51 protein-coding genes and 1 rRNA gene (1 of these 52 running past the window's edge) are annotated in these 57,425 nt (G+C 71.6%); 35 read left to right on the top strand and 17 right to left on the bottom strand.

Going from position 1 to position 57,425, the window contains the following annotated elements:
* Both ACFYW1_RS18320 and ACFYW1_RS18315 read left to right on the top strand, forming a co-directional pair.
* Positions 1-671, top strand: partial view of a response regulator transcription factor gene (locus ACFYW1_RS18320; RefSeq protein WP_388993537.1) — the 3' portion only. Its footprint begins 64 nt before the window's first position; only the last 671 of its 735 coding nucleotides appear in the window; its start codon lies beyond the left edge, outside the window; the stop codon is at positions 669-671.
* Positions 668-2,086, top strand: a complete 1,419-nt coding sequence (locus tag ACFYW1_RS18315; RefSeq protein ID WP_388993534.1) for a sensor histidine kinase — start codon at positions 668-670, stop codon at positions 2,084-2,086. The genes ACFYW1_RS18320 and ACFYW1_RS18315 overlap by 4 nt, the downstream gene beginning before the upstream one ends.
* A gap of 81 nt (positions 2,087-2,167) precedes the next feature.
* Here the strand turns inward: ACFYW1_RS18315 and ACFYW1_RS18310 are convergent, their stop codons facing one another.
* Together ACFYW1_RS18310 and ACFYW1_RS18305 are read right to left on the bottom strand one after the other, a co-directional pair.
* Positions 2,168-2,677 (bottom strand): DinB family protein, encoded by a 510-nt coding sequence (locus ACFYW1_RS18310; protein WP_388993531.1) that lies wholly within the window; start codon positions 2,675-2,677, stop codon positions 2,168-2,170.
* A gap of 87 nt (positions 2,678-2,764) precedes the next feature.
* Entirely contained in the window at positions 2,765-3,658 is an 894-nt protein-coding gene (locus ACFYW1_RS18305) for a phosphatidylinositol-specific phospholipase C (RefSeq protein ID WP_388993528.1), read from the bottom strand.
* Between the two features lie 255 nt (positions 3,659-3,913).
* Here ACFYW1_RS18305 and ACFYW1_RS18300 point away from each other — a divergent pair, with 255 nt between their 5' ends.
* A complete protein-coding gene (locus tag ACFYW1_RS18300) occupies positions 3,914-4,426 on the top strand; it encodes a hypothetical protein (protein ID WP_388993525.1) in 513 nt (170 codons plus the stop codon).
* Between the two features lie 115 nt (positions 4,427-4,541).
* Here the strand turns inward: ACFYW1_RS18300 and ACFYW1_RS18295 are convergent, their stop codons facing one another.
* Complete coding sequence (locus ACFYW1_RS18295) at positions 4,542-6,377, bottom strand: bifunctional metallophosphatase/5'-nucleotidase (RefSeq protein WP_388993522.1); 1,836 nt, start codon at positions 6,375-6,377, stop codon at positions 4,542-4,544.
* A 309-nt stretch (positions 6,378-6,686) separates the two neighbouring features.
* On the opposite strand from ACFYW1_RS18295, the gene mshD reads away from it, so the two are divergent.
* The 11 genes from mshD to pstB all read left to right on the top strand — a co-directional run bounded on the left by mshD (position 6,687) and on the right by pstB (position 18,591).
* Complete coding sequence (gene mshD / locus ACFYW1_RS18290; RefSeq protein ID WP_388993519.1) at positions 6,687-7,610, top strand: mycothiol synthase; 924 nt, start codon at positions 6,687-6,689, stop codon at positions 7,608-7,610.
* A gap of 131 nt (positions 7,611-7,741) precedes the next feature.
* Positions 7,742-8,149 carry a GntR family transcriptional regulator gene (locus ACFYW1_RS18285; protein WP_388993516.1) on the top strand — a complete coding sequence of 136 codons (408 nt, stop codon included), beginning with the start codon at positions 7,742-7,744 and terminating at the stop codon, positions 8,147-8,149.
* Complete coding sequence (locus ACFYW1_RS18280) at positions 8,149-9,045, top strand: ABC transporter ATP-binding protein (protein WP_388993513.1); 897 nt, start codon at positions 8,149-8,151, stop codon at positions 9,043-9,045. The genes ACFYW1_RS18285 and ACFYW1_RS18280 overlap by 1 nt, the downstream gene beginning before the upstream one ends.
* Positions 9,042-10,022 (top strand): ABC transporter permease, encoded by a 981-nt coding sequence (locus ACFYW1_RS18275; protein ID WP_388993510.1) that lies wholly within the window; start codon positions 9,042-9,044, stop codon positions 10,020-10,022. Before ACFYW1_RS18280 ends, ACFYW1_RS18275 begins: the two co-directional genes overlap by 4 nt.
* A 281-nt stretch (positions 10,023-10,303) precedes the next feature.
* Complete coding sequence (locus ACFYW1_RS18270; protein ID WP_388993507.1) at positions 10,304-12,559, top strand: RNA degradosome polyphosphate kinase; 2,256 nt, start codon at positions 10,304-10,306, stop codon at positions 12,557-12,559.
* The gene (locus ACFYW1_RS18265; RefSeq protein ID WP_388993504.1) at positions 12,546-13,538 is read left to right on the top strand and encodes a CHAD domain-containing protein; all 993 of its coding nucleotides are present in this window, start codon (positions 12,546-12,548) and stop codon (positions 13,536-13,538) included. Before ACFYW1_RS18270 ends, ACFYW1_RS18265 begins: the two co-directional genes overlap by 14 nt.
* Positions 13,539-13,621: 83 nt before the next feature.
* Positions 13,622-14,080: an NUDIX hydrolase gene (locus tag ACFYW1_RS18260; protein ID WP_388993988.1), complete on the top strand. Its 459-nt coding sequence runs from the start codon at positions 13,622-13,624 to the stop codon at positions 14,078-14,080.
* Between the two features lie 287 nt (positions 14,081-14,367).
* Positions 14,368-15,501, top strand: a complete 1,134-nt coding sequence (gene pstS / locus ACFYW1_RS18255; protein WP_388993501.1) for a phosphate ABC transporter substrate-binding protein PstS — start codon at positions 14,368-14,370, stop codon at positions 15,499-15,501.
* Positions 15,502-15,709: 208 nt separating this feature from the next.
* A complete protein-coding gene (gene pstC / locus ACFYW1_RS18250; protein WP_388993498.1) occupies positions 15,710-16,705 on the top strand; it encodes a phosphate ABC transporter permease subunit PstC in 996 nt (331 codons plus the stop codon).
* A complete protein-coding gene (gene pstA, locus ACFYW1_RS18245) occupies positions 16,702-17,787 on the top strand; it encodes a phosphate ABC transporter permease PstA (protein ID WP_388993496.1) in 1,086 nt (361 codons plus the stop codon). Before pstC ends, pstA begins: the two co-directional genes overlap by 4 nt.
* 27 nt (positions 17,788-17,814) lie before the next feature.
* Positions 17,815-18,591 carry a phosphate ABC transporter ATP-binding protein PstB gene (pstB, locus tag ACFYW1_RS18240; RefSeq protein WP_388993494.1) on the top strand — a complete coding sequence of 259 codons (777 nt, stop codon included), beginning with the start codon at positions 17,815-17,817 and terminating at the stop codon, positions 18,589-18,591.
* Between the two features lie 227 nt (positions 18,592-18,818).
* Here the strand turns inward: pstB and ACFYW1_RS18235 are convergent, their stop codons facing one another.
* The gene (locus ACFYW1_RS18235; protein WP_283852999.1) at positions 18,819-19,817 is read right to left on the bottom strand and encodes an inorganic phosphate transporter; all 999 of its coding nucleotides are present in this window, start codon (positions 19,815-19,817) and stop codon (positions 18,819-18,821) included.
* A gap of 5 nt (positions 19,818-19,822) precedes the next feature.
* Entirely contained in the window at positions 19,823-20,443 is a 621-nt protein-coding gene (locus tag ACFYW1_RS18230) for a DUF47 domain-containing protein (protein ID WP_388993491.1), read from the bottom strand.
* 200 nt (positions 20,444-20,643) lie between these two features.
* On the opposite strand from ACFYW1_RS18230, the gene ACFYW1_RS18225 reads away from it, so the two are divergent.
* A complete protein-coding gene (locus tag ACFYW1_RS18225; RefSeq protein ID WP_388993488.1) occupies positions 20,644-21,000 on the top strand; it encodes a metal-sensitive transcriptional regulator in 357 nt (118 codons plus the stop codon).
* A gap of 57 nt (positions 21,001-21,057) precedes the next feature.
* Here ACFYW1_RS18225 and ACFYW1_RS18220 read toward each other — a convergent pair whose 3' ends face one another.
* Positions 21,058-21,249 carry a hypothetical protein gene (locus ACFYW1_RS18220; RefSeq protein WP_388993985.1) on the bottom strand — a complete coding sequence of 64 codons (192 nt, stop codon included), beginning with the start codon at positions 21,247-21,249 and terminating at the stop codon, positions 21,058-21,060.
* Between the two features lie 240 nt (positions 21,250-21,489).
* Positions 21,490-22,392, bottom strand: a complete 903-nt coding sequence (locus ACFYW1_RS18215; RefSeq protein ID WP_388993485.1) for a hypothetical protein — start codon at positions 22,390-22,392, stop codon at positions 21,490-21,492.
* Between the two features lie 133 nt (positions 22,393-22,525).
* On the opposite strand from ACFYW1_RS18215, the gene ACFYW1_RS18210 reads away from it, so the two are divergent.
* Positions 22,526-22,714 carry a hypothetical protein gene (locus ACFYW1_RS18210; protein ID WP_388993482.1) on the top strand — a complete coding sequence of 63 codons (189 nt, stop codon included), beginning with the start codon at positions 22,526-22,528 and terminating at the stop codon, positions 22,712-22,714.
* 118 nt (positions 22,715-22,832) lie between these two features.
* Positions 22,833-24,446: an FAD-binding oxidoreductase gene (locus ACFYW1_RS18205; RefSeq protein ID WP_388993479.1), complete on the top strand. Its 1,614-nt coding sequence runs from the start codon at positions 22,833-22,835 to the stop codon at positions 24,444-24,446.
* A gap of 170 nt (positions 24,447-24,616) precedes the next feature.
* Here ACFYW1_RS18205 and ACFYW1_RS18200 read toward each other — a convergent pair whose 3' ends face one another.
* The 5 genes from ACFYW1_RS18200 to ACFYW1_RS18180 all read right to left on the bottom strand — a co-directional run bounded on the left by ACFYW1_RS18200 (position 24,617) and on the right by ACFYW1_RS18180 (position 32,088).
* A complete protein-coding gene (locus ACFYW1_RS18200; RefSeq protein WP_388993476.1) occupies positions 24,617-25,348 on the bottom strand; it encodes a phosphatase PAP2 family protein in 732 nt (243 codons plus the stop codon).
* Between the two features lie 318 nt (positions 25,349-25,666).
* Entirely contained in the window at positions 25,667-26,659 is a 993-nt protein-coding gene (locus ACFYW1_RS18195) for an NlpC/P60 family protein (RefSeq protein WP_388993982.1), read from the bottom strand.
* Positions 26,660-26,986: 327 nt separating this feature from the next.
* Positions 26,987-27,592: a hypothetical protein gene (locus ACFYW1_RS18190; protein ID WP_388993473.1), complete on the bottom strand. Its 606-nt coding sequence runs from the start codon at positions 27,590-27,592 to the stop codon at positions 26,987-26,989.
* The gene (locus tag ACFYW1_RS18185) at positions 27,589-29,925 is read right to left on the bottom strand and encodes an alpha/beta hydrolase (RefSeq protein ID WP_388993470.1); all 2,337 of its coding nucleotides are present in this window, start codon (positions 29,923-29,925) and stop codon (positions 27,589-27,591) included. Before ACFYW1_RS18185 ends, ACFYW1_RS18190 begins: the two co-directional genes overlap by 4 nt.
* A 288-nt stretch (positions 29,926-30,213) precedes the next feature.
* A complete protein-coding gene (locus ACFYW1_RS18180) occupies positions 30,214-32,088 on the bottom strand; it encodes a hypothetical protein (RefSeq protein WP_388993467.1) in 1,875 nt (624 codons plus the stop codon).
* A 286-nt stretch (positions 32,089-32,374) separates the two neighbouring features.
* On the opposite strand from ACFYW1_RS18180, the gene ACFYW1_RS18175 reads away from it, so the two are divergent.
* Positions 32,375-33,136, top strand: a complete 762-nt coding sequence (locus ACFYW1_RS18175; protein WP_388993464.1) for a DUF4232 domain-containing protein — start codon at positions 32,375-32,377, stop codon at positions 33,134-33,136.
* A 190-nt stretch (positions 33,137-33,326) separates the two neighbouring features.
* On the opposite strand, the gene ACFYW1_RS18170 is transcribed toward ACFYW1_RS18175, so the two are convergent.
* Together ACFYW1_RS18170 and ACFYW1_RS18165 are read right to left on the bottom strand one after the other, a co-directional pair.
* Complete coding sequence (locus ACFYW1_RS18170) at positions 33,327-34,724, bottom strand: endonuclease/exonuclease/phosphatase family protein (RefSeq protein WP_388993461.1); 1,398 nt, start codon at positions 34,722-34,724, stop codon at positions 33,327-33,329.
* Positions 34,725-34,859: 135 nt separating this feature from the next.
* A complete protein-coding gene (locus ACFYW1_RS18165) occupies positions 34,860-35,303 on the bottom strand; it encodes an ATP-binding protein (protein WP_388993458.1) in 444 nt (147 codons plus the stop codon).
* Between the two features lie 213 nt (positions 35,304-35,516).
* Here ACFYW1_RS18165 and ACFYW1_RS18160 point away from each other — a divergent pair, with 213 nt between their 5' ends.
* The 9 genes from ACFYW1_RS18160 (at position 35,517) to ACFYW1_RS18120 (ending at position 43,204) form a co-directional block, all read left to right on the top strand.
* Positions 35,517-36,368 carry a Scr1 family TA system antitoxin-like transcriptional regulator gene (locus tag ACFYW1_RS18160; protein ID WP_388993455.1) on the top strand — a complete coding sequence of 284 codons (852 nt, stop codon included), beginning with the start codon at positions 35,517-35,519 and terminating at the stop codon, positions 36,366-36,368.
* An 11-nt stretch (positions 36,369-36,379) separates the two neighbouring features.
* Entirely contained in the window at positions 36,380-36,571 is a 192-nt protein-coding gene (locus ACFYW1_RS18155) for a DUF397 domain-containing protein (RefSeq protein ID WP_388993452.1), read from the top strand.
* Positions 36,572-36,625: 54 nt separating this feature from the next.
* Entirely contained in the window at positions 36,626-36,817 is a 192-nt protein-coding gene (locus ACFYW1_RS18150) for a DUF397 domain-containing protein (RefSeq protein ID WP_388993449.1), read from the top strand.
* Positions 36,810-37,073, top strand: coding sequence for a DUF397 domain-containing protein (locus ACFYW1_RS18145; protein WP_388993446.1), 264 nt, complete (start codon positions 36,810-36,812; stop codon positions 37,071-37,073). Before ACFYW1_RS18150 ends, ACFYW1_RS18145 begins: the two co-directional genes overlap by 8 nt.
* A gap of 76 nt (positions 37,074-37,149) precedes the next feature.
* Positions 37,150-37,935: a serine/threonine protein kinase gene (locus ACFYW1_RS18140; RefSeq protein ID WP_388993979.1), complete on the top strand. Its 786-nt coding sequence runs from the start codon at positions 37,150-37,152 to the stop codon at positions 37,933-37,935.
* Between the two features lie 180 nt (positions 37,936-38,115).
* Complete coding sequence (locus ACFYW1_RS18135) at positions 38,116-39,603, top strand: serine/threonine-protein kinase (protein WP_388993443.1); 1,488 nt, start codon at positions 38,116-38,118, stop codon at positions 39,601-39,603.
* 200 nt (positions 39,604-39,803) lie between these two features.
* The gene (locus tag ACFYW1_RS18130) at positions 39,804-40,766 is read left to right on the top strand and encodes an LGFP repeat-containing protein (protein WP_388993976.1); all 963 of its coding nucleotides are present in this window, start codon (positions 39,804-39,806) and stop codon (positions 40,764-40,766) included.
* A 46-nt stretch (positions 40,767-40,812) separates the two neighbouring features.
* Entirely contained in the window at positions 40,813-41,802 is a 990-nt protein-coding gene (locus ACFYW1_RS18125; RefSeq protein ID WP_388993439.1) for an alpha/beta hydrolase, read from the top strand.
* Between the two features lie 181 nt (positions 41,803-41,983).
* Complete coding sequence (locus tag ACFYW1_RS18120) at positions 41,984-43,204, top strand: DUF4185 domain-containing protein (protein ID WP_388993436.1); 1,221 nt, start codon at positions 41,984-41,986, stop codon at positions 43,202-43,204.
* A 79-nt stretch (positions 43,205-43,283) separates the two neighbouring features.
* Here ACFYW1_RS18120 and ACFYW1_RS18115 read toward each other — a convergent pair whose 3' ends face one another.
* Positions 43,284-47,417: a hypothetical protein gene (locus ACFYW1_RS18115; RefSeq protein ID WP_388993433.1), complete on the bottom strand. Its 4,134-nt coding sequence runs from the start codon at positions 47,415-47,417 to the stop codon at positions 43,284-43,286.
* A gap of 100 nt (positions 47,418-47,517) precedes the next feature.
* Between ACFYW1_RS18115 and ACFYW1_RS18110 the strand changes: the two genes are divergently transcribed.
* The 8 genes from ACFYW1_RS18110 (at position 47,518) to ACFYW1_RS18075 (ending at position 56,602) form a co-directional block, all read left to right on the top strand.
* A complete protein-coding gene (locus tag ACFYW1_RS18110) occupies positions 47,518-47,952 on the top strand; it encodes a DUF6892 domain-containing protein (RefSeq protein ID WP_388993431.1) in 435 nt (144 codons plus the stop codon).
* 270 nt (positions 47,953-48,222) lie between these two features.
* Positions 48,223-48,849 carry a DUF402 domain-containing protein gene (locus ACFYW1_RS18105; RefSeq protein WP_388993428.1) on the top strand — a complete coding sequence of 209 codons (627 nt, stop codon included), beginning with the start codon at positions 48,223-48,225 and terminating at the stop codon, positions 48,847-48,849.
* Positions 48,850-49,150: 301 nt separating this feature from the next.
* Positions 49,151-49,459, top strand: a complete 309-nt coding sequence (locus ACFYW1_RS18100) for a hypothetical protein (RefSeq protein ID WP_283852979.1) — start codon at positions 49,151-49,153, stop codon at positions 49,457-49,459.
* Positions 49,460-49,637: 178 nt separating this feature from the next.
* Entirely contained in the window at positions 49,638-50,507 is an 870-nt protein-coding gene (locus ACFYW1_RS18095) for a hypothetical protein (protein ID WP_388993425.1), read from the top strand.
* Entirely contained in the window at positions 50,497-51,846 is a 1,350-nt protein-coding gene (locus ACFYW1_RS18090) for a hypothetical protein (RefSeq protein WP_388993422.1), read from the top strand. Before ACFYW1_RS18095 ends, ACFYW1_RS18090 begins: the two co-directional genes overlap by 11 nt.
* The gene (locus tag ACFYW1_RS18085; protein ID WP_388993419.1) at positions 51,843-53,387 is read left to right on the top strand and encodes an SCO6880 family protein; all 1,545 of its coding nucleotides are present in this window, start codon (positions 51,843-51,845) and stop codon (positions 53,385-53,387) included. Before ACFYW1_RS18090 ends, ACFYW1_RS18085 begins: the two co-directional genes overlap by 4 nt.
* Positions 53,388-53,513: 126 nt before the next feature.
* Positions 53,514-54,932, top strand: a complete 1,419-nt coding sequence (locus ACFYW1_RS18080; RefSeq protein ID WP_388993416.1) for an ATP-binding protein — start codon at positions 53,514-53,516, stop codon at positions 54,930-54,932.
* Positions 54,933-54,934: 2 nt separating this feature from the next.
* Positions 54,935-56,602 carry a type VI secretion protein gene (locus ACFYW1_RS18075; RefSeq protein WP_388993413.1) on the top strand — a complete coding sequence of 556 codons (1,668 nt, stop codon included), beginning with the start codon at positions 54,935-54,937 and terminating at the stop codon, positions 56,600-56,602.
* A 15-nt stretch (positions 56,603-56,617) separates the two neighbouring features.
* On the opposite strand, the gene ACFYW1_RS18070 is transcribed toward ACFYW1_RS18075, so the two are convergent.
* Both ACFYW1_RS18070 and rrf read right to left on the bottom strand, forming a co-directional pair.
* Entirely contained in the window at positions 56,618-57,181 is a 564-nt protein-coding gene (locus ACFYW1_RS18070) for a GNAT family N-acetyltransferase (protein ID WP_388993410.1), read from the bottom strand.
* Between the two features lie 170 nt (positions 57,182-57,351).
* Positions 57,352-57,425: ribosomal RNA gene (gene rrf, locus ACFYW1_RS18065) — 5S ribosomal RNA — on the bottom strand; the annotation flags it as partial.

Raw genomic sequence — 57,425 nt, 5'->3', positions numbered from 1 at the left:
AGGCCCTGCAGCGCAGCCTCGCGTTCGAGGGCTACGGCACCGAGGTCGCCGTCGACGGCCTCGACGCCCTGGCCAGGGCGGAGTCCTACGCCCCCGACCTCATCGTCCTCGACATCCAGATGCCGCGGATGGACGGCCTGACCGCCGCCCGCCGGCTCCGTTCCGCGGGCACCACCACCCCCATCCTGATGCTCACCGCCCGCGACACCGTCGGCGACCGGGTCACCGGTCTCGACGCGGGCGCCGACGACTACCTGGTCAAGCCCTTCGAGCTGGACGAGCTCTTCGCCCGCATCCGGGCCCTGCTGCGCCGCAGCTCCTACGCGGCCCCGGCGGCCGACGGCGGCGCCCACGACGGCAACGTGCTGGCCTTCGCGGACCTGCGGATGGACCTCGTCACCCGCGAGGTCACCCGGGGCAGCCGCCGGGTCGAGCTGACCCGTACCGAGTTCACCCTGCTGGAGATGTTCCTGGCCCACCCGCGCCAGGTGCTGACCCGCGAGCAGATCCTCAAGGCGGTGTGGGGCTTCGACTTCGAGCCGAGCTCCAACTCCCTGGACGTGTACGTGATGTACCTGCGCCGCAAGACGGAGGCGGGCGGCGAACCGCGGCTCGTGCACACCGTGCGGGGGGTCGGTTACGCGCTCCGCACCGGCGGCGGTGACGGATGACCGGGGCCCTGCGACGGCTCCGCACCCGGCCGCTGCGCACCCGGCTCGCCCTGCTGGTCGCGGCCGCGGTGGCGGTCGCGGTGGCGGCGGTCGCGGCGTCGTGCTGGTTCATGGTGAAGGTCCAGCTGGAGAACCAGCTGGACGCCTCGCTGCGCGACACCCAGGTCGACAAGCGCTACCTGACCGAGCTGTACACGTACTGCCGGGGCACCACCCAGCTCCCGCCCCGGCCCTACTCCGGCTTCACCGTCCAGCTCGTCGACTCCCAGGGCACGGTCTGCATCGCGCCCGGGGCGGACCGGCTGCCGGTCACCGGGGCGGACCTCGCCGTGATCGGCCACGAGCGGGTGGACGCACTGCACTGGGCGACCTCGGCCGACGGATCGCGGATGCGCGTGTACACCACCCCGCTGCGGGTGTCGCAGGGGCTCGGCCTGCCCGACACGGAACTGGCCCTCTCCCTCGCCCGCCCCGTCAGCGAGGTCGACCGGCCCCTGTCCACCCTGGCCTGGGTGCTCCTGGCCGTCTCCGGCATCGGGGTGCTCGGCGCCGGGGCGGCCGGCCTCTGGGTCGCCCGCACCGGTCTGCGCCCCGTGGACCAGCTGACCCGGGCCGTCGAACACGTCGCCCGCACCGAGGACCTGACCGTCCGCATCCCGGTCGAGGGCGAGGACGAGATCGCCCGGCTGTCCAGCTCCTTCAACTCGATGACCGCGTCCCTGGCCAGCTCCCGCGACCGCCAGGCCCAGCTGATCGCGGACGCGGGGCACGAGCTGCGCACCCCGCTGACCTCGCTCCGCACCAACATCGAACTCCTCGCCCGCAGCGAGGACACCGGCCGGGCCATCCCGCCGGACGACCGCAGGGCCCTGATGAAGTCGGTCAAGGCGCAGATGACCGAGCTGGCCTCGCTCATCGGCGACCTCCAGGAACTGTCCCGCCCCGACGCGGCGGGCCCCGGCCCGCTCCAGGTCGTCGCCCTGCACGAGATCGCGGACACCGCCCTGGAACGCGCCCGGCTGCGCGGCCCCGAACTGACGATCAGGGCCGATCTGACCCCCTGGTACGTACGGGCCGAACCGGCCGCGCTGGAGCGGGCGGTGGTCAACGTCCTGGACAACGCGGTGAAGTTCAGCCCGCCCCGCGGCACGATCGAGGTCGCCCTGCGCGACGGCGAACTGACCGTGCGGGACCACGGCCCCGGCATCCCCGCCGACGAACTCCCCCACGTCTTCGAACGGTTCTGGCGCTCCCCGTCCGCCCGCCAGCTCCCCGGATCCGGCCTCGGCCTGTCGATCGTGGCCCGCACCGTCCAGCAGGCGGGCGGCGAGATCACCCTGCGCCCGGCAGAGGGCGACGGCACGCAGGCATCGATCCGCCTGCCGGGGGCACCCCAGCCGCCACCGCGGCTGTGAGGCCGGGGCCGGCGCCTCCCCGGCCGGATCGTTTCGGCCCCGGCGGCTCCGGACCGTTTCGACCCCGGCGCCCCCCGGACCTCACGCGCCCACGGTCCCGTCGACGCCCTCCCGCAGGAAGTCCGCGTGCCCGTTGTGGCGGCCGTACTCCAGGAGCACGTGCACCATCACCATCCGCAGCGACACCTCCTCGCCCCACCTCGGCTGATACCCGGACCGGTCCAGGGACTCGGACTCCCGCTCGATGCGGCGCGAGTTCTCCACCTCGGCCTCCCAGGCGGCGAACGCCTCGTCGCGCGTCGAGGCGCTCGCGTCGTACGCGGCCTGGAAGTCGGTCACGTCGGACCAGACCAGGGGAACGTCGTTGTCCTCGAACACCCGGCGGAACCACGCGCGCTCCACCTCCGCCATGTGCCGCACCAGGCCGAGCAGCGAGAGCGTGGAGGGCGGCATCGACTGCTGCCGCAGCTCCTCGTCGGTGAGCCCCTCGCACTTCATGGCGAGGGTCGCGCGGTGGTAGTCGAGGAAGGCCCGCAGCATGTCGCGCTCGCTGCCGAAATGGGGCGGTCCGGTCCGATGGTCGCTGGTCACTGGTGTGCTCCTCGTCCGTGTCCGTCTTCGGAGCCAGTATCTGCTTCCGCCGTTCCCCGCCCGGAGGGCGGTGCGCGCCCTCGTCGCTCAGCTGCCCGGGTTGTGCCTGATCAGTGACTCCACCAGGCCGGACCGGGTGGCGGGGAAGTCCAGCGGGACGATCCCCAGCCCGGTCCAGCCGACCGCCTCCGGCCCGTCCAGGAAGGAGTGCACCTGCGGGTTGAGCCGGTCGGCGTTCCAGCGCGGCGGGAGCAGGGCCGCCGTGCTGACGTAGTTCATGTACAGCTTCCCCGGCTGCCGGGCCGCCCTGCGGAACTGCTCCTCGATCTTGGGGTACTTGGCGAACGGCTCCGCCATGTAGTCGTCCTGGATGTCGAAGAGCGCCGGATCGGCGTACCGGACGCCGGGCAGACCGGCGTTGTCCGCGAGCAGCACGACCTTGCCGCGGGCCCCGCCCAGCGTGGGCAGTGCGCCGTCGATGCGGAAGAGCGGGCGCCAGCCCCGGTTGTCGAGGTAGTCGTCGAAGACCGCCCGGAACGTCGCGTCGCTCTCCTCCGAGTACTCCTGCTTGACCCGCATCAGCACGGTCTCGGTGGGGTGCGCGGCCAGGAAGTCCCAGCAGGCGCCCAGCACGTCGCCGAACATCAGGTTCTGGTACGAGGCCCCGTGATGGATCGCGAACGAGCCGCCGGTGACCCGGCACCGTACGTCGAGGAAGCGGATGCCGCTGTTCAACTGCTCGGCGATCGTGGTGTTCTGGCACTCGGTCCAGGGCCCGCCGAAGCGGGCGCCGGAGTCGTGCGAGCCGGGGATCGTGAGCGCCCGCAGCTCGGTGGCGTCGGGGACGGTGGCCATCCAGTCCTGGGTGGTGAGGGCCCGTCGGCCGTCGGCAGCCGCGGAGCCGGCGCCGACGAACACGGTGGCGGTGGCGGCGAGGGCGCCGGCCAGGAAGTTCCGTCGCGTGGCGGTGTACGGGCTCATGCGGGGGTGCCTCCGTCTGCCGTGGGGGATCAGCCGTCAGATTATGACGGGTGCACGTCACTACGGGAATGGGGAGGAATCCCGCCGGTACCTGCGGGGCGCCCGGCCGAGCCGGGCAGGGGTCTTCCGCCGGGCGTCTTCCGCCAGGGGTCTTCCGCCGGCGAGCGATGCCCCGGACCGCCCGGGAACGCGGCAGGTCCGGCCGGTCCTGGCTGTCTGTAAGGTGCGTCCGAGCCACCGGAGAGGAAGGGCCGAATGGGTCTGTTCGACAAGCTGACCGGCACGAGGCGCCCCGCCGACGGTGTGGTTCCGCTGCCCGCCCACGAGGTCCGGGCGGCGCTGCTCGCGCTCGGCGGGCCGGACGTGCCCTGGCTGGTGCGGGACGGTGCGGCGGAGGACGCCGGCCTGGTGGCGGAGTGGCGGATCCTGGAACCTGCCTGGCGGACCGCCTTCCTGCGCACACAGGTGGCCGAACTCCTCCAGATCCGCCTGCGGTTGGTCCCGGACCGGCGCGAGGTCCGTGCCGTCGACCGGATGTGGCGGGTCACCTGGGCGGGAGACGTTCCCCGCCTCGCGCTCTCCGCCGAGTCGGCCCGCGGCCGGGTGAGCACGAGCAGCCGGAGCCGGACGATCGGGCGCGGGAAGGACGGGGAGGGCCGCCCGGCGGAGACCTTCCGCGCCGACAGCTCCGATCTGAAGGACCCGGTGCGCGACGCGGTGCTCGCGGCGGGGTGGACCTGGCGCGGGGTGGCCTTCGGGAAGCTCTGACGACGGCGGAGGGAACCCGGCCCCGGCACCCCTCCCCCCATACGCAGAAGAGCGGTGGGTCCGCCGACCCACCGCTCTTCCTCACCCGCGTACGGGAGTCACTGGGATCACCGCGTCACTGGATGACCGTGATCCGGTCCGCCGCCGGCGGGGCCAGCGGGGCATCGGCCGTGGAGTGGGCCGCCAGGTAGGCGTTGAACATGTCCAGGTCGGAGGCGCCGACCAGCTTGTTCGTGCCCTCGCCGAGCGCCGCGAAGCCGTCGCCGCCGCCCGCCAGGAACTCGTTCATGGCGACGCGGTAGGTCTTGGCCAGGTCGATCGCCTCACCGTTCAGCTTGATGGTGTCGGTGACCACGCGGTCCGCGCCGGACTTCGTCATGTCCAGGGTGTAGGTGAGGCCCTTCGAGATCTGGAGGATCTTCGGGCTGGCCTCGTTGGAGCCGCTGACCTGCTGCTTGAGCGCAGTGACCAGCTGGGCGCCGGTCAGGTCGACGACGTTCATCATGTTGGTGAAGGGCTGCACGGTGAAGGACTCCCCGTACGTCACCACTCCGTCGCCCTCGGCGCCGCTCGCCTTGTGGACCAGGTCCGCGCGGATGCCGCCCGGGTTCATGAACGCGACGACCGCCCCGCCCTTGTCCGCCGGGGCCAGGCCCTCCAGCTGGGCGTCGGCGATCAGGTCGCCGAGCGGCTTCTCCAGGGCCGTGGAGCCGCGGCCGTTGATGTCGGCGCTGATGTAGCCCTGCGGCTTGTTCGCGATGGGCGCCGCGAGGGCGTTCCAGCGGGCGATCAGGGCCGTCATGTCGTTGGCCTTGGGCTGGTCCCGGGTGACGACGTGGTTCGCCGACTTCGGGTTCTTCGCACCGGCCGACTTCACCGACGTGCGGACGATGTCCTTGGTGCGGCGGTCGTAGGTGAGCGTCGTGTCGGTGTAGAGCTTGCCGAACGAGGACGCCGAGGTGACCATGCGCGGGTTGCCCGCCGGGTCCGGGATGGTGCAGACGTACGCCTGGTGGGTGTGGCCCGTGACCAGCGCGTCGACCTTGGGCGTGATGCCCTTGGCGATCTCCGTGATCGGACCGGAGATGCCGTCACCGGGGCCGGAGCTGTCGCAGTCGTAGTTGTACGAGGTGGAGGCCGGGGCCCCGCCCTCGTGGATCAGCGCGACGATGGACTTGACGCCCTGCCGGTTCAGCTCCTTGGCGTACTTGTTGATCGTCTCGATCTCGTCGTGGAACTTCAGGCCCTTGACGCCGTTGGCCGTGACGATGTTCGGCGTGCCCTCCAGGGTCACCCCGATGAAGCCGATCTTGACGCCCTTCTTCTTCCACACCGTGTACGGCTTGAGGATCGGCTTGCCGGTCTTCTCGTTCGTCACGTTGGCGGCGAGGTAGGGGAAGTCGGCGCCGCCGAACTCCTTGCCCTTCTCGTAGCAGCCCTCGTCCGGGTGGCACCCGCCGTTCTGGAGGCGGGCCAGCTCGGTGGCGCCCTCGTCGAACTCGTGGTTGCCCACGGTCGTCACGTCGAGGTCGATCTTGTTGAGCGCCTCGATGGTCGGCTCGTCGTGGAAGAGACCGGACAGCAGCGGGCTGGCGCCCACCATGTCGCCACCGGCCGCGGTGATCGAGTACGGGTGTCCCTCGCGCGCGGTGCGCAGCGAGGACGCGAGGTACTCGATGCCACCGGCCGGGATCTCCTTGACCGTGCCGTCGGGCTGCGTCTCGGTGACCTTGCCCGCCGAACCGGCCGGCGGCTCCAGGTTGCCGTGCAGGTCGTTGAAGGACAGCAGCTGCACGTCGACGGTGCGGCCCTTGTGGTGCCCGTGCCCGTGGTCCTGGCGGTCCTGGGCTCCGGCGGGCATCGCGGCGACGAGCGCGCCGGCCGTGGCGAGCCCGGCCGCGGCGGCGAGCACCCGCCGGGACGCGCGGTTCTTCTGCGGTGTCGCTGACATCGGTCCCCTTGTGAGTTCAGCGGGAGGTTTGACGGTCTTGACGAGTCTGGAGACTTCGTGCCGCAGCCTAGGGTCAACGCGCGTAGCGCGACAGGTGTTCGGGGTTACGAAGTGGTTGCCATGCGGTCGGTATCGGGAGAAAGCGGAACACATCACCCGTACGGGGCAGGCAAGATGCGGGCGAACGGGCCGAAGTCGCGCCCCGTCCGCCCCTCGCGTCTCCCCCGCTCCCCCCGGGTGGCCCCCGTCCGCCACCCGACCGCACCCGCGTCCCTCCCCGCGGCCACCCCGTCCCCGTAGGCTCGTGGTATGACGACTGACGCACCTCTCCCCGCTCCCGGACGTGAGATCCGGACGCTCGACGAGCTCTCCCCCGAGCAGGCCGAAGCCGTGTCGGACCTGCTCGCGGAGGCGGCCCGGTCCGACGGCAGGCAGGCCGTGTCCGAGCAGGGGCGGCTTCAGTTGCGGGGCGGGCGGCGGGCGGGCGTGCGACACCTGCTGCTCATCGGCGGAACCACCCTGGTCGGCTACGCGCAACTGGAGGACACCGACCCCGTCGAGGCCCCGGCCGCCGAGCTGGTCGTGCACCCGGCGTACCGCGGACAGGGGCACGGGCGGGCGCTGGGCGCGGCGCTGCTCGCCACGACCGGGAAGCGGCTGCGGGTGTGGGCACACGGCGGGAAGTCCGCGGCGCGGCACCTCGCCCAGGTCCTCGGCCTCTCGCTCTTCCGTGAACTGCGGCAGCTGCGGCGCCCGTTGGTGCCGCTGGACATCGCGGAACCGGTGCTGCCGCCCGGCGTCACCATCCGCACCTTCGTGCCCGGCGAGGACGACGCCGCCTGGCTCGCGGTGAACCGCGCCGCCTTCGCCCACCACCCGGAACAGGGCTCGCTGACCCAGCGCGACCTGGACGACCGCAAGGCGGAGCCCTGGTTCGACCCGAAGGGCTTCTTCCTGGCCGAGCGCGACGGCGAGCTGATCGGCTTCCACTGGACGAAGGTGCACGCCGAGGAACAGCTCGGCGAGGTGTACGTGGTCGGCATCCGCCCCGACGCCCAGGGCGGCGGCCTCGGCAAGGCCCTCACCGCGACCGGGCTGCGCCACCTGGCCGCCGAGGGACTGCCGACCGCGATGCTCTACGTGGACGCGGACAACAAGGCGGCCCTGGCCGTCTACGAACGGATGGGCTTCACCACGCACGAGGTGGACCTGATGTACCGCACGGAGTCCTGAGCCGGGTGCGGCACCCGGCCCGGGGCCGGGTGCCGCACCCGGGTCGGACCGGCTTCCCCGGGGGCGGCGTTCCTTGACGCCGCCCCCTCTTTGCGCCACCCTTTCACTACTCAACTAGTGAAAGGGTGAAAATGGCAGAGTCCGCAGCGGTCGAGTACCGCATCGACCGGCGCAGCGGCGTCGCCACGTACCTCCAGATCGTCCAGCAGACCAAGCAGGCCCTCCGCCTCGGTCTGCTGGAGCCCGGTGACCGCCTGCCCACCGCACGCGAGGTCGTCGAGGCCACCGCCATCAACCCGAACACCGTGCTCAAGGCGTACCGGGAGCTGGAGCGCGAGGGGCTCGTCGAGGCACGGCGCGGGCTGGGCACCTTCATCACCCGGAGCCTCGGCGGCGCGGCGGCCGCCGACGACGCGCCGCTGCGCGCCGAACTCGCCGACTGGACCCGCCGGGCCCGCGCGGCCGGGCTGGAGAAGGACGACGTGAGCGCGCTCTTCACCGCCGTACTGGACAGCACTTTCAAGGGGGATCGAGCCTGATGACAGGCGCTGCGATCGAGGCCGCCGGCCTCGGGATGAAGTACCGGGGCAGAGCCGGGGCCCGGGCCCTGCGCGACTGTTCCTTCCGGCTGCCCGCCGGGCGGGTGTGCGCCCTCGTCGGACCCAACGGGGCGGGCAAGTCCACCCTGCTCGCCCTCGCGGCCGGGCTCCTGCGCCCGTCGGAGGGTTCGCTGCGCATCCTGGGCGCGTCCCCGGGGGAGGCTCGCGCGCGGGTGGCCCACGTGGCCCAGGACAGACCGCTGTACCCGCGGCTGACGGTCGCCGAGACGCTCTGGGCGGGCGCCGAGCTGAACGCCGCCACCTGGGACCGGGACATCGCCGCACGCATCGCCGACCCTCTGCCGGCGAGCACCAGGGTCCACGCCCTGTCCGGCGGTCAGCGCACCCGGCTCGCCCTCGCGCTCGCCCTCGGCAAGCGGCCCGAACTGCTGCTGCTGGACGAGCCGATGGCCGATCTCGACCCGCTCGCCCGGCACCAGCTGATGGGCGTGCTGATGGCCGAGGCCGCCGAGCGCGCCACCACCATCGTGATGTCCTCGCACATCCTCACCGAGCTGGAGGACGCCTGCGACTACCTCCTCCTCGTCGACGGCGGCCGCGTCCGGCTCGGCGGCGAGACGGACGACCTGCTCGCCGCGCACGCCCTGCTCACCGGCCCCGCGCGGGACCTCGCCCCGCACACCGTGGTCGAGTCCCGCACCACGGGGCGGCGGCAGACCGCACTCGTCCGGCGGGAGGGCCCGGTGGACACGGCCTCCGGCTGGGAGGTCGCCGAGCCGTCGCTGGAAGAACTGCTGCTGGCGCACCTGCGGGCACCCGACGCACCCGCGCTGCTCACCCCGAGCGCGGCGGCCGACCGGGCGGTGGCCGCATGAGCCTCACCGTTCCGCGCGCCCGTGCCGTGCCCGCCGAACTGCGGGCCCCCGTAAAGGTCCTGGTCCACCAGCACCGTCGCGCGCTGTGGGCGGCCTGCGCACTCCTGGTCCTGGGCATCGCCCTCGTGGTGGGGCTGCGGATCTGGGTCGCCACCTCGTACGAGCGCTGCGCCGACGGCGACACCACGCGCTGCGGCGACGGCACCTACCTGCCCACCTACGCCCGCACCAGCGCCGAGACGTATCTGGCGGGCGGCGGGACCGCCGTCCTGGTGCTCGCCGGGCTCATCGGCGTCTTCGTAGCGGGTCCCCTGATCGCCCGCGAGCTGGAGAACGGCACCTTCCGGTTCGTCTGGGCCCAGTCGGTCTCGCCCGCCCAGTGGCTGGCCGCCCGGATCGCGCTGCCCGCGGTCCTGACGGCCGCCGGCACGACCGTCCTGGTCCTCGTCTACCGGTGGGGCCGGTCGGCCCTGCGGGGCGACACCCGGGAACTCGGCTGGTACGCGAGCGGGGTCTACCCCGCCCTCGGCCCGACAGCCGTCGCGTACGCCCTGCTGGCCGTGGCCGTCGGTGCCCTGTGCGCCGTCCTCGTCCGCCGCATGCTCCTGTCCATGGGCCTCACCGCGCTCGTCCTGGGCGTCGTCATGCTGGGGTTCGGCAAGCGCCGCTACGAACTCTGGCCGACGGTCCGCGCCCTCGGCCGGCACACCTGGGAAGGCAGCCCCTGGGTCGTCGAAACGGGCATGCTCACCCCGTCCGGCCGGGAGCTCTACTGGAAGGACTGCTTCGGGCAGGGGCTGAGCCCCGCCGAGCACGCCAGTTGTCCGGCCGACCGGGGTGGGGTCACGCTCTTCACCGACTACCACCCGGCCTCGCACTTCTGGCCGCTACAACTCGTCGAGAGCGCCGTCCTGCTCGCCCTCGCCGTCCTCGCCGTCACAGTCGCCTTCCGCGTCCTGCGCCGCCGCCACGGCTGAGCGGACCGCACGTGGCCGTGCCCGGGCGCCTTCGGGCACCCGGGCACGGCCACACCGCTTCCTGCACGTCATGTCGCCGTTACCGGCCATTCAGAAGCGCTTGCCAACCTTTCAGGATGCAGCCAGCTGTGCCGACCCCCCGCAACGGGAGAGATCCCGGCGGCGACCGCGTGGACCCGACGGGCCGTGCGGGCCGCACGGGCGCCGCGAACCGTGTGTTCCCCGCGATCTCCACGCCCTCCGGCGCGCCCTTCGGGCCATCCGCGCGGAACAATGGGTCCATGAGCCAGCAGCCCAGCTCCGAGGTCCCGGTCCAGCCCGCCGTGCAGCCGTCGGTCGGCTCACTCGCCGCGCACCGGCCGCACGCCGTCGCCACCGCCTCCTCCAACGGGGCCGCGCTGTCCACCGCGGCCGACCTGGACCCCGACATCGACAACGACGCCGACGCGTACGAACCCGATGTGGACGGCGACGAGCTGCCCCAGGGCCGTTTCCTGGACCGCGAACGCAGTTGGCTCGCGTTCAACGAACGGGTGCTCGAACTGGCCGAGGACCCGGCGACCCCCCTCCTCGAACGGGCTAATTTCCTCGCCATCTTCGCCTCGAACCTGGACGAGTTCTTCATGGTCCGGGTCGCCGGGCTGAAGCGCCGCATCGCCACCGGGGTCGCCACCCGGTCCGCCTCCGGACTCCAGCCCCGCGAGGTCCTCGACCTGATCTGGACCCGCTCGCGCGAGCTCATGGCCCGGCACGCCGCCTGCTACCAGCAGGACATCGCCCCCGCCCTGTCCGACGAGGGCATCCAGCTGATCCGCTGGCCCGAGCTGACCGAGAAGGAGCAGGCCCGCCTGTTCACCTTCTTCCGGCAGCGCGTCTTCCCCGTGCTGACCCCCCTCGCCGTCGACCCGGCGCACCCCTTCCCGTACATCTCCGGGCTCTCGCTCAACCTCGCCGTGGTCGTGCGCAACCCGGTCAGCGGCCACCGCCACTTCGCCCGGGTCAAGGTGCCGCCGCTGCTGACCCGCTTCCTGGAGGCGTCGCCGCAGCGGTACGTGCCCATAGAGGACGTGATCGCCGCCCACCTCGAAGAGCTCTTCCCGGGCATGGAGGTCCTCGCCCACCACATGTTCCGGGTCACCAGGAACGAGGACCTGGAGGTCGAGGAGGACGACGCCGAGAACCTCCTCAAGGCCCTGGAGAAGGAGCTCATGCGGCGCCGCTTCGGCCCGCCGGTCCGCCTGGAGGTCGAGGAGTCCATCGACCCGTACGTGCTCGACCTGCTGGTCCGCGAGCTGAAGGTGTCCGACGCCGAGGTCTACCCGCTGCCCGGACCGCTCGACCTCACCGGACTGTTCGGCATAGCCTCCCTGGACCGGCCCGAGCTGAAGTACCCCAAGTTCGTCGCCGGCACCCACCGCGACCTCGCCGAGGTCGAATCCGCCTCCGCGCCCGACATCTTCGCCGCGCTGCGCGAACGCGACGTGCTCCTGCACCACCCCTACGACTCGTTCTCCACCTCCGTCCAGGCGTTCCTGGAACAGGCGGCGGGCGACCCCGACGTCCTCGCCATCAAGCAGACGCTGTACCGGACGTCGGGCGACTCACCGATAGTGGACGCCCTGATCGACGCCGCCGAATCCGGCAAGCAGGTCCTCGTCCTCGTCGAGATCAAGGCCCGCTTCGACGAGCAGGCCAACATCAAGTGGGCCCGCAAGCTGGAGGAGGCCGGCTGCCACGTCGTCTACGGACTCGTCGGCCTCAAGACCCACTGCAAGCTCTCCCTGGTCGTCCGGCAGGAGGGCGACACGCTGCGCCGCTACTCCCACGTCGGCACCGGCAACTACCACCCCAAGACGGCCCGGCTGTACGAGGACCTCGGCCTGCTGACCGCGGACCCGCAGGTCGGCGCGGACCTCTCCGACCTCTTCAACCGGCTCTCCGGCTACTCCCGCCGCGAGACCTACCGCCGCCTCCTGGTCGCGCCGAAGTCCCTGCGCGACGGGCTGATCGCCCGGATCAACAAGGAGATCACCCACCAGCGGGCCGGCCGGACCGCCTACGTCCGCATCAAGGTCAACTCGATGGTCGACGAGGCGATCATCGACGCCTGCTACCGGGCCGCGATGGCCGGCGTGCCGGTGGACATCTGGGTGCGCGGCATCTGCGCGATCCGCCCCGGCGTCACCGGCCTCTCCGAGAACGTCCGGGTCCGTTCCGTCCTGGGCCGCTTCCTCGAACACTCCCGGGTCTTCGCCTTCGGCAACGGCGGCGAACCCGAAGTGTGGTTCGGCAGCGCCGACATGATGCACCGCAACCTCGACCGCCGGATCGAAGCACTGGTCCGGGTCACCGACCCCGCCCATCGCGCCGCGCTCAGCCGTCTCCTGGAGACCGGCATGGCCGACACCACCTCCTCCTGGCACCTGGGTCCCGACGGGAACTGGACCCGGCACTCCACGGACACGGAGGGCCAACCGCTGCGGCACGTACAGGAAATGCTCATTGACGCCCGGAGGCGCCGGCGTGCGACGCCATGACCACCAGACGACGCAGGCGGACCTCACGGCGGGCGCGGTGCTCGCGCCCTACCTCCAGGAGCAGGCCGCCGAATTCCTCCGCAGCCTGCGCCTGCACCGCGAGAGCAGCGCCCCCACCGACGCCGGCGGACTCGGCGCCGAACATGCCTCCGCGGCGCTGCGCCGCTCGGCCCGCCGGATCAGCGGCACGCTGCACACCTTCCGGGCGACGCTGGACACCGCCTGGGCCGAGCAGCTGCGCACCGAACTGGCCTGGCTCTCGGGCACCCTGGCCCGGGAACACGCCTACGCGACCCGGCTGAACCGGCTCCTCGAAGCGCTGCACGCGCTGTCCGGCACCTCGCTGCCCGGCGCCCGCAAGAGCTCCGACACCGCCGGGGACAAGGAGCGCGCCGCCCTCGGCGTCGGCGCCGCCCGCGCCGGGGCGCTCCTCGAACGGCAGCTGACCCTCGCCCGGACCCGCGCCCACTCCGCGGCGCTCCAGGCGCTCGGCTCCGCCCGCTTCCACGCGGTGGCCGACGCGGTGGCCCTGCTCGCCTCGGAGGTGCCGCTCGCCGCCTCGGCCGGGGCCCCGGCCGAGGAGATGCTGCACGGCCCCGCCGACCGGGCCGAACAGCAGCTGCTCGGCGCGGTGGCGGCGCTCCCCTCGGACCGGACGGCCGAACCGTACAACGAGGCGCAGGACGCGCCCTGGCACCGGGCCCGGCTGCTGCTGCGGCTGCACCGGTACGCCCACGAGGTGGTGCGGGGCGCCCCCGACCCGGTCCTGACCGCGGCGGGCCGCGCGCTGGACCTGCACCGGGACGCGGCGGAGGCCGCCGCGGCGGCCTCGTCCGCGGCCCGCACCCCCCGCATCGCCCCCGCCACCGCGTACGCCCTCGGGGTGCTCCACGCCGACCAGCGGCACGAGGTGGAGGCCGCCCGCGGCGTGTTCCGGGAGAGCTGGCCGTACGCCTCCGCGGCCGTGACCGGGTCATGAGCGGGCCCGGCGGCCACCGCACCACGGGCCGCCCCGCCGCCCACGACCGGGAGCGGGACCACGGCCGCGGCCCCGCCCCGGACGTGCCCGGACATGCGCCGGACCCGTCCGGGCGCGTCCGGAGCACCCGAAAGCACGGGCCGGTGCTCGCCGCGGGGTGTGTGCTGTGGCGGCGCGCCGAGCACTCCGGCGAGCTGGAGATCTGCCTGGTCCACCGGCCCCGTTACGACGACTGGTCGCACCCCAAGGGGAAGCTGAAGCGCGGCGAGCCGGCCCTGGACGCCGCCCGGCGCGAGGTGCTGGAGGAGACCGGCCACCACTGCGTGCCCGGCGCCCCGTTGCCCACGGTCCGCTACCTCGTCGACGGCCGCCCCAAGGAGGTCCTCTACTGGGCCGCCGAGGCGGCCGGCGGCGCCTTCGTGCCCGGCCGCGAGGTGGACCGGGTGTGCTGGCTCTCCCCCTCGGCGGCCCGCGCCCGGCTCACCCGGGACCGCGACCGGGACGTGCTCGACGCCCTGCTCACCGCCCTGCCCGACGCCTGAGTCCGACGCCCTGCTCACCGCCCCGCCCGACGCCCGAGTCGACGCCCGGGGCCGTCCCCGCGCCCGTACGGTCCGGGCGTCCCGGCATGCCCTCGTGCCCCGGCGCTCCGGAACCACGTCGCCCCGCACGGTTCACCTTCCGTTCACTCTCCCCCGTAGGCCACTTCACCTGTCCTGCCTAACTTCGGCAGTGCACGGTGCGCGGCGCGAGGCCGGAGCACCCACCACATCGCACGCCGTCGTAAGAACGAAAAGACCTCGGCGGCTCCTGGAAGGAACACCCGAAAGTGAAGCTTCAGCGCAAGAACCGGCTTCGTGCCACCGCGCTCGGTGCCCTCGCCGTCTCCGGCGCCCTGGTCCTCACGGCGTGCGGTTCGGACGACAACAGCGGCTCCACCGGCGGCAACGGCGGCAAGACGAGCGCCGCGTCGAACATCAAGTGCGACGACGCCAAGGGCCAGCTCCTCGCCTCCGGCTCCAGCGCGCAGAAGAACGCCATGGACCTCTGGGTCAAGAACTACATGGCGGGCTGTTCCGGCGTCGAGGTCAACTACAAGTCGTCGTCCTCCGGCGAAGGCATCATCGCCTTCAACCAGGGCACCGTCGGCTTCGCCGGTTCCGACTCCGCGCTGAAGCCCGAAGAGGTCGCCGAGTCGAAGAAGATGTGCAAGGGCGGCCAGGGCATCAACCTCCCGATGGTCGGCGGCCCGATCGCCATCGGTTACCACCTGGAGGGCGTCGACAACCTGACGCTGGACGCCCCCACGCTCGCCAAGATCTTCGACACCAAGATCAAGAAGTGGAACGACCCGGCGATCGCCAAGCTCAACAGCGGCGCCAAGCTCCCGGACAAGGACATCCAGGCCTTCCACCGCTCCGAGGACTCCGGCACCACGCAGAACCTCGGCAAGTACCTCGGTGCCGCCGCCCCGAACGACTGGAAGTACGAGGCCGAGAAGAAGTGGCCGGCCCCCAACGGCCAGGCCGCGTCCGGCTCCTCCGGTGTCGCCGCCCAGGTGAAGCAGGTCGACGGCGCGATCGGCTACTTCGAGCTCAGCTACGCCACCTCGCAGTCGATCTCCACCGTCGACATCGCCACCGGTGGCGCCGCCCCGGTCAAGGCCACCTCGGAGAACGCCTCCAAGGCCATCGCCGCCGCCAAGATCAAGGGCACCGGCAAGGACCTGGCCCTGGATCTGGACTACACCACCAAGGCCGAGGGCGCCTACCCGATCGTCCTGGTGACCTACGAGGTCGTCTGCGACAAGGGCAACAAGGCCGAGACCCTCTCCACGGTCAAGTCCTTCCTGAACTACACCGCCGGTGACGAGGGCCAGAAGCTCCTCACCGAGGCCGGTTACGCGCCGATCCCGGCCGAGATCAACGCCAAGGTCCGCGAGACCATCGCGTCCCTCTCGTAAGCACTGCTCGCAAGCACTTCCCGCGGGCGCTTCCCGCAAGCACTCCCGTGAACGACCGAGTACGCCGCCGGGCACACGGCCCGGCGGCCCCCGGGGCAACACCCGGCGGACCGGTCCGGCGCACCCCTCCGGACCGGCCGCCACCACCCATCCGGTGCACCGCCGCCAGGGGAGCCGACGCCGCTCCCCCACACAGACCGGAAAGACCATGGCTTCCACCACACCGATAGACACGCCGCCGGCCTCGCCGCCGGCGCGCACGCGCACCGGTCAGAAGACCGGACGCGCGGGCGACAAGGTCTTCCTGAGCCTCTCGACCGGCTCGGGCGTACTGCTGCTCGTGATCATGGCGTCGATCGCCGTGTTCCTCACCTACCGCGCCTCGATCGCCATCTCCGACAACGAGGGCAACTTCTTCACCACCCTCGACTGGAACCCGGCCGGCAAACCGCCGGTCTTCGGCATCGCGGTCCTCCTCTTCGGCACCGTCGTCAGCTCGGTCATCGCGATGGCCATCGCGGTCCCGGTCGCCGTCGGCATCGCCCTGTTCATCTCGCACTACGCGCCGCGCAAGCTGGCCGCGCCCCTCGCCTACGTCGTCGACCTGCTCGCCGCAGTGCCGAGCATCGTGTACGGCATCTGGGGCGCCCTCTTCCTCGTGCCGTACCTGGAGGGCCTGAACCTCTGGCTCGACCAGTTCTTCGGCTGGACGTACGTCTTCGAGAAGACCGAGGTCGGCATCGCCCGCTCGCTCTTCACCGTCGGCATCCTGCTCGCGATCATGATCCTGCCGATCGTGACCAGCGTCAGCCGCGAGGTCTTCCTCCAGGTCCCGAGGATGAACGAGGAGGCCGCCCTCGCGCTGGGCGCGACCCGCTGGGAGGTCATCCGCCTCTCGGTGCTGCCCTTCGGCCGCTCGGGCGTGATCTCCGCCTCGATGCTGGGCCTGGGCCGGGCGCTCGGCGAGACGATGGCCGTCGCCACGGTCCTGTCGCCGAGCTTCGTCATCTCCGCGCACCTGCTCAACCCGGGCGGCGGCACGTTCGCCCAGAACATCGCCGCGAAGTTCGACGAGGCCGACCAGTTCGGGCGCGACGCCCTGATCGCCTCGGGCCTCGTCCTCTTCGTCCTCACCCTGCTGGTCAACGGCGCGGCCCGGCTCATCATCGCCCGCCGCAAGGAGTACTCGGGGGCCAACGCATGAGCCAGGCAGTGAACACCGACATCCAGGAGCGGCCCGCCCCGGCGGCGCCCGTCCGCCCGAACGGTCTGAGCAGCCGGGCGCTCCCCCGCTGGGCGCCGCTCGCCTTCGCGGCCGTCGCGATCGCGCTGGGCGTGGGCATCGGCGCCGCGGCCGGCTGGCAGAGCCGCACCCAGTGGGGCCTGTTCTCCGCCCTGCTCTTCCTCGTCATCTCGTACGTCACGACCTCGGTCGTCGAGAACCGGCGCCAGGCGAAGGACCGGCTGGCCACCAGCATCGTCTGGGTGTGCTTCCTGCTCGCCGTCGCGCCGCTCGCCTCGCTCCTGTGGACGACGATCAGCCGCGGCGCGGAGCGCCTGGACGGGTACTTCCTGAGCCACTCGATGGGCGGGGTGCTCGGCTCCGACGCGACCGGCGGTGTCTACCACGCGCTGATCGGGACGCTGGAGCAGGTCGGCATCGCCACCCTGATCTCCGCCCCCCTCGGCATGCTGACCGCCGTCTACCTGGTGGAGTACGGCAAGGGCACCCTGGCCAAGGCCGTGACCTTCTTCGTCGACGTCATGACGGGCATCCCGTCCATCGTCGCGGGCCTCTTCATCCTCTCCATCATGCTGATGGCGAAGATCCAGCCGTCCGGTCTGATGGGTGCGCTGGCCCTCACGATCCTGATGATGCCGGTCGTCGTCCGCTCCACCGAGGAGATGCTCAAGCTCGTCCCGAACGAGCTGCGCGAGGCATCGCTCGCCCTCGGCGTCCCGAAGTGGCGCACCATTCTGAAGGTGGTCCTCCCGACCGCGATCGGCGGCATCACCACCGGTGTGATGCTCGCGATCGCCCGCATCGCCGGTGAGACCGCGCCGATCATGCTGCTGGTCTTCGGCAGCCAGCTGATCAACCCCAACCCGTTCCAGGGCGCACAGTCCTCGCTCCCCTTCTACATCTGGGAGCAGTACAAGGTCGGTACCGACCAGTCGTACGACCGTGCCTGGGCCGCCGCGCTGGTCCTGATCGCCTTCGTCATGATCCTCAACCTGGTGGCCCGCGGCATCGCCCGCTGGAAGGCCCCGAAGACCGGCCGCTGACGCGGCACGAAAGAAGCAGTGATTCAGATGGCCAAGCGCATCGACGTCGGCGGCCTGTCCGCCTACTACGGCTCCCACCTCGCCATCGAGGACATCTCGATGACCGTGGAGCCCCGCTCCGTGACCGCCTTCATCGGCCCGTCCGGCTGTGGCAAGTCCACCTTCCTGCGCACCCTGAACCGCATGCACGAGGTCACCCCCGGTGGCCGCGTCGAGGGCAAGGTGCTGCTGGACGACGAGAACCTCTACGGGCCGAACGTGGACCCGGTCACCGTGCGCCGCACGGTCGGCATGGTCTTCCAGCGCCCCAACCCGTTCCCGACCATGTCGATCTTCGACAACGTCGCGGCCGGGCTGAGGCTGAACGGCTCGTACAAGAAGAGCGAGCTCTCGGACATCGTCGAGAAGTCCCTGCGCGGCGCCAACCTCTGGAACGAGGTCAAGGACCGGCTGAACAAGCCCGGCTCCGGCCTCTCCGGTGGTCAGCAGCAGCGTCTGTGCATCGCCCGCGCGATCGCCGTCGAGCCGGACGTGCTGCTGATGGACGAGCCGTGCTCCGCCCTGGACCCGATCTCCACCCTCGCCATCGAGGACCTGATCGGCGAGCTGAAGGAGCGCTTCACGATCGTCATCGTGACGCACAACATGCAGCAGGCGGCCCGCGTCTCCGACCGCACGGCGTTCTTCAACCTCGCGGCGGTCGGCAAGCCCGGCAAGCTCATCGAGATCGACGACACGGAGCGGATCTTCTCCAACCCGTCCGTCCAGGCGACCGAGGACTACATCTCGGGCCGCTTCGGATAGGCACCCGGCAACGGGCCCGGGCGGGCCGGGGCGTGGGTGGTGACGCCCGGTGGTGGGTTTCCACCGGCGAACCGCCCCACCCCTCCGGCGAACCGGCCTCGTTCCCAGAACTGCCTTGAGGTGCTGCATGGCGGTGCCACCGCAAGGCGAAGGGGCCGCCCCCAACTCCCGCGAGGGAGTGGGGGCGGCCCCGTTTCCGTCCGTACGGAGACGTCCCGCCGCGGCCGTCAGCCGAAGAGCAGCACCACGACGCCGTAGCTCGCGGCGGCGACCAGGGCCGCGGCCGGCATGGTGATGAACCAGCCCAGGATGATGTTCTTGGCGACGCCCCAGCGGACCGCGTTGACCCGCTTCGTGGCGCCCACACCCATGATCGCGGAGGTGATCACGTGCGTCGTGGAGATCGGCGCGTGGAACAGGAACGCCGAGCCGAACATGATCGACGCGCCGGTCGTCTCCGCGGCGAAGCCCTGCGGCGGGTCCAGCTCGATGATCTTGCGGCCGAGCGTGCGCATGATGCGCCAGCCGCCCGCGTACGTGCCCAGCGAGAGCATCAGCGCGCAGACCAGCTTCACCCAGACCGGGATCGGGTCGCTCGGGCTCTCCACGTCGGCGATGACCAGGGCCATCACCACGATGCCCATCGTCTTCTGCGCGTCCTGCAGACCGTGGCCGAGCGCCATGCCCGCCGCCGAGACCGTCTGCGCGATCCGGAAACCGCGCTTGGCCTTGTGCGGGTTGGTCTTCCGGAACATCCACATGATCGCGACCATCACCAGATAGCCGACGACCAGACCGATGACCGGCGAGAGGAACATCGGGATGACGATCTTGTCGAGCACCCCGTCCCAGTGCACCATCGTCCCGCCGGCGAGCGCCGCGCCGACCATGCCGCCGAACAGGGCGTGCGAGGACGAGGAGGGCAGTCCGAAGTACCAGGTGACGAGGTTCCAGATGATCGCGCCGACGAGCGCGGCGAAGAGGATTCCCATCCCCTTCTGCCCCTCGGGCGTCGCGATCAGGCCCTCGCTGACGGTCTTGGCGACACCGCTGCCGAGGAACGCGCCGGCCAGGTTCATCACCGCGGCCATCGCCAGGGCCGCGCGCGGGGTGAGCGCGCGCGTGGAGACGGACGTGGCGATGGCGTTCGCCGAGTCGTGGAAGCCGTTCGTATACGTGAAGCCGAGCGCGACACCGATGGTCACGATCAGCGCAAAGGTGTCCACGTGGTTCAGGACTCCTTGACCGCGATGGTCTCCACCGTGTTGGCGACGTGCTCGAACGCGTCGGCCGCCTCTTCCAGCACGTCCACGATCTGCTTGAGCTTCAGCACCTCGATGGCGTCGTACTTGCCGTTGAAGAGGTGGGCGAGCAGCTTGCGGTGGATCTGGTCCGCCTGGTTCTCCAGGCGGTTCACCTCGATCCAGTACTCGGTGAGGTTGTCCATCGTCCGCAGCCCCGGCATCGCCTCGGCGGTCAGCTCGGCCGCGCGGGCCAGCACCTCGATCTGCTGGGCGATGCCCTTGGGGAGTTCCTCGACCTGATACAGCACGACCAGGTCGACGGCCTCCTCCATGAAGTCCATGATGTCGTCGAGCGACGATGCGAGGTTGTAAATGTCCTCGCGGTCGAACGGCGTGATGAAAGAGGAGTTCAGCTGGTGGAAGATCGCGTGGGTCGCGTCGTCCCCCGCGTGCTCCGCTGCCCGCATGCGCTCCGCGATCTCGACTCGGGAGGCAGAGTCCGCCCCGAGCAATTCCATCAGGAGTTTCGAGCCCGTGACGATGTTGTCCGCGGACGCGGAGAACATGTCGTAGAAGCTCGTCTCCCTGGGGGTCAGACGAAAGCGCACGTGGGGTCCTCGGGGTGCTTTGGATTCGGTCAGGCTGATGCTAGGCGCATCATCCGGCCACGGCTAACCGGCATTCTTCAGTGTCGCGCATCGAACACCGCGATCGGCACGGGCCCCCGGTCACGTTTCAGAGGAATTCGTTAGGATATACCCACCAGGGGTATATGAACGGCAGGGTAGAGAGAAAACGGGAGGCAGTAATGACCACCACCGAGACCGCCGGGACCACCGTCGCCGCGGAAACCGAACCGGCCGTCACCGATCACGACCACGGCATACACGGCTACCACCACCAGAAGAGCGAACACCTCAAGCGACTGCGCCGGATCGAGGGCCAGATCCGCGGGCTCCAGCGCATGGTCGACGAGGACGTCTACTGCATCGACATACTGACCCAGGTCTCGGCGTCCACGAAGGCGCTCCAGTCCTTCGCGCTCCAGCTGCTGGAGGAGCACCTGCGGCACTGCGTCGCGGACGCGGCGGTCAAGGGCGGGGAGGAGATCGACGCCAAGGTCGAGGAGGCCACGAAGGCGATCGCCCGGCTGCTGCGCACCTGAGAGCCCGTCGGGTGGCCTCCGAGCCCGGCCGCTCCGCGTCCGCCACGGCCCCGCACCTCACCCCCGGCGATCGCCCTGCCGGGGGACGGCGGCCCGTTCGGCGATCCCGCGCACTTCCAGCACCTCGTCGATGCGGTCCGCGCTGAGCCGCTCCCCGATCGCGGCCGAGGCGGCGATCATCAGCTCGCCGCAGAGCTCGATCTCGGCGAGGGCCACATGGTCGGACACCGTCGGCGCGCCGAGCGTCATCACGTCACTCACCTCTCACTGCCGTCGCCGAACCGCCGGTGCCCGCGTCACCGGTGGCCGCCCGGCGGGCATCGCCGGTCCCGGCACCAGCGTAAGGAGCGGACCACGCGTCGCGCATGGCACGGACGGACCATTTCGTACCGCCGGCATGCCCATTCCCGTCCCCTCGGCCGCGTCCGCGCTCGCCGGACCGCGCTCCCGCCCCCGCTCCCGGCCCCCGCTCGCCCGGTCCGCGCCAGGTCAGCGCTGCCGGATGCGTCCGGTGTAGATGTCGCGGCCGTCCGGCAGCCGTACGGAGACCGGCACCCCGAACCCGTACAGCAGTGTGGTCGACACCACTTCCACCGCGGGCCCCTCGTCGGCGAAGCCGAACCGGTGGCGCACCTTGCGCAGCCGCCCCTGGTCGTCGAGGTACGCGTCGAACCGCACGGTGTCCCTGCGGAACCCTTTCGCCGCCGCGCGCAGCGCCCCGCGCGACTCCGGCGCGGCCTCCCGCGCCGCCCGCCCGAGGTCCGTCGTCCCCCGGTAGTGCCGCACGGGCACCCCGTCGAGCACGGCCCTGCCCACGTACGTCACCCGGTCCGCCCCGCGCAGCAGTTCGGCGGCGGCCATCGGGTCGGTCGCCCCGCCGGTGACGAGATTGCCGTCCGCCAGGGACGTGGTGTCGACCCTGACCCATTTGTCCGCGGGCACCCCGGCGCCGCGGTTCATCATGTAGAGGGCGCCGGGGGCCAGCAGTTCGGTGACGGGGCGGTGCTCGGCCGCACCGGCGGCGCCCTCGGGCAGCACGACCGTGAGCCGGCCCGTGCGGTGGCGGAAGTCGTACACGCCCCGGCCCCGGATCGTCACCCGCGTACCGCCCGCCGCGGTCTCCATCGCCGTGCGCACCTCGGCGCTCCCGGCGGCGCCCGGACCGGCGGCCCCGGACATGACCGCCGTGCCCGTGCCGGTCACCGTGCCCGCGAGCACCGCGGCCGCGCGGTGCACCGCGTCGAGGGAGTCGGCCCCGCCCCGGTCGTCGGCCACGGCCCGGTCGCCGCCACCGCCGCCCGAGCACCCGCCGGTCGCCGCCATCACGCCCGCCACGGCAAGGGCGCAGACGGCCCGCGCACCACCCTTGGACCTGTGCTGCCGCACCAGCATCGCCTGCCAACCCCCAACGATGTAACGCCTGCCCGAGAGGCTCGTTCGTTCCGGATTAACGACGGCCCGTGTCCCCCGTCACGCCGTTCCCACGGGCCTCACCTCAGGAGGCCACGACCAGTACCGTGGACGGGTGTACGACCGACACACCGATGAGGTCCCCCCGCTTCCCCCCACCCCCGCACCCGTCGCGCACGAACCGACGACGGTGGAACGCGGTTCCTTCTGCACCGCCCGCTGCGGCTGCGGCTGGTACGGACCGGCCCGGCGCTCCAGGGACCGCGCCCGCACGGACGCCGCGGAACACCTGGCGGCCCCCTGACCCGCCCCTTTTCCCGTCTCCTTCGCCTCCCGTCCCTGACTCGTTCCGCCGTTCCCCCCACGCCCGGCCCCGCCGCCACCGGTCGGCCGGCCCATGAGCGTCATGAATCGGAGACCCGATGAACCTGCCGCCCCCGCCCGCCCGGCGCACCCTGCTCACCGCGGGCGCCGCGGCGGCCCTCGTCGGCGTCACCACCACCGCGTGCGGCGGCCCGCCCGCTCCCGCCCCGGGCGCCTCCGGCACCCCGGGCCCGCGTCCCGCCTCCCCCACCCCGTCCGCCCCGCCGTCCCCGTCGCGGACCGCCTCCGCCGGGTCCGCCGACTGGTCCGCCCTGGCCGAGGGCCTCGACGGCGGCCTCGTCCGGCCGCAGGACGCGTCCTACCCGACCGCCCGTCAGCTCTACAACACCCGCTTCGACGGCCTGAAGCCCGCCGCCGTCGCCTATGTCGGCCACGAGGCGGACATCCGCGAGTGCCTGGCCTTCGCCCGCCGCACCGGCACCCCGGTGTCCATCCGCAGCGGCGGCCACTCGTACGCGGGCTGGTCGAGCGGGAACGGACACCTCGTCATCGACGTCTCCGCGCTGTCCCGCGTCGAGCGGGACGGCACGATCGGGGCGGGCGCCAAGCTCATGGACGTCTACCGGAACCTCGCCCGCGGCGGCCGGACGATCCCCGGCGGCTCCTGCCCCACGGTCGGCATATCCGGCCTCACCCTCGGCGGCGGCCACGGCGTCGTCGCCCGCGCGTACGGCCTGACCTGCGACAGCCTGACCTCGGCGACCCTCGTCACGGCCGACGGCAAGACCCTCACCGCGGATGCCAGGAACCACCCGGACCTGTTCTGGGCGCTGCGCGGCGCGGGCAACGGCAACTTCGGCGTGGTCACCGAACTGACCTTCCGCACCAGCCCGGCCCCGCAGACCGTCACCGCCTACATGGCGTGGCCGTGGTCGCGCGCCCGGTCCGTCGTCACGGCCTGGCAGGAGTGGGGGCCGTCCCAGCCCGACGAGATCTGGTCCGCCGCCCATCTGAACGCGGGACCGGGCGGCGTCGCCCCGACCGTCTCGGTCGCCGCGTTCAGCCTCGGCACCTACGGCGACCTCCAGAACGCCGTGGACCGCCTCGCCGACCGGATCGGCGCCCCGGCCTCCTCCGTATCGCTGCGCCGCCGCGGCTACGAGGAGTCGATGCTGCTGTACGCGGGCTGCTCGGGGATCTCCGAGGACCAGTGCCGGCTGCCGGGCACGACGCCCGGCCGCTCCCCGCAGGGCACGCTCGGCCGCGAGACCTACGCCGCCGCCTCCGACTTCTACGAGCGCTCCCTGCCCCCGGCGGGCGTGCGGGCCCTGCTCGACCGGGCCGAGGCGTTCACCCGGATCTCCGCCGCACAGGGCGGAGGCGCGGGTTCCATCGCGCTCACCGCGCTCGGCGGGGCCGTCAACCGGGTCTCCCCGCAGGCGACGGCCTTCGTCCACCGCGGCGCGCGCGTGCTCGCCCAGTACATCGGGGCCTGGGACCCCGGCACGGCGGGCAGCGCCCAGCAGGACTGGCTGAAAAACACTCATGCGTCGATGCGCCGGTACGCGTCCGGGGCGGCGTACCAGAACTACACCGACCCGACGCTGACCGACTGGCGCCGCGCCTACTACGGTTCGGCGGCGGACCGTCTCGCCAGGTTGAAGAAGCAGTACGACCCCGGGCGCCTCTTCTCCTTCCCCCAGGCCCTCTGACTCCGCGTCCCCCTGATCGCCGGTCATGGACGCCCGGCGGCCGGGGGCGGGCCCGGACGGGCGGGCACGAGAACGGGCGGCTCCCCTTTCGGGAAGCCGCCCGTCGGCCGTTCTCACCGGCCCCTCACCCGCTCCTCGGCACGGTGCGCGCCCGGCCCGCGTACCCCGTCCTACGCCGCCAGGTCCTTCTCGCCGACGCCGCCGCCCGTGCCCGGTCGCGGCTCGGGGATCCCGAACGTCCCGGCCCGCCCGGTGGCCGGGGCGATCTGCGTCTGCTTGCGCGAGCGCACCAGCCACCCGAAGCGCTCCACCCGCGCGACGGCCGTCACCAGCGGCGTCAGCAGCATCATCGCCAGCGGGGCCAGCAGCAGGGCGACGGCCGTGCCGAGCGCGAATCCGCCGATGACGTCGGTCGGGTAGTGGACGCCCATGTAGACCCGGCAGAAGCCCTCCGCCAGGGCCAGCCCGATCGCGGCGAGGCCGAACTTCCGGTTGGCCACGAAGAGCCCGACACCCAGGGCCATCGCCATCGTGGCGTGGTCGCTGACGAAGGAGAAGTCGGTCTTCCCCGTCACCAGGACGTCCAGCCCCTGGTGGTCCTTGAACGGGCGGGGGCGCTCCACGAATCCGCGGATCGGAATGTTGATCAGCAGCGCGATCCCGGCGGCGAGCGGTGCCCAGACGATCCCGGCGACCGCCGTCACCGAGTCGTCGGCCGTGCCCCGGCGGCGCACGCTCCACCAGCACCACAGGACCACCAGGACCATGCCGAGCATGATCCCGTACTCGCCGACGAACTCCATGACCCGGTCGAACCAGGTGGGAGCGGACTTCGCGAGTCCGTTGATGTCGTAGAGCAGGCTGACGTCGGGGTTCGACCCATCCACTGCGAGTCCAGCCATCTGAAGCGGCCCCTTGTCTTGTCTGCTGCCGCGGGCACACCCATGTACCCGCTCTGACGAACCCCCGTGTCGGTTCGACCACTGTGTGGATCACTGCTGCGTGGACCGGTGCTTCCGTCCGCTCCGCCCGGGCGGACCTCCCCGGTCGGCGTCGCGCGGTCGGTGCGCCGCCGGCCCGGTCCATCCAGGGAACGACGTCCTCCGCGCAGGCGTTCCTCTCTCCACCGAATGATCACCATGACGTTATCGAAGAGAGACTCATCACCGCAGCTCAGGGCCCAGGCTTCACGGAGAGTTCCGGCCATCGCCGCCGCCGCGTCATGCCCCGGGCCGGGCCTTCGGGAGGGCCGCGGCCCCGTCCTTGGTGACCCGTGTCGCCCCGAAGTAGTCGGGGGTGTCGATCTTGTCGAACCGGATCACGGCCCCGGTGTACGGAGCGTTGATCATGTACCCGCCTCCGACGTAGAGGCCCACGTGATGAATGGCCCGCGAGTTGGTCAGGTCCTCCGAGAAGAACACCAGGTCGCCCGGGAGCAGCTCGTCCCGCGAGGGGTGCGGCCCCGCGTTGTACTGGTCGTTCGCCACCCGGGGCAGTTCGATGTCGACGGTCCGGTACGCGGCCTGGGTCAGCCCCGAGCAGTCGAACCGCCCGTTCTGCTCGGGCGTGCCGTTCCCGCCCCAGAGGTACGGCGTGCCGAGCTTCTTCTGCGCGAAGTAGATCGCCCCGGCCGCCTGCTGCGAGGGCTGCACCCGCCCGACGGGCCGGGCGAAGCTCTTCTCCAGGGACCGGATGATGTCGACGTAGTTGCGCGTCTCCTCGATGTCCGGGACGCCGCCGGACCGGATCACCCGGTACGCGCCGGCGTTGTACGCGGCCAGCATGTTGTCCGTCGGGTCCCCCGGCACCTTCTTCACATAACCGGCGAGTTCGCAGTCGTACGAGGCGGCGGAGGGAATCGCGTCGGCCGGGTCCCACACGTCCCGGTCGCCGTCCTTGTCGCCGTCGATCCCGTGCCCGGCCCAGGTGCCCGGGATGAACTGGGCGATGCCCTGGGCGGCCGCGGGACTCTCCGCCCGCGGGTTCCAGCCGCTCTCCTGGTACAGCTGGGCGGCCAGCAGTGCCGGATTGATCGCGGGACAGAGGTTGCCCCACTTCTCCACCAGCGACTGGTACTTGGCGGGCACGGCCCCCTTCGCCAGCGCGACGGCCCCGCCGCCGGAACCCGCGAGCCCGGCGGCGGCGGAGTACGTACCGACGACGAGCAGGGCCACGAAGGACATGGCCACGCCCATACCGATGCCACCGACCACCCAGAATTTGCGCACCCCTCAACCATCCCCCATCGGGGACGGGTTCATGGGCGATTTCGACGGTGTGTACGAGTCGGCCGGGTCACAGGGGCCCCCGGCCCGCCGTTCCGGCGCACCGATGCCGCACCCAGGAGCACCGTCCCCCCGCCCGGGCGCACCTGACGGGCCTTCCGGTTCATGGGTCGTCATGAGCGGCGCACGGGTCGTCACGGCCGGCGCACGGGGAGGACGCAGGGGGCTCGGGGGCGGACCGGGCGGGCGCACGGCCCCGTGACAGCCCGATGCGCCGGGCGGGAGTTCGTCCCGCCCGGCGCATCGGATCGTTCGTCAGGCCGACCAGTGGTCGGAGCGGACGTTGGGACTCGGCAGGGGGTAGACCCCCTTGTACGCCGGCCCGTTCGGCTCGGACTTCGGCTCGGCGACCTTCGACTCCTTCACACAGGGAGTGTCCGCCTCGAAGAAGACCTGCCCCTTGGCGCGGACGCTCACGCTGATGCCGAAGCCGGTGTCCGTCTGCGCGTAGACCGCCGGGAACGTCTCGTCGACGTTCTTCGCCTTGATCCGGTAGCCGCTCTCGCGCCAGAACTTCTCGACCTGGTCCAGGAAGTCCTGGCGACGGTCCGCCGACACGATGGTCATGACGGTGCGCCTGCGCGTCACGTCACAACTGCCCTTCGTCGTCGGACCGTGCGCCCACTGCACCTCGGGGTCGATCTTCTTCAGCACGGCGTCGAGCATGCCGTCGGACGTCTCGGCGGCCTCCTGCATGTCCACGCTGTTCCCCTTGGTGCCGTTGTCCTTCCCGGTGCCCGTGACGCTCTTGGCCGCGCCGGTCCTGCCACTCGCACCCGACCCGGCCTGCTCGCTGCCACAACCGGCCAGCGCGAGGCCGACCACCAGCGCCACCGTCGCGATCTGGAACTTGCGCCTCATCGGTACTCCTCAATCTTGAGCCGGTCGGCGTGCCCCGACACGATAAGAGCGATGCTGTCCGCGGAGACGGCGTCCCGTGACGGGGTGAAGTAGTTGGAGTGCGAGTCGAAGCTCATGGGCTTGCCCGGGTCGACCGGGAACCGCCTGGCCCCGAACGCCTTGCTCGCCGGGTCCTTGCCGAACCAGAGGTCGTCGTCGCCCGGGTCGGCCAGATCCCCCGCGACGTAGGAGCCGGCCGGCCCACCCAGCACCATACCGATCGCGCCCACGACCACCTGCGTCTTGGACGGGAGCTTGGTCACCGGGTCGTTCTCCGCGGCACCCACGAAGACGTGCCCGGCGCCGACGCCCAGGTCAGCGGCGTTGTCCACGCCCACACCGGGGCTGCCGACCAGGATGATGTCGTCCACCCCCGGAATGCCGCCGGGGTGCTGGGTCGCGGCACCGACGGCGCGCGAGCCGTAGGAGTGCCCGATGGCCGTGATGTGCGGATCACCGGTCCGGTTGGTGGCGACGATGCCGCTCATGAACTCGTTGTAGGCCGCGCCGCCCTTCTCCGCCCGCTTGGTGCCCGCGACCGCCAGGCTCTGCAGCCCGTCCGGGGTCTGCGGCGCGTCGTACCCGAGCCAGATGATCGCGGCGCTGGACGGGTCGTAGCCCTGGGCGCCGATCGCCGTGTCACGGGCCCGCTTGAGGCCGCTCTTCGCGAACTCCTCGTCGAGGGACGTGTTCAGCCCCGGCACGTAGGCCGACACGTTCTTCGAGGTGTCGGGGTTGCCGTAGGAGACGATGGCCCGCCCGTTGCCCTCGTCCCCGATGCCGATGAGGTACATCGGAGGCTGGCTGCCCTCCTTGAGCTGCCGCTCGATCTCCCGCAGCCCGGCGAGCTTCTTCTGCGACTCCTTGTCGGTCTGCCCCTCCAGCTTCGAGATCAGGTTCGGCAGGTTCTTGCGGTTCGCCGCGTCCCGGTCCGCCGCCGGGATCCCGTCCATCATCCCGATCTTCTCCGGGAAGAGGTCCAGGTAGCGGTCGCGCTGCTCCTGGGTCATCCCGTTCCACCAGAACTCACGGGCGGCCGCGTTGGCGTTGGACGGGATGCGCTCCTCGAGGTACTGGCGCTCCGACTCCCCCACCGCGGCATCGACGCGCGTACCGGAACCGGGCATCCCGCTGAACGCGCCACCGCCCTTGCTCGCGTCCCACGCGGCGGCGATGAACTGGCCCTTGTCCCACTTGCCGCCGGCCTTCTTCGCGGCCTGGGAGTACTGGTCGACGACGCCCCTCACGGTGTCCACGGGGTGCGCGATCGTGTCGATCGCCCCGGTGATGTCGCCCATCAGGCCGTCGTCGCCGACGACGCCGGAGAGGAAACCACCGTCGGATTCGCCGGTGGAACCGCCGCCCGGCTCTTGTCTACCCGCGTCGACCTCTGTGGAAGAACCGGCGGTCCCCTCCGAACCACCGGTGCCCACGGAACCACTGGTGTCGCCGGAACCACCGGAGCCACCGGTCGAACCGGAGCCGCCGGAGCCCGAACCACCGGAGCCGGAGCCGCCGGAGCCCGAACCACCGGAGCCGGAGCCGCCGGTCGCGTCCGCGCCTCCGGAGCCGGAACCACCGGAGCCCGAACCGCCGGCGCCATTGCCTCCGGAGCCGTTGCCCCCGGACGAGCCCGAGCCACCGGTCACGGTCGCGCCCTCGGTCCCGGCACCGGATGTCGCGCCGTCACCGCCGCCACCGCCGCTCCCGTTCCCTTCACCGGCGACCACGTCGCCGCCGGGCGGCGCACAGGCGCTTCCGGTCAGCTGGCAGATGGCGTTCCGGATCTCGCCGTTCAGCTGGCCGCCGATCCCCGTGGCCACGAGCCCGCCGATGAGGGCCACGACCACGAGGATCATGCCCAGGTACTCCATCGCGGTCTGACCGGTGTCACGACGCCACTTGGCCATCCGCACGAAGCTGAACTGCCGCCGCTCGGCCCGCTGTTCGGGGGCGAGCCGGAACCAGGCACGCGACCGGGCCCGGGACAGCAGGACGATGACGACGACGGGCAGCACCAGCTGCGTCACGCCCCGGCCGTTCTCCGCGTCGTTCAGCGTCGCCAGCGCCCCGAGGAGGAGCCAGCCGTGCACGGCGACGAGCCCGCGCCGGACCCAGACCCCGCCGGTCCGCAGATAGAACGACAGCACGAATCCTGTGATGCCGGGCAGAGACGCGTACAGCACCATGCCCAGCAGCCGACCGTCCACCGCATCGATCGACGAGGCCACGGTCAGCGCGTCGAACGCGCCGACGACCGTGACGACGAAGAGCAATCGGACGAGAATCAGCACCGCTTGCAAGGAGCGCGACAGCGACTGTCTGCCCGGAGGGACCTCGGCGGTGCCGGTGTCGGCACCACCCTGTACCGTTAATACTCGTATGCCAGACACGGCGGGTCTCCCCAGCTTGTAAATGGGCGCAGCGACAGTTCTCCCCCTGGTATCGGTATGCGACCACACCTGACCAGGGCACGGCATGGGCCCCAGGACCCAATGCCGGACTCAACGTCCTTGCCCGACCCCTCCCGTACCGCCACCGACCAGCCCGTTACGGGTCATTGGGGGCGCCCCGCACCCTCCTCAGCCGTACGTCCTCGGGTCCTCCGCGGCGAGGCGTCGCAGTGCGGCGGAGGCCCGGTCCTCGGGTGAGGTGCCGTCAACCGGGATGCGCCACATGCGCTGTCGCCAGGAGTCCTCCTCCCGGCCCCGTCCGGTGTCCCGTCCCTGGCCGGTGTCCGGTTCCACGCGGTACATGAGAGAGATGTCGGTGCAGTCCCGGTCGCGGTAACTGTCGCTGATCCAGTGCAGTCGCGCGTCCCAGCGGGTGAGCAGGTCCGGCCGGTCGCGCAGACCGGCGGCGATCAGCCGGGCGGTCCGGTAGGCCGGCGAGGCCCATGAGTGGTCGTTCTCGGCCCGGGCGACCTCCGCGTCGTACGCGGCGGCGTCGAAGCGGCGCTCGGGCAGCTCGGGCGAGTCCCACCGGGCCGGAAGGCGCCAGTCGGACCAGACGACCTGGTCCCCGTCCCTGCGGATGGTGACGTACAGCGCCCCGCAACAGCCCTCGGCGCAGTACGCCTCGGCGAGCTGCACCTCCCGGGGCTCGTCCGCGGCCCGCAGGAGGCCGCCGTCGAGCAGGTGGGTAGGGCAGTTGGCGGGCCCCCGGCCGAACACTTCCGGCACCAGGGGGCGCCCGTCGACCAGGATGCGCGTCTCGGTGCCGCCCCAGTCCCCGGGATCGATCTCGGTGCACTCGAACCGCAGCCGTTCCTCCGGCCCGGTGACCCGCCGGAACGGCTGCCGTGCCGTCCGCCTGATCCAGTCCACCCGCCAACGGCGCTCGGCGGCCGCCTCATCGGACTCCGGGTCCGGTCCGGGGCCCCGGCCTTCCTCGGGGTCGCCCTCGGACACGACGGCCTTCCATCCGGGCCGGTTCAGTGCGGATTCCAGCGCGTCCAGCAACGCCTCGCGCCGGCCGGGCGCCCAGTCGAGTATCCGGCTCGGTCCGCTGTGCAGTTCGAGGGCGACGGACAGCAGGAGCGCGTAATGGTCGACGCCGGGCGGCAGTTCGGCGGCGTGCGCGACGAACGCCTCGTACGCGTCCATCGCTCCCGGGTAGTGGAGGATCTCGGCCCGGTCGTCGCACGCGCTCGCTGTCCAGAGCAGCAACTGTCCGGTCCAGGCAAGCAGTTCGGTGGCCGGCGGGTCATCCGGCAGTCGTCGCGCCCGAAGGACGTCGACGAGCCGGGTGGCTTCGAGGATCCTGCGGACACGCGTGGTCCCGCTGCTCCGCATGCCCCGGGGAAGGGCCACCAGGCATCGCAGGACGGCGTCCGCGTCGCCCGCCACCAGGGCGTCGACCAGCCGGCGTTCCTCGGGCCCCTCGGTGTAGTGGCCCAGCCAGACCAGGGCCGCCGTGGGCCGGTCGATGCCGTCGAGCGCCAGGACGGCGAGTCCGACCAGGTCCCGCAGCTGTCCGAGGACCTTCAGATACGGCACGTCCTCCGGCTCGCCGAAGCGGGCGAGGAGTGCGAGGCCGACGCAGACGGGCAGGGGGGCGGTTCCGGTACGCACCAGGCAACGGCCGAGCGCACGGGCCCGGACCTCGTCGTCGATGGCCGCCCGGGAGACCACGTACTGGACATGACCGCCACGGGCCCTCAGTTCGCGAAGGCCCCGGTGGATCTCTTCGGCGGCCCGTGCGACGTCGCCCCGACCCGAACGGATCTTGTCCGGACCCGCGTCGTCCGAGGGCGTCAGCCAGGGGTTCAGTACGGCTTCCAGGGCCTCGCAGGTCTCGGACCACCCGGTTCTCTTCCCGGTGGGTTCCGGCTGGGGCGGAAGTTCGTACCCCCTTGCGGGGAGCCTGCCGCCGGGCTCTCCGCGATGGAGGCGCAGGGCGTAGGCGTACAGCGAGGGCCGGGGGACGAGCGCGCTGCGCTCTTCCTGGGCGCTCAACGGGCGGAGTGGGTCTCGATTCCTTGAGTCATGCGCGAAGCCTGGCAGGCCCCCCGGCCCCGCGCCACCGGTTTTCACCACCCACCCGCAGCGGACGGCCGGAACCCGGCGGTACGGCCTGTCCGAAACCGACCGGGAAAGCGACCGCGAAGACGTCAGCAGGACGTCAGTGAGACGTCAGCAGAACGTGAGCGACCCACAGGAAGCTTTAGTTGTCAAGAGGTCAGAGAGAGCGGCTAGCCGCAGGATCCGGGCCTTGTCTCACACTCGTCCTGGGAGAATTTCCATGCGTACGCTCCGCACCCGCAAGAACACCGCCGCTCTCGGTGTCGTCACCGCCGTGCTCGCCCTGGCCCTCACCGCCTGCAACGGGGACGACGGCACGCAGTCCGCCGGCACGGCGGACGCCGGCGCCTCGGCCTCCGCCTCCACGGGCTCCGAGGGCACCTCGAAGACCGAGGGCGCCTCGAAGGGCACGGGCTCCGAGGGCACCTCGAAGACCGGCGGCAGCGCGCAGAACACCGGCTCCTCGAAGGAGACGGGCACGTCCGGCGGCAGCGCCGCGAGCGGCGGCGGCGGCAACACCAGCGACAGCTACGCCTACAAGCACCCGTGCAAGATCGGCGACCTGTCGATCCGCGTGTACCCCCGCGAGGGCTCGGACACCCAGCAGGTGATCGAGGTCAACAACACCGGTGCGAACTCCTGTGGTCTGAGCTACTTCCCGCAGGTCAGCCTGGGTGCCCAGAACGCCTCGGACCACAGCGGCGACATCAAGCCGGCGGTTCCCGGCGGGCTGGGCGGCGCCCCGGCGTACGCGGTCAAGCCCAAGACGGCCGCCATCGCGGTGCTCGACTTCAACCCGAGCGGCGAGAACGGTGTGACCTGGGTCAATGAGATGAGCGTGCTGGTCGACGGCGAGAACATGTCCAACGCCGACACCCAGAACTTCCCGCTCCCCCCGGGCGCCAAGGTCGACAGCCCGAAGCTGGGCCTGTACCAGAGCACGATCGCCGAGGCCGTCAGCTCCATGGAGTCCGCGGGCTGATCACACCCCGTCGAACCGGGACGTACGGCGGAGGGGCGGGGCACGCCACCCCTGCCCCGCCCCTCCGCCGTACGTCCCTCTCCGTCCCCCGGCGTCGAGGGCCCGGACCCGCCATTGCGGTGGATCCGGGCCCTCGGCGTCGTTCACGGTGCAGGGCCACCGCCGGGGCACGCCCGGACCGGGGTTCCCGTCACTTGGGCGGCAGCTGTATCGCGCCGTGGATGGAGTAGTGGTCGGACAGTCCGACATAGGTCTGCACCGAGCACGCGGCGAACGTGTAGGGGCTGAAGATGTAGTCGATCTTCTCGCCGTCCTTGGTGTCGTCGCCGTCGTAGACGCCGTTCTTCTCGTCGCACTCCTGGTACCGGTCGTACATCGGCGTCAGCACGCCGAAGCCCCGGGCGGGCGGGCTCACGTTCAGGTCGCCGCCGAAGACCGGCCGGTAGCCGCCCTGGTCGGCCTTCTCCATGAGCATCGCGGCCTGCTTCGGCTGCCATTCGCGCTTGGGGTCGTCCCAGTCCTTGCCGCCGGTGCTGAAGTGCGCGGAGCAGTACATGGCGGCCTGGGAGGGAACGCTCGCGCAGATCGCCGCACGCTGCTCCGCCTTGCGGGTCACGCCCTTGTTGTTCACGTACGTCTCCGGGGACGGCAGCTCGTACGCCTGGTACCAGGAGTTCTCGTCGGGCACCGCGATGGCGACGCCGTACGCCCCGCGGTCGTACCCGTCGGCGTCCATGCACTCCTTGTGCGCCTTCAGACCGGTCCCGTCGACGTTGTAGGTGACCGGCGCGAAGCGCACGTCCCACTGGTAGGGGCCCTTGTCCTCCAGCGCCAGTTCGACCGGCTTGGCGTGCTTCTCGCAGAACTCCTGGAAGAAGATCACGTCCGGGTAGGACGCGGCCTTCTCGATACGGTCGTTGATGCCCGCGGCGAGGGCGTCCTTGCCGATCGGCTTTCCGCCGTTGCACGGGCTGTCCGTGTTGATGTTGCCGCAGACGTTCCAGGACATGACCTGCGCCGTGGACGAGGCGGCCGGTCCGGCGACCGGCGGTACGGCTGCCCCGGAATCCTTCACGCCCTCCTGGATCCCGGCCGCACCGGCCTTCTCCAGGGTGAACCGCTCCCACGAGCCCACCGTCTTGGAACGGGCCCGCAGGAGCCCGTAGTCGCTCCCGGTGTCGTTCACCTCCGCGGAGACGTACATGTCCTCCGCCTGCCCCAGCAACGCGTACTTCCCGTCACCCTTCGGTACGAGGGTGAACCGCTCCCAGCTGCCGATGTTCGCACCACGGGCCCGCAGCATCCCGTCGTGGGTCCCGCCGTCCTCGATCTCGGTGCTGGCGAAGTAACCGCTGGCCTCGAACCTCAGGCTGACGGTCCTGCCCTCGTCATCGGTGTGCAGCGTGAACCGCTCCCAGGCGCCCGGCTCGTCGCTCCGGGCGCGCAGTTTGGCCCACTGGTTTCCGGTGTCATTGATCTCGGTGGAGACGTACTTGCCGGTGGCCTCCGACTTCAGGACCCACTTCTGGCCGGCGGACTTGGCGATCGCCTCGGTGTCCGCGGCCGACGCCGCGGGCGCGAACGCCACCGTCACACTCAATATCGCCGCGAACGCGGCAGCCCAGCTCAGTATTCGACGGAACAACTTCCCCTGCTTTCTTCTTCTGTTGCTTGTGAGCGGTTCAGGATCATTCCACGCGGGTTTCCCGGCTTCCTTCTTTCCTCACCCCTGCTGTTCCTTCGCCGCGCATTCCACCCAGAGCAGTTTTCCGCCCTGCCCGGGCAGCCCGGTCCGCATGAGATAGGCGCCCCAGCGTTCCGCGTAAAGGGTGACGAGATACAGGCCCCGGCCGCGTTCGGCCAGTTCGTCCGGGGCCGGGATGCCCCGGTGGAAGGGGGCGGGAATGTACGGGTCGGTGTCCCACACGCTCAGCCGGACCCGGCTGCGCCCGGCATCGCGCAGGCGCAGGGAGTACGGGCCCGAGGAGTACAGGTAGGCATTGGTGACCAGCTCGCTCGCCAACAGTTCGGCGGTCTCGGTCAGTTCGCGCATGCCGTGCACGCGGAGGACGTTGCGCAGGGTGGCACGGGCGACGCCGGGGGCGCGGGGATCCTGCGGGAGTTGGAGTGTGTACGTCCAGGGCGGGGATACCGTGGCACTGGCCATGGAAGTCTCCATTCACGGAGGGGGGTTGAAGGTTGCGCTTCGGATTGCCCGGTGACGAGATCGCTCCGTCGAGCGGGGTGCTTCCGGGCCGGTGGCCTGAGACCGAGACTAGAGTCAGGCAAGGATTGTTTGCACCAGTTGACCGGAATCCTTGAGCTGAACCACTCGTGTGAGTGACAGCCCACCTCAGCTGTATTCCAGGGAGAGTTCGAGATGGCAGGCAGGTCCGCCCTCACCGCACGCCGCGCCCGGCTCGGCGCCGAGCTGCGCAAGCTGCGGGAACGCGCCGGAATGACCACCACTCAGGCCGCCGCCCTCCTCGGTACGAGCTCGGGACAGCTCAGCAACATAGAAGTGGCGCGCTTCGGCGTGAGTGCCGAACGCGTACGGATCGCGGCCCACACGTACTCCTGCACCGACCAAGCGCTGATCGAGGCACTCGTTGCCATGACCAGCGACCGCAGACGCGGCTGGTGGGAGGAGTACCGGGAGATCCTGCCCTCCACACTGCTCGACCTGGCCGAGATCGAGCACCACGGCACCGGCCTGGACGCGGCACACAGCATCCACATTCCCGGTCTGCTCCAGACCGTCGACCACGCCCGGGAGATCTACCGGCAGGCCGTTCCCGAGTTGCCGCCGCCGGACATCGAGCACCGCGTCTCCTACCGCATCAAGCGCCAGGAAGTGCTCTACCGGGAAAACCCCGCCCCCTACCGCGCCGTCATCCACGAGGCCGCCCTGCGCATGGCATTCGGCGGACCGGACATCGCACGGCGTCAGCTCCGGCACCTGCTCGAACTGAGCGAACTGCCGCACGCGACCATCCGGGTCATCCCTTTCGAAGCCACGTACTACCCGGGCTCGGGACAGTCCGTGTACTACGTGCACGGGCCGGTGCCCGCACTCGACACCGCGCAACTCGACCAGTCCCACGGGCCCGTGTTCATCGACGCGGAAGCCCAGCTGGCCCAGTACCGCCTGCTGCTCGAACGGCTTGATGCCGCAGCCCTGAACGTCGAGCAGTCCCGAGAACTCATCCACAAGGTCGCCCAGGGCCTGTGAAAGGAGCCGAGATGTCCGCGTACGCCTGGCAGAAGTCGTCCTACTGCGCACAGGGCGAGGCATGCATACACGTGGCCGCGACCGCCCCCGGGGCGGTCGGGCTCACCGAGTCCGGCGATCCCGCCGGGACGGTGCTCCGCACCACGCCCGCCGCCTGGGCCGCCCTCGTACGCGCCGTCAAGGAGGGCCTTCCCCGTGACTGACGCCCCCGGCCCCGGCAGCCCCGACATCGTCCGCGACCTGTGAAGGAACCCGAGATGTCCTCTCCCGCCTGGCAGAAGTCGTCCTACTGCGCACAGGGCAACTCCTGCATACACGTGGCCGCGACCGCCCCCGACACGGTCGGACTCACCGAATCCGGCGACCCCGCCGGGACGGTGCTCCGCACCACGCCCGCCGCCTGGGCCGCCCTCGTACGCGCCGTCAAGGAGGGCCTTCCCCGTGGCTGACGCCCCCGGCCCCGGCAGCCCCGACGGCCTCACCTGGGTCCGGGCCGCGCCCGAGGACGCGGAGGGGGCCGGGCCCTGGATCGAGATCGCCTTCGGGCCGGACGGGCTCGTCCTCCTCCGGGAGACCGGCGACCCCGCCACCGTCGTCACGACCACCCGGGCCAAGTGGGAGGCGTTCGCCAAGGGGGTCGTGGCCGGTGAGTTCGACCACTTCGCCGAACCCGTCGACGGGGACGGGGCGGCAACGAGGAGCTGAATCCGGTGCGGTGGCCGGTGGGATGGGTAGCGTTCGGGGGCATGGAAGTCACCCGACATGGGGCGAGGTGGGGGCGCTGAGCGGGATAGTGATCTATCTGCCGCAGAGGAGCGGTGCCGTCGGAGGAGCGCCGTGCGGCGACCCGGTGACGTTGCGGCTCGGTCCGGGGGAGACGGCGCGCTTCGGGCGCGGCTCCGCGACGATCCCGGTCGAACTGCGCCTGGACGACGAGGCCATCTCACGGCTGGCCGGTGAGATCCGGGTGACGGACGACCACTGGCAGCTCAGCAACCACAGCACGACCCAGAGCTACCTGGTGGAGAACCCGGAGGGGGCCGGGGAGTACCTGCGGGTCCCGCCCCGCCGGGCCGGCGCCCCGATCCCCTTCGAGTTCTCCCGGGTCGTGCTGCCCACCCGCCGCGACACCACCGTCGCCTTCCAGGTGTTCGCCCCCGACCACGTCTACCTGGACCCCGACGGCCCGGCGGGCCCGTGGGACGGCCGCACCGTCATGGCGTACTCCCTGGACGAGACGGCCCTGTACTTCCTGGTCCTGGTCGCGCTCTGCGAACCTCGACTGCGCGACGAGTCGCCGGTCGCGGTCCCGACCACCCCGCAGATCGTCGAACGGCTCCGGGGGCACTCCGCATGCGGCCGGTTGCGGGCCCGGGCGGTCAGCTCGCACATCGACTACCTCGCCGAGGAGAAGATGCGGATCAGCGCCCCGGCCGGAAACGGACCGGGAGGGGCGCGCCGCAACGGGAAACGGGAGGCGCTCGTCGGGATCGCGCTGCGGTTCGGACTCGTACGGGAGGAGCACCTGGCACTGCTCCCGCCCCGGGCCGCCACTCACACCCGGTAGCAAGGAAAACAGCCCAAGTTGCCTTGCACTACCGGCAGTTGGGTCGTTGACCCGCGAAACGCTGCGGGCTCCCGGGGCGCTGCGGCAGGATCACGAGGAGCCGCGGGCCCACGAAACCCCGCGGGCCCACCGCGTGCGGCGGCACGCACCGGTGCGGGCGGGGGACCGGAGGCGGAAACGGTGCATGCGCGGGGCGACACATCGGGAAGCGACCACACGGAGCCGCTCCCGCGCGGCTACCGGGTCGGCTGCTGGGAGGTCACCGAGCCCATCGCGTCCGGCGGCTGGGCGACGGTCTACGCGGGTCGACCCGTCGAGGAACCGGCCGACGGGCCGGTGGACGGGCCGGTGGACGGGCCGGCCGAGGAACCGGCCGAGGTCGCGCTCAAGTTCCTGCCGACCGCGGGACTCGCGCCGCGCCAGGCCCGCAAGGTCGCGGAGACCGCCCGGCGCGAGGTCGAACTCGGCCACCGGGCCGGGCATCCGGGGCTGATCCGCCTGCTGGACTCCGTCGTGATCAGCGATCCCGGCCGGGCGTTCCTGGACGGGGCGATCGTGCTGGTGATGGAGCGGGCCGAGCGCAGCCTGCGGGAGGTGTTCGACGCCGGAGTCGCGGAGGCGGACGTGGCCCGGCTGTTCGCCGGGATCTGCGAGGGCCTGGCCCACCTGCACCGCAGCGGCTGGGTGCACGGCGACCTCAAGCCGGAGAACATCCTGCTGATGGCCGACGGCACGCCCCGGCTGTCCGACTTCGGCCTCGCCACCGAACTGACCGGCACCGACGGCACCCACGGGTACGCGCCGCCGATGGGCACCCCGGACTACCTCCCGCCCGAACGCTGGCGGGCCCCGCTCGGCGAACACGGCGTGGAGGTCCGGCCCAGCGCCGACGTCTGGGCCCTGGGCATCATGATCCACGAGGTGTTCGCGTCCGGCGCCTCGCCGTTCCCCGGCGCGACGCCGACGGCGCGCGGCGCGGCGGTCCAGGAGTACGCCGCCGGGCGCGCGCCGCTGCGGATCGACAGCGCGCTGCCGCCGTTCTGGCGCGCCCTGGCCATCGACTGCCTGGCCCCGACCCACGCCGAACGCGCCGCGCACAGCGCCGAGAGCATCCTGGCGCGCATCACCGCACGACCACCGTCGCCGTCGTTATCGCCGTCGTCGCCGTCGTCCTCACCCCGTCCGGCACGTATGCCCCGCCCGGCACGTCGCCGCCGGTGGTTCCGCGCCGCGCCCGTGGCCGTAGCGGTGTGCGCGGTGGCCGCGACGGTCTGGTCGCACGCCGTCGGCGGCCCCGTACCGGACGCGCTCGGCGAACCGGCGGGGCGGCTGCGGGTGTTCAACGCCGACGACGACTGCCGGGGCCGTACCGACCGGAGACCGCAGTGCAGCCTCGGCCTGGCCATCGACCCCCTCCGGCCGTACACCATCGACAACGTCGTCCCGACCCGGGTGTGGCACGGCGACGTCCTCGCCGTCTACTGCCGCCTCACCCGGGGGACGCCCATCATCGACGAGTCCGACGCGAGTTCCACCCAGTGGTACCGGGTGCGGCTGCCGGCCGGGTCCGACCGCACCTCGGCCTGGCTGCCCGCCGTGCGCACGACGGACCACCCCCGGGTGCCCGACTGCGCGCCGCCGAAGTCGCCCGGACCGCCCGTGCGGTGAGTGTCGGCGCCCACGCCGTGGGCTGTCACTCCGGATCGTTCCGGATGTGCCGGACGGCCGCCCCGTGACTACCTTGCGGACCGCCGGCCGACGGGCCGCACAAGGCCGTTCCGACGCGAAGGAGCAGACACGTGCGTGGCTCGACCGAACGACGACGACGCCTGATGCGGAGATCAACGGTCCTGCTGATCACCGTGGCCATGTCCGGCCTCGGCAACCCGGCGGCGTTCGCGCAGGGCGCGGGCGACGTACCGGGCCCCCTCGGGAACTCCGCCCCGGCCGAACTCTTCTGCGACATCCCGGCGAACCGGGACATCGCGGTGACCCGCAAGGTGTACGAGGTCGGGCAGCGCCGCGGCGTGTCCGCCAAGGTGATGCTCGCCGGATTCGAGACGGGCTGGGTCGAGTCCCGCATGAACAACCTGGCCTGCGGGGACCGGGACTCGCTCGGCGTCTTCCAGCAGCGGCCCTCGATGGGCTGGTGCCAACCCGCCCAGTGCCTCGACGTCGACTACGCGGCGAACAAGTTCTTCGAGGTGGCCCAGCAGATGGAGCCCCGCTGGGCCACCGCGGGCGAGCTGGCCCAGGCCGTCCAGCGCTCCGCGTATCCGGAGCGCTACGGCCAGGCGGAGGGCTACGCCCGGGAGCTGATGGCCGAGGCGTTCCGGCCGTACGGCACGATCGGCGCGAAGTACACCGCCCTGGGCGGCAGCGGCGGACCGCTCGGCGCACCGGTCCGCGCCGAGGAGAACTCCTCGCTCGGCGGACGCTTCCAGCTCTTCCGCAACGGGATCATCATCTGGCACCCGGACGTGGCCCACGCGGTCCACGGCGACATCCTGCAGAAGTTCTGGGACACGGACGCGGAACGCCGCTGGGGATTCCCCACCATGGACGAGGCGGACGCCGCACCGGCGCCGGACGGCACCCGGGGCCGCTACCAGTTCTTCGAACGCGGCCTGTTCCTCTGGTCCCCGCAGACCGGCACCCACCCCGTGCACGGCGCGATCTACGACGCCTTCCACGCCGCCGGGCACGAGGCCGCCCTCGGCTACCCCCTCACCGACGAGACCGACGAGGCGGGCGGCGGCAAGGCACAGAAGTTCCAGAAGGCCACCATCCACTGGCACCCCGACAGGGGCACCTGGATCACCGACAACTGACCCCCGTTTCCCCCACTCCCCCGCCACCCCCTACCAGGAGGTCATCTTGAGCGAGCACCGCCCCACCCGCAGAAGTGTCCTGAAGACCGTTGGCGGGCTCTCCGCCGCGGCGGCCCTCGGCGGGGCCGGCGTCCTCGGGACCGCGACCGCAGCCCAGGCGGCGGGAGACGGCTTCGGGCTGCGCATCGTGGACCGCAACGAGAGCAACAGCCGCATGTGGTACTACCGCTTCCAGACCGACGCGATCGGCTGGAACCCGGGCGTCAACGTCCTGCTCCCCGACGGCTACCACACCAGCGGACGCACCTACCCCGTCCTCTACCTCTTCCACGGCGGCGGCACCGACCAGGACTTCATCACCTTCGACCGCATGGGCATCCGGGACTGGACCGCGGGCAAGCCGATCATCGTCGTGATGCCCGACGGCGGCCACGCGGGCTGGTACTCCAACCCGGTCAGCTCCAATGTCGGCCCCCGCAACTGGGAGACGTTCCACATCGCCCAGCTGCTCCCGTGGATCGACGCCAACTTCCGTACGTACGCCGAGTACAACGGCCGTGCCGTCTCCGGTTTCTCGATGGGCGGCTTCGGCGCGCTGAAGTACGCGGCCAAGTACTACGGCCACTTCGCCTCGGTCAGCGCGCACTCCGGACCGGCCAGCCTGCGCCGCGACTTCGGCCTGGTCGCCCACTGGGCCAACGTGTCCTCCGCCGCCATCGAACTGGGCGGCGGCACGGTCTACGGCGTACCGCTGTGGGACGAGGCCCGGGTCAGCGCCGACAACCCGGTCCAGCGCATCGAGAGCTACCGCAACAAGCGGGTCTTCATGGTCGCCGGCACCAGCCCCGACCCGATCAACTGGTTCGACACGGCCAACGAGACCCAGGTCCTGGCCGGTCAGCGGGAGTTCCGCAGCCTGCTGGGCAAGGCGAACATCCCGCACGAGTGGCACGAGGTGCCCGGCGGCCACTTCGTCCGCCCCGACCTGTTCAAGCGCGACCTCGACGGCATCGTCGCCCGGCTCCGCAAGGCGTAGGCACGACCGACGGACAACGGGCCGACGGGCCGACGGATCGGCGGACCGGTGGACCGGTAGGCCCACGAACCGGCGGACCGGCAGATCGGCGGACCGGTGGGCGACGTGGAAAACCCGTCGCCCACCGGTTCGTTGTGCTTCCGAAGCCCCTCATCACCACCGGACCCACGGAGGACCGCACATGCCCACTCCCTCGCAGCCGGCCCCCCGGAACACCGCCCACCGGCACCCCACCCGTCGGTCGGCGCTCAAGGCCGGCCTGGGCTTCGCCCTGGGGGCCGGCCTGCTGGGTGCCGCCCCCGGCACGGCGACCGCCGACGACCGGTCCGCCGGGCCGCTCCAGACGGGCACGCCCCTGTGCGAGCAGCCCGGCGACTCGGCGAGCGCACAGGGACTCGGCTCCGGGGACCTGGCGATCCCCTACCACCGGGAGCACGACAACACCTGGGGCTACGTGTTCGGCGACGCGTTCGGCGGGATCGCCCAGGCCGACCCCTACCTGGGATCCCCGGTGATCCTGAACCAGGCCGCCTTCGACGCCTCCGGCGGAACCCCGATCTCGTTCTCCTGGGCGATGCCCACCGGGGGCGCCGCCAAGCAGTGCTTCGACTACGCGCACCGGGCCGACAACGGGCACGGCTTCGAGATCACCCGCATCCCGAACGACTGCATCGAGTTCGGGGGCCGCACGTACATCCAGTACACGTCCGTGGCCCTGTGGGAGAACATCCCGGCCGGGTACGACGGCTCGCTGATGTCGGGCGTCGCCTACTCGGACGACTACGGCGTGACCTGGCAGGACTACCCGTACCACTGGGCCGGCGACACCCAGGGGACGAACCAGTCCATGTACGGGATGTGGTCGTTCGCGGGCATCGATCCCGACGGGTGGCTGTACGTCTTCTCCAAGCGCTGGAACGGCACGCACGCGAACACCGCCGACGGCGGCGCGATCCAGCTGTTCCGTATCCGGCCGGACGAGTTCCGCGCGGGCAACTTCGGCGCCCAGGAGAACTGGGCCTTCCTGGACGGCCGTTGGCAGTGGACGCGGGCAGCGGCCCCGTCGGTCATGCTGTCCGGGAACAGGATCGGCGAGTTCTCCGTCAAGCGGATCGGCGACACGTACTGCATGAGCTACTTCGACGTGGACGACTACTCGATCTGCACCCGCACCGCACCCCGCCCGGACGCGGTGTGGACCGCCCCCAAGGTGCAGATCGTCGGCGACGCCCTCCCGCCGCACCACTGGGGCAGGCCCCAGCTCCCGTTCCTCTACGGCGGATACATCCACCCCGGCAGCGCGAGCGCCACCTCCCTGACCCTGATCGCCTCGCAGTGGCAGTCCGTGAACCACGGCAAGACGCCCTACCGCGTCCTGCAGTACGACGGCATCCGGCCCTGACGCGCGCAGAACGCCGCACGGGGCTTCAGGAATCGTCCTTCGCCTCCGGGGCCCGGCTCCCACCGCCGGGGCCCGGGTTTCACGCTCCGGACGCCGCCCAGGCACGGGCGAACCGTTCGTGCGCGGGGGCCGGCACGTCGGCCGGCGGCGCCGGGGCGGGGCGGGGGGCCTTCGCGGCGGTGAGTTCCTTGCGGACGGCGCGGTGGTGGTCGAGGGTCCAGGCGTTCCAGCGGCGTACGGTGCGGTCGGCCGGGCGGCCGAGGGCGTGCAGCTGGAGGTGGAGGGCCGCCGCGTCGCGGCCGACGCCGAGGGACTCCGCCACCTCGTCCACCAGGTCCGGGACGCTGAGGAGCGGGTTGGCCTCGTACTGGCCCGGCGGGACCGGGGTGACCGCCGAGCGGTCCGCCAGGGCGCGCAGGGCGGTGAGCCGGTCGGCGGGTATCTCCGTGCGCAGGCAGGCGGCGGTGTCCTGGAGCGGACCAGCGGCGGCGTCCGTGAGCCGGTCGAGCAGGGCGCGGGCGCCCGTCGCGACCGGGTCGCCCACCGGCCGTTCGGTGAACGCCCAGGTGAGGGCGGTGACGGCGGCCCGTGCCCCGTCGGCGTCCCACGGGCCTTCCGGCAGACGCCCGGTGAGCAGGGCGGTGGCCCAGGTGTCGGGCAGGCCGTGGTCCCCGGCCAGCGCGGCGGCATGGCTGCCGTCGTCGACGTACCCGGTGACCGCGAGCCGCTCGGACCATTCGGCGGCCATCCGGTCCGCGGCGGCGGTCATGCCGCCGGGGGCCCAGAGCTCCGCCGGATCGGCGGGCACGGCGGCGGCGAGCACGGCGCGCCGCCCGGCAGGACCGAGGCGCCCCCGCAGGTCGTCGTACGCGTACACGGTGCTCCGGTCGGCCTTGTACGGCTTGGTCCGGCACAGCTTCAGGTGCGCCGTGTAGTCGTCGCTGCCGAAGAAGCCGTCGACGACCAGGGCGGCGATCGCGCGCGGCACCCCCGTACGCCAGCGGAACAGGTCCACGGCCTCCTCGGGCACCGGCAGCGGGCCGCGTTCGGCGAGGAGGGCGAGCAGGCGGGGGAGCCGGGCGGTGTCGTCCCCCGCGACGGTGCGGGTCTCGCACTCCTCGGCACCGGTGGGCTCCGGGTCGGCGGCCCGGTGCAGGAAGGGCACCAGGTCGCTGCGGACCGGGCCGGAGGCCACCGGGGCGCCGGACGCCCGGAGTTCGGCGACCCCGGGCTCGGGCGCGCGGCCGGTGCGCCAGGTGGTGCCCCGTTCCGCGAACGGCTGGCGGCTCCACACGTCGAGCAGTGCGGTGAGGGCCCCCCGGTGCTCGTCCGGGGTGGCGGCGACGACCGCCCGCCAGGCCACGGCGTCGATCCGGCCGGTCAGCGCCTCCCACTCGGGGGGCGGGGCGGGCAGGGCCAGCACCCGCACCTCGTCGTCGATCTCGCCGCGCAGGTACCGGCCGTCGGCGGCGACCGCGGTGAGGAGCGCGGGCTGCGGCTGCAACGGCCGCTCCTCGTAGCCCCGCAGCTGGGGCAGCAGACCGTGCAGGGCCGGGACGAGCCGGGTGTCGGGCACCGGGTCGGGCAGCTCGACGACCGGCCCGGCACGCATGACGGCCACCCGGTGCGCCAGCTCCCGGAGACGGCGCAGCACATCGGCGGCGAGCCGCACGGCACGGGTGACGCCCTGCCGGACACGGGGGTCGGTCACCCCGGGCGGCGCCACCTCGGCGCCGGACGACAGCAGTTCGCGCACGGCCTCGTCGGTGACCGCGCGCAGCGCGTGGGAGGACGGCTCGTCGCGCGGGACGAGGAAGTGCCAGAAGGCGGGCGGCGGCACGGGCCCGGCCTGCTCGCCGAGGGTGGCCCGGACCGGCCCGCGATGGCGGCTGCCGGGGAAGCCCCGGACCTGCCAGAGCAGCGAGTTGTCCTCGGCGGCGTAGCAGCGGACGGTGGTGGTGCCGACCACGACGGTGTCCTCGCCGCCGGCCGGCAGGCCGAGGATGCCCCACGGACGGCGGCCCCAGACGGTGGTGCGGTAGGACGCGGTGCGGCCGTCGACGGACCTCAGCTCGAACTCGCGGGGCGAGGGACCGGCGTACGGGGTGTGGTGATCGATCCGGCAGCCGGTGAGCCGACCGTCCTGGCCGAGCGGGGACGGCGGGGCGCCGGGCGGCAGTTCGGCGAGGATGCGGTGGTCGGGGAAGGGCCTGGTGCCGTCCGGTGACGCGTCGGGGGCGTGGAAGCCGGGCAGGGTGCGGTCGGCGGTGGGCACACCGGTGACGGGGTCCAGGCGGGCCCACCCCCTGCGGTGGTCCTCGCCGAACACCTCGCTGCTCCAGAAGTCCCGGCCGTCGTACATCTGGTAATCGCGGTGGCGGTGGCTGATGCCCGAGGTGTCGCCGGGGCGCAGGACGTTCTCGCCGTCGAACCGGCCGCCGCCGTCCGGAGTACGGAACTGGTAGCCGAGGCCGCCCTGGATGCTGCCACCGTAGGGGCGGAGCCCATGGGGCTGTTCCGGTTCGAACGTGTCGGCAGGGCTGCCCGACCAGTACGCCGTCACGGCGGAGCTGCCCTCGCCCGTGCCCGGCCAGGAGACGAGGAACTGGCCGCCGACCCAGTACACCGTGGGGAAGGCGGCGCCCTCCGGCAGTGCCAGGGCGTGCTCGCCGCACCGGCCCGCGTGGTCGACGGCGAACGCGCGGCGCTCCCCGTACACCGTGAGCACCGGCCAGGTGCAGGTGACGTGCACCGTCTCGTCCGGCCCGAATTCGGCGAGCGCCTCCTCCAGGGCGGGCCAGCCCAGCTCCTCGGGCAGCCCCGCGCGCAGGGCACGGGCCAGCGGGCCGGTGAGGTCCAGCTCGGCGAGCGCCTCCTCGATGCCGTCCAGGGCGACGGCGGTGGGCCGGTCGAGGAGGCCGTGCAGCTCGTCCACCGCCTCGTCGGCCGCGGCGAGCCCGCCGCCGCGCAGGGTGTCGAGCAGCTTCTCGATCCGGCCGTGCACCTCGGCGGCGATACCCGGATTGTGCGGAAGCCGACTGATCGCGGTGCCGCCCCGGGACCGGAGCCCGGCGTGCACCGTGCCCTCCAGCCGGGGGCCGAACACCGGGTCGGAGGCCAGGGCCCGCAGGTCGCGCTGCGACTCCTTGTCCCAGAACTCCAGGGAGATGCCGGGGCCGGGGTCGTGGACGGGGATGCCCTCGGCGAGGCAGGCGTCGAGCAGGTCGGCGTCCAGGTGCGGCCACCGATAGCGGTCCTCGTGGAGCCGGACCGGGGTGCCGTCCGCCTTCAGCAGCGGGGCGAACCGGGCCACCAGGTCGAAGAGTTCGACGGGCATGGCCTGACGGCACACCCCGCCGCCGGACCTGCGGTGGGAGTACTGGGCGGAGTACCGCCGCAGCCACTCGCCGAGGCCGCCCTCCGGGACGATCCGGCCGGTAGCGGCGGCGTCGGCGGCCCCGCAGCCGATGAGCAGCCGCAGCCAGGACGCCGCGTCGGTCCTCGAATCGGGGAACAGGTCGAGCAGGGCGGTGGCCGTGCCGTCGGCCGGCCGGTGGGCGGCGAGCGGGGCGAGCGCCGCGTCGAACAGCCGGTCCGGCACGGCCTTGCCGCGGGCCGCCCCGAGCACCTCGCCCAGCACCCGCGCCTCCTCGTCGACGCCGAGACCGGCCGCGCGCGCGGAGCTCCGGACCCGGCGGGCCAGATCGGCGGGCAGCTCGCCCGGCGACGCCGCCCAGACCATCAGCAGGCGCACGAACTCGCGGTGCGCGTCGCCCGGTTCGCACACCTCGGCCAGCCAGGCCGGAGCACCGCTGATCTCGGTGGCGGGAAGCGCACCGAACCGGGCGAACAACTGAAGGTTCGCCCACCGCCAGTCGGTGTCGACCGGCAGGCCGTGGTCGCGTTCCGCTGCCCGCGCGTACCCGTACGCACGGGCCGCGGAACGGCGGTGCGTCTCCAGCATCCAGTGCCCGATGGTGTCCCAGAACCACGGCAGATGGGCGGCCAGCAGCCCCCGGGCCAGACGCGCCGCCCCGTCCACGAACCGTCCGGGCTTCTCCCACGCCCGGTGCCGGTCGCGGTCCGCCTCCGCCAGCACGTCGCGGGCATCGCCCTCGGCCCCGGGTGCGTGGACGCGCGCCCAGTCGACGTACGTCTCGGAAACGCGGTGATTGGCCGGGAGCGGAACGGAAGGTCCGGTGCTGCTGGTCATGTGTACGAGTCTGGCAGGCGGGACTGACAGGGCCCCTCGCGGCCACCGGTTCCCCACAACCTCCGGGGCCGGTGTCGGAGGGGCTGGTTATGGTCCCGCCATGCCCACCTTCCGCGACTTCAACTTCAAGCTCCTGGTCATCGAGAAGCTCATGTACGAGGACAAGACCCTCACCCCGGCCTTCAGCATCAACGCATGCCTGAAGGCGAAGGGGTTCGACGACGCACAGCTCTACGCGTACGACAACGACCTCGCTTACACGGTGCTCGACGAGGCCCGCGCCCACTTCGAGGCGCTGGAGATCAGCGAGGAACTGCTGGCGACGGTGGACACCCTCCTCATCGATGGCGGGCTCCAGGTGTACTGCGAGTGCTCCCCGGTCTGGGACGGCGAGGACGACCTGTTCGACGTCAACTCGCTCGACGACCTCGACCTGCTGCCGAACCTGCGGCGGATCATCGGCGCCGAGGGCTGCGGGCTGGGCGTCCCGTTCAAGAAGGAGATCCTCGCCGCCCGGGGCATCACCTCCGACTGAGACCGCCCCGCCCCGGCCCGACCCGTACCGGCCGAAGACCGCATCACGGCCCGGCCGGGCACCATGTGACGCCCCGACGGGCCCGGGCATCCGGGCATCCGGGCATCCGGGCATCCGGGCATCCGGGCATCCGGGCATCCGGGCATCCGGGCATCCGGGCATCCGGGCAATGATGGCCCGACAGGTCCGGTACATGGCGGATCCGGCAGATGATCCGGACATGTGTCCGGTCACGTGTCCGATCTGCGTGGCGCGGGAATGATCAGCGGCATGAACGACGAGCCGGGCCGGATCCTTCACTGGAACTTCTTCATAGGCGGCCACCTGAGTGCATCGGTGCCCGTGCGCCTCGTCGAGCGCACCGACAGGGGCCAGCTGGTGTGGATGGAGACCGGCACCCCGATGTGGCGCACGAAGCTCCCGAACGGGGCGCACCTGCGGGACATCGCCCCGGGCGACCGCCCCGCCGACGGATACCCGGTGGTCGCCGACCGGTGGCCGATGGGCAGCGCGCTCTTCTACCAGCCGGACGACGCCGCGCACTCGGTGCTCTGGCTCTTCGGCCGCCGGCAGAAGTTCCGCGGCTGGTACGTGAACCTGGAGCGCCGGGTCCACCGCGGCGACGACATCGACATCGCCGACCACGAACTCGACATCAACGTGGCCCCGGACCGGAGCTGGCAGTGGAAGGACGAGGAGTCCTTCGCCGAGAAGACCGGCGATCCGGCCTACTGGACGGCCGACGAGGCATCGGCCATCCGCGACGAGGGCCACTCGGTCGCACGACTTGCCGAGGCCGGAACGTTTCCCTTCGACGGCACTTGGTGCGATTTCCAGCCACCACGATCCTGGAGAACCCCACCCCGGCCACTCGTACCGCGCCACCCGCTGCTCTGAGCACCCCTGCTCCGGCCGGGTCGAGGACCCGCCGGGGCCTGCACAAAAGTCTCGGCCAGGGTGGCGGGATGGCAATCATTGCCCGGGGTCACCCTCCGTGATACACAGAGTAACCATACGTATTTGGTCACATACCGCTCCGATCCGCAGGTCAGGACGGTCGGACCGGTCAAACGTGCGGGATCCGGGTAAAGAGAGCCGTCAAGCCGTCGTGCGAGAGCAGTTTCATCAGCGAAGATAGAGAGTGACCCGTGCCGCGCGGCAGGGGGCAACGAACTACCCAACAGGGGCGGTGACTTACATGATCCTGGCAGCGGAAAAGGGCGACATCACCACCATCATCGGCGGAATCGCCCCGAACTGGGGGCCGTTCGGGTCCTTGGGCAACGAGGCCCGCGTAATGATCGAGGTCGTGATGGCCATCGCCATCCTGCTCTGCCTCGGCATCGCGGTGTGGGGGGCCGCGAAGCAACGCATCGGCGCCACGGCCCTGCGCGACACGTTCAGCGCCGAGCAGGGCAAGGGGCTGATCGTTGCGGGTCTGACCGGTGTGTTCATCATCGGATCGCTGGGAACCGTGTTCACCATCGTCTACGGAATGGCTGTCTGACCGGCAGTCGGCCCACGCCAGGGGCGATCCCGCCCATCCCCCACCACCCGTCCGTCGTGCCCACCGGCAGAGGTTGCGTCTCCCTGATGTCGACTCATCACACCGCGTCCGCGCGGAAACCTGCACGGCTACCGTCGTACTACCCGGTTCAGGAAACGGTTGAGGGGGCGTACGCGGCATGAGCCACGGCGACGAGAGCGGCTACGGCGACGACGCCGTCCGTACCGATGATCCCTACAGCACCATCGGCGGCACGCGCCAGACCCGTACCAGACTTCCCGACGGCGAGGGCGACGGCTACGGCGCCTCCCGCCGCCCCGCCCGCAAGCCGCGCTCCCTCGTCACGGTGGTCGGCGTGGTCGTCCTCCTGCTCGCGGCCATCGCCTTCGCCAACATGGGCGGGGGCGACCGGAACGACAACGGCGACGGTACGGGGGGCGCGGGAAGCAAGCCGGACTCGTCGTCCACGGCAGCCACGGGCACGAAGCCGGTGACGGGGAAGAACGGCACGATCCCGTCGGGCTTCGCCCACGACGAGCAGGGGGCGCAGAGCGCGGCGTCCAATTACGCAGTGGCGCTGGGCTCCGTCGGCATGTTCAAAAAGGACAGCCGCCACGAGATCGTGAACGCCATTTACACAGCCGAGGCGGCAGCAAAGCTCAAAGGACCGCAGGACGCCGCATACTCCCCCGGTTTCCTCGCGAAGCTGGGGCTGGATCCCTCCGGAAACGCCCCCCAGGGCAGCACCTTCGTATCAAGAACGATCCCTGTGGGAACGAAGATCGAATCTTTCGAAGGCGACACGGCCAAGGTGTCGGTCTGGTACACGGGGCTGATCGGTATGTCCGGAACCGAATCCACCGACCCCGTCAGCACTTCGTGGAAGACCTGGACCGTACAGCTCAGCTGGACGAGTGAAGGCTGGAAGGCCGTCAGCGACACACAGAAGGACGGGCCCGCCCCAGTCCCCGGCGATGTCGCCGCTTCCACCTCGGAAGAGATCAGTAAGGCTGTTGAGGAGTACGGAGGCTTCACTTATGCCCGATAGCCTGCGTCTTCGGGCCCGATCCGTCGTCACCGCGCTGGCAACGGTTCAGACAGCCGTTGTCCTTTTCTCGGCTCGCGCCTTTGCTGAGCCTTCGCCCACCCCTACGGCACCGAGTCCCAGCCCCAGTCCCAGCGCGAGCAACAATGCCTGTGACTTGCTGATCGGCCCTGCGAAGCAGTACTGCGAGGACGGCGACGGCAGTGCCCCCTCCAATGGTGTCGCCCCCTCCGGGCTGAACGACTCGCTCGACCCGCTCTCCTCCCTCGCCCGCGGCTGCGCCGACGCCGCCGCGTGGATCGTCGGCAAGCTCAGCGAGGCCGTGAAGAGCACCGCCAACGTGGACTTCACGAACACCAAGTTCCTCCAGCAGTACGCCATCGTCTTCGCCGCCTCCACCGTCCTCACGCTCGTCCTGTGGCTGCTCGCCGTGGCCAAGCGGGCGATCCGCGGCGTGCCGCTGACGACCGCGATCTCCGAGGCCGTCGGGTTCCTGTGGCTGACGGTGCTCGCCTCCGCGTTCACCCCGCTGATCCTCTACACGGTCGTCTCCGCGACCGACGGCGTCACCGAGGTCATCGCCACCTCCTCGGGCGGCCAGACGGACGTCTTCTTCGGGTCGTTCGCCGAAGCCCTCAAGAAGGGCTCCGACATCGGCGGCGGGCCGATCATGCTGATCGTCGTCTCGCTCGTGTCGATCCTCGCCGCGGGCATCCTCTGGCTGGAGCTCGTCATCCGGGCCGCCCTGCTCTACGTCGGTGCCCTGCTCGGCACCGTCGTCTACGCCGGACTCGTCGACAAGAACATGTGGGGCCACGTCCGGCGCTGGGCGGGCATCATGGTCGCGGTGATCATGGTGAAGCCGGTCATCGCCGTCGTGCTCGGACTGGCCGGCGCGCTCTCCCAGAACGACGGACCGGACGCGATCTCCGCCGTCGTGTCGGGCCTCGCCATCATCCTGCTGGCGATCTTCGCCTCCGCGATGATCTACCGGTTCGTCCCCGGCTTCGGCGACGAGATCCAGGGCGCCCGCACCAACCGCAAGCAGGCCACCGACGGCTCCCAGGCCGCCGCCCTGGTCAGCTCCCCCGCCGCCCTCGTCTCCCAGGGCATCAAGACCCACAGCGGCCGCAGCGGCTCGGACGGCGGCAACACCGGTGGCCGGCCCGCCAACCCGATCAGCGGCGGCGTCGCCGCGCACGGCTCCCGCGGCGCCTCCACCGCGCCCTCGCCGCGCAGCGGATCGGCACCGACCTCCGGCACCCCGCACGGCAGCCGCCCCCACCGAGGCGGCGGATCAGGCAGTTCAGGCAACAACAGCACGGGAGGTGGAGGGCGTTGACGACTCCGTCCCACACGATCGCGCCCCGCCGCACGTATCTCATCGGCCGGGCCCGGCCGAACGCGATCGTCGGCAAGAACCGCGAGACCGGCGAGATCGCCCTGATCATCGTCGGCGCGTTCCTCGGCATGATGAGCGGACTGCTCGTCCCCCTCCTGCCCCTGCGGATCGCGCTGCTCACCGGGTTCCCGTTCCTCGCCCTGGCGATCGTGTACCTCCCGTACAAGCACCGCACCTTCTACAAGTGGTTCGAGATCAACCGCAGCTACAAGCGCACCCTGCGCCGCGGCACGACCTACCGCTCCGCCGCCATGGAAGCGGGCGTCGGCGCCGACGGACGCGAGGTCGAGATCGGACCGCCCCCCGGCATCGGCCGGATCAACTGGCTCTCCGCACCCTTCGGCCCGGACGAGATCGCCGTGCTCCTGCACGCCGACCGCCGCACCGTCACCGCCGCGATCGAGATCGAGGGTCCCGGCGTCGGCCTGCGCGACAGCGAGGACCAGGAAGCGCTCGTCGACCGCTTCGGCACCCTGCTGAAGCACGTCGCCAACGGGGACGGCTTCGTGACCCGCCTCCAGATGCTGGCCCGCACCCTCCCCGCCGACCCCGACGCGCACGCCAAGGACGTCGCCCAGCGCGGCGACAAGTCCTCCCCGGGCTGGTTGCAGGATTCGTACGACCAGCTCCAGTCCATGGTCTCCACCTCCAGCGAGCAGCACCGCGCCTACCTGGTCGCCTGCATGCACTACAACCGCGAGCTGGCCGCCGAGGCCAATGCCATGGCCCGCGCCGCCCGGACCGGCCGCAAGATCGACCGGGACGCCGGACTCGCCGTGGTCATGGCGCGCGAGCTCACCGACATCTGCGCCCGCCTCGCCGAGGCCGACATCCGGGTCCGCCAACCGCTCGGCCAGAGCCGGCTCGCCTCCCTCGTGCACTCGATGTACGACCCCGACCACCCCATCGACCACATCCAGGCCATGACCAAGCGCAACGCCTGGCCGGCCGAACTGGACGCGGTCGAGCCGACGTTCCTCCAGGCCAAGACCCGCGAGTCGGTCACCCGCGCGCCCTGGTGCCACTCCACGGCCTGGGTGAAGGAATGGCCGATGACCCCCGTCGGCGTCAACTTCCTGGCCCCCCTCCTCGTCCACACCCCCGACGTGATCCGCACGGTCGCGGTCTGCATGGACCTCGAACCCACCGAGATCGCCATCGAGCGGATGCTCACCGAGAAGACGAACGACGAGGCGGAAGCCAGCCGCCAGGCCAAGATGAACCGCACCGTCGACCCCCGCGACATCGCCGCGCACGGCCGGCTCGACCAGCGGGGCGAGGACCTCGCGAGCGGCGCGGCCGGGGTGAACCTGGTCGGGTACATCACCGTGTCGTCCCGTTCGCCCGAAGCCCTCGCCCGCGACAAACGGACGATCCGGGCCTCGGCCGGCAAGTCGTATCTCAAACTGGAGTGGTGCGACCGCGAGCACCACCGCGCCTTCGTGAACACGCTCCCGTTCGCCACCGGCATCCGCCGCTGACCACCGACCACGACCACCACCCGGCACCACCCGTCGGACCGGCCCCACCGCCGGTCACCGGCCATCACCACCGTCCGCCACCCACGGACGACGACCGAGAGAAACGAGAGGGAGGTCGGTCACGCCATGCGAGACCCGCTGTCCGCACTGTCGGAGGCCTTCACCGCCTTCCTCTTCGGGAAGGTGGAGACGACCCGCCTGCCCGTCCGCACGTCGACCGGCCAGGCCCAGGCCGTCTACCTGCCCACCGCGGCCCCCGGCCTCGGCGACTCCGGCGTGATCATCGGCCGCGAGGTCTACTCCGGCAAGGGCTACATCTACGACCCGTTCCAGCTGTACGGGCAGCAGCTCCCCGCCCCGCACTGGCTGGTCCTCGGCGAGTCCGGCAACGGCAAGTCCGCACTGGAGAAGACCTACGTGCTCCGCCAGCTCCGCTTCCGCGACCGCCAGGTCGTCGTCCTGGACGCCCAGGGCGAGGACGGCGTCGGCGAGTGGAACCTCATCGCCCAGGAGCTCGGCCTCACCCCGATCCGCCTCGACCCGACCTCCGCGCTCAACGGCGGCATCCGGCTCAACCCGCTCGACCCCTCGATCACCACCACCGGCCAGCTCGCCCTGCTCCGCACCATCATCGAAGTCGCCATGGGCCACGGCCTGGACGAGCGGTCCGGCTTCGCGCTGAAGGTCGCCCACGCCTACGTCAACGAGACGATCACCGACCGGCAGCCGGTCCTGACCGACATCGTCGAGCAGCTCCGCCACCCGGAACCCGAGTCCGCCGAGGCGATGAACGTCGACATAGACGACGTACGGGCCTGGGGCCTGGACGTCGCCCTCGTTCTGGACCGCCTGGTCGACGGCGACCTGCGCGGCATGTTCGACGGCCCCACGAGCTTCGGCATCGACCTCGACGCCCCGCTGATCGTCTTCGACCTCTCGCACATCGACCGCAACTCCATCGCGATGCCGATCCTGATGGCGATCGTCGGCGTCTGGCTGGAGCACACCTGGATCAGGCCCGACCGGAAAAAACGCATCTTCCTGGTGGAAGAGGCATGGCACATCATCAACTCGCCCTTCGTCGCCCAGCTCTTCCAGCGCCTGCTGAAGTTCGGCCGACGCCTCGGCCTGTCGTTCGTGGCGGTCGTCCACCACCTCAGCGACGTCGTCGACGGGGCGGCGGCCCGCGAGGCCGCGGCGATCCTGAAGATGGCGTCGACCCGGACGATCTACGCCCAGAAGGCCGACGAGGCCAGAGCGACGGGCCGGGTCCTCGGCCTGCCCCGGTGGGCGGTCGAGATCATCCCGACCCTCACCCCGGGCATCGCGGTCTGGGACGTCAACGGCAACGTCCAGGTGGTCAAACACCTGATCACCGAGGCCGAACGCCCCCTCGTCTTCACCGACCGCGCGATGACCGAGTCCTCCGCGGCCGAACTCCTCCCGGACGACGTGCGCGCCGCCGACCTGGAGGCGGAGGAACGCGCCGCACGGATCGAACGCCAACAACGGCTGAACGAGTCGTCCGAGTCAACGGTGGCCTGACGATGGCGGGACGCGCCGAGGAACGCACCGGCGGCGGCATTCCGGACGGTCTGTTGATCGGCCTGCTGGGCTTCCTGCTCGCCCTGACACTGCTGATGTGGACGGCCACCGGCCTGGCCGGACTGTTCGCGCACGGCGCCTGGCCCGAGGGGGTCACGCTCCCCGAGACCCCTCTCGCGCTGCGCCGGCTCGTCACCGCGCCGCACGACCTCCCGGCCGCCTGGCCGAACACCCCGGCGGGCGAACTCTCGGGCTACGGGCTCTTCTGGGGCCTGTTCATCGGCGAACTGATGGTGCTGCTGGTACTGACGGTGTTCGTCCTGGGCGCACTGGCCCGCTGGCGGGTCGTACGGGCCGGGCAGCGCGCCGAACGCCTGGAGCAGCGGGAACAGCAGCGGAACGCGTACCTGGAGCAGAAGCGGCACAAGCAGGAGAAAAGCCGCGGACGGGACCGAGGCCGGGAGCAGCGGCAGCACCCCGAAGACCCCGCCCCGACCGCCCTCCAGGACCCGCGAAGGCCCACGAGCACGGGACCGGAAGAGGCCGAGGAGACCGCAGGGACCGCAGGGACCGCAGGGACCGCAGGGACCGCAAAGGCGGCAGAGGTCACAAAACCGCTGTCGGCGTTCCACGAGTCCACCGACGCCCACCACCCCACCACTCCAGCACCTCCGACCCCCGCAGGCCCCCCAACCACCACAGCCACCACGGCCGCCGGCCTGTCCGCGCTCCCCTCCCCCCGTACGCCCCTCGTCGTCTACGGCCCCGCCGCCACCCGACGCCCCGCCGCCGTCCACGCCATCCGCGAGGCCGACGGACCCGCGCTCGTGATCACCTCCGACCCGACCGTCTGGGCCGAGACGAAGGACGCCCGCGCCAAGCTCGGCCCGGTGCTGGTCTACGACCCGGGCCACCTCTGCGACACTCCCGCCCGGCTGCACTGGTCCCCCACCGCCGGCTGCGAGCAGCCCGAGACCGCCGCCGCCCGTTCCACCGCCCTGCTGGCCCCTGTCCGGCCGCAGGCCCGTATCGACGCGGCGACCGCCGACACCGCCGAAACACTCCTGCGGTGCTGGCTGCACGCCGCCGCCGTCGACGGCCGCCCCTTCCGCCAGGTCCATCGCTGGGCCCTCGGCAACAGCGCCCACGAGCCGGTGCGCCTGCTCCGTACGCACCCCAAGGCGGCCTCCGGGTTCGCCGGGCTGCTGGAGTCCGCACTCACCTCCCACCCCGAACGCCGGGAGATGGCACAGGAGTTGACGGTACGCGCCTTCGCCGCGCTCTCCTCGGTCCACATCCGCGAGGCATGCACGCCGAACCGTGCCGATTCGCTGGTGCTGGAATCTTTCGTGGCCGAAGGGGGCACCCTCTATGTGGTGGGTGAGCCGATCGAGGACCCCCGCTCGGGGCCAGGGGCCATGCCCCTGCTCACAGCACTCGCCTCATACGTGGTCGAGCACGGCCGCCGCTCGGCCGCACGGTCGACCGACGGCCGGCTCGACCCACCAATGACGCTCGTGCTCGACGACGTCGCCGCCGTGGCCCCGCTCCCCCGACTCCCGGAACTGCTGGCGAACGGTCAGGCCATGGGCCTGCCGGCCCTGGTCCTCCTCCGCTCCCGCGAACAGGCCCGCGCCCGCTGGCCCCAGGAGCTCACCGTCTCGCACTGACCCCGGCCGACGGCCTCACCGCCCCGCCCGGTCCACCGCGTGCTCCAGTTCGCGCCTGGACGGGTCGCCCGGCATCGGCACCGACCGCCCGGTCGCCACGAAACCGATCCGCCGGTAGAACGCCGCAGCCCGCAGGTTGTCCTCGTGCACGTACAGCCGCACCCGCTCGATCCGCGGCTCCTCCAACGACCAGGCCCAGTCCATCCCGGCCCGGAACAACTCCTCGGCCAGGCCCCCGCCACGCGCCTCGGGCCGTACGAACACGCCGACCACATGCGCCTGGTTCACCCCGGCCCCCTCCCCGAACCGCGCCTCCGCGTCCGGCCGTTCGATCAGCACGGTGACGCTGCCCTCCCACCGCCCGTCGGGCGCCACGGCCACGAACTGCCGCACATCACCGCTCCCGTCCTCGGAAGCGTTGCGCGCCCGTTCCTGCCAGAACTCGTCGGAACAGGCCAGGCTCTGCTCGTACGTCTCCAGGAACGCGATGTCCGCGACCGGATCCCGCAGCGCGGCCAGCCGCAACTCCTTGACCCGCTCCCATTCGTCGGCACGCACTACTCGCATCACATGATCCATCCGCCGATCCTGCCCCTGCCGTCCGACCTGCGCAAACGCTATTCGCGGCCCCCACCCGGCACGTCCCGGCCCCGGTGTCGTACCCCGCCCGGAAACCGCCGGAAGGCGGTATCGGGTGGTGAACGCAGAAAAGCCCCGCACCTATGGTGCGGGGCTTTCCCGGAATGATTGTTCGGCGGCGTCCTACTCTCCCACAGGGTCCCCCCTGCAGTACCATCGGCGCTGAAAGGCTTAGCTTCCGGGT

The sequence above is a fragment of the Streptomyces sp. NPDC002669 genome (genome assembly GCF_042889165.1).
GTDB lineage: Bacteria > Actinomycetota > Actinomycetes > Streptomycetales > Streptomycetaceae > Streptomyces.
This window is presented reverse-complemented; position numbering and strand designations above follow the sequence as displayed.

Bases quoted from the DNA above. Each gene is read 5' to 3' on its own strand.
- ACFYW1_RS18155 (WP_388993452.1), top strand. From the start codon at position 36,380: ATGTCCGCGTACGCCTGGCAGAAGTCGTCCTACTGCGCACAGGGCGAG.
- pstA (WP_388993496.1), top strand. From the start codon at position 16,702: ATGAGCCAGGCAGTGAACACCGACATCCAGGAGCGGCCCGCCCCGGCG.
- ACFYW1_RS18100 (WP_283852979.1), top strand. From the start codon at position 49,151: ATGATCCTGGCAGCGGAAAAGGGCGACATCACCACCATCATCGGCGGA.
- ACFYW1_RS18280 (WP_388993513.1), top strand. From the start codon at position 8,149: ATGACAGGCGCTGCGATCGAGGCCGCCGGCCTCGGGATGAAGTACCGG.
- ACFYW1_RS18275 (WP_388993510.1), top strand. From the start codon at position 9,042: ATGAGCCTCACCGTTCCGCGCGCCCGTGCCGTGCCCGCCGAACTGCGG.
- ACFYW1_RS18200 (WP_388993476.1), bottom strand. From the start codon at position 25,348: ATGGCTGGACTCGCAGTGGATGGGTCGAACCCCGACGTCAGCCTGCTC.
- pstB (WP_388993494.1), top strand. From the start codon at position 17,815: ATGGCCAAGCGCATCGACGTCGGCGGCCTGTCCGCCTACTACGGCTCC.
- ACFYW1_RS18220 (WP_388993985.1), bottom strand. From the start codon at position 21,249: ATGACGCTCGGCGCGCCGACGGTGTCCGACCATGTGGCCCTCGCCGAG.
- ACFYW1_RS18305 (WP_388993528.1), bottom strand. From the start codon at position 3,658: ATGAGCCCGTACACCGCCACGCGACGGAACTTCCTGGCCGGCGCCCTC.
- ACFYW1_RS18130 (WP_388993976.1), top strand. From the start codon at position 39,804: ATGTCCGGCCTCGGCAACCCGGCGGCGTTCGCGCAGGGCGCGGGCGAC.
- ACFYW1_RS18300 (WP_388993525.1), top strand. From the start codon at position 3,914: ATGGGTCTGTTCGACAAGCTGACCGGCACGAGGCGCCCCGCCGACGGT.
- ACFYW1_RS18105 (WP_388993428.1), top strand. From the start codon at position 48,223: ATGAACGACGAGCCGGGCCGGATCCTTCACTGGAACTTCTTCATAGGC.
- ACFYW1_RS18270 (WP_388993507.1), top strand. From the start codon at position 10,304: ATGAGCCAGCAGCCCAGCTCCGAGGTCCCGGTCCAGCCCGCCGTGCAG.
- ACFYW1_RS18110 (WP_388993431.1), top strand. From the start codon at position 47,518: ATGCCCACCTTCCGCGACTTCAACTTCAAGCTCCTGGTCATCGAGAAG.
- ACFYW1_RS18190 (WP_388993473.1), bottom strand. From the start codon at position 27,592: ATGAGGCGCAAGTTCCAGATCGCGACGGTGGCGCTGGTGGTCGGCCTC.
- ACFYW1_RS18215 (WP_388993485.1), bottom strand. From the start codon at position 22,392: ATGCTGGTGCGGCAGCACAGGTCCAAGGGTGGTGCGCGGGCCGTCTGC.
- ACFYW1_RS18075 (WP_388993413.1), top strand. From the start codon at position 54,935: ATGGCGGGACGCGCCGAGGAACGCACCGGCGGCGGCATTCCGGACGGT.
- ACFYW1_RS18095 (WP_388993425.1), top strand. From the start codon at position 49,638: ATGAGCCACGGCGACGAGAGCGGCTACGGCGACGACGCCGTCCGTACC.
- ACFYW1_RS18205 (WP_388993479.1), top strand. From the start codon at position 22,833: ATGAACCTGCCGCCCCCGCCCGCCCGGCGCACCCTGCTCACCGCGGGC.
- ACFYW1_RS18315 (WP_388993534.1), top strand. From the start codon at position 668: ATGACCGGGGCCCTGCGACGGCTCCGCACCCGGCCGCTGCGCACCCGG.
- ACFYW1_RS18080 (WP_388993416.1), top strand. From the start codon at position 53,514: ATGCGAGACCCGCTGTCCGCACTGTCGGAGGCCTTCACCGCCTTCCTC.
- ACFYW1_RS18115 (WP_388993433.1), bottom strand. From the start codon at position 47,417: ATGACCAGCAGCACCGGACCTTCCGTTCCGCTCCCGGCCAATCACCGC.
- ACFYW1_RS18160 (WP_388993455.1), top strand. From the start codon at position 35,517: ATGGCAGGCAGGTCCGCCCTCACCGCACGCCGCGCCCGGCTCGGCGCC.
- ACFYW1_RS18090 (WP_388993422.1), top strand. From the start codon at position 50,497: ATGCCCGATAGCCTGCGTCTTCGGGCCCGATCCGTCGTCACCGCGCTG.
- ACFYW1_RS18295 (WP_388993522.1), bottom strand. From the start codon at position 6,377: ATGTCAGCGACACCGCAGAAGAACCGCGCGTCCCGGCGGGTGCTCGCC.
- mshD (WP_388993519.1), top strand. From the start codon at position 6,687: ATGACGACTGACGCACCTCTCCCCGCTCCCGGACGTGAGATCCGGACG.
- pstC (WP_388993498.1), top strand. From the start codon at position 15,710: ATGGCTTCCACCACACCGATAGACACGCCGCCGGCCTCGCCGCCGGCG.
- ACFYW1_RS18120 (WP_388993436.1), top strand. From the start codon at position 41,984: ATGCCCACTCCCTCGCAGCCGGCCCCCCGGAACACCGCCCACCGGCAC.
- ACFYW1_RS18165 (WP_388993458.1), bottom strand. From the start codon at position 35,303: ATGGCCAGTGCCACGGTATCCCCGCCCTGGACGTACACACTCCAACTC.
- ACFYW1_RS18225 (WP_388993488.1), top strand. From the start codon at position 20,644: ATGACCACCACCGAGACCGCCGGGACCACCGTCGCCGCGGAAACCGAA.
- ACFYW1_RS18285 (WP_388993516.1), top strand. From the start codon at position 7,742: ATGGCAGAGTCCGCAGCGGTCGAGTACCGCATCGACCGGCGCAGCGGC.
- ACFYW1_RS18150 (WP_388993449.1), top strand. From the start codon at position 36,626: ATGTCCTCTCCCGCCTGGCAGAAGTCGTCCTACTGCGCACAGGGCAAC.
- ACFYW1_RS18175 (WP_388993464.1), top strand. From the start codon at position 32,375: ATGCGTACGCTCCGCACCCGCAAGAACACCGCCGCTCTCGGTGTCGTC.
- ACFYW1_RS18070 (WP_388993410.1), bottom strand. From the start codon at position 57,181: ATGGATCATGTGATGCGAGTAGTGCGTGCCGACGAATGGGAGCGGGTC.